The following is a 56485-nucleotide window of genomic DNA, read 5'->3' as shown; positions in this document are numbered from 1 at the left end:
CCGGGCTGTCGTCACGCAGGCGCTGAACTTCGAAGTGCGGGGTTTCGAGGTGATCGTTCGGCAGAATCACGATACGGGCACGGGTGCGCAGTTCGATCTTGGTGATCGAGTTGCGTTTTTCGTTGAGCAGGAACGCGGCCACCGGAATCGGCACTTGTGCACGGACTTCGGCAGTGCGGTCTTTCAGGGCTTCTTCTTCGATCAGGCGCAGGATCGCCAGCGACAGCGATTCAACGTCACGGATGATGCCGGTGCCGTTGCAACGCGGGCAGACGATGCCGCTGCTTTCGCCCAGCGATGGACGCAGGCGCTGACGCGACATTTCCAGCAGGCCGAAGCGCGAGATGCGGCCGATCTGCACGCGAGCGCGGTCGGCTTCCAGGCATTCGCGAACTTTCTCTTCCACGGCGCGCTGGTTCTTGGCAGGGGTCATGTCGATGAAGTCGATGACGATCAGGCCGCCGATGTCGCGCAGGCGCAACTGACGGGCGATTTCTTCGGCGGCTTCAAGGTTGGTCTGCAGCGCGGTTTCTTCGATGTCGCTGCCTTTGGTGGCGCGCGCCGAGTTGATGTCGATGGACACCAGGGCTTCGGTCGGATCGATAACGATGGAGCCGCCGGAAGGCAGTTCAACGACGCGCTGGAAAGCGGTCTCGATCTGGCTTTCGATCTGGAAACGGTTGAACAGCGGCACGCTGTCTTCGTACAGCTTGATCTTGCTGGCGTACTGCGGCATCACCTGGCGGATGAAGGTCAGGGCTTCGTCTTGGGCTTCAACGCTGTCGATCAGCACTTCGCCGATGTCCTGGCGCAGGTAATCGCGGATGGCGCGGATGATCACGTTGCTTTCCTGGTAGATCAGGAATGGTGCGGAACGATCCAGCGAGGCTTCTTTGATGGCGGTCCACAGTTGCAGCAGGTAATCGAGGTCCCACTGCATTTCTTCGCTGCTGCGGCCAAGGCCTGCGGTGCGCACGATCAGACCCATGTCGGCCGGTGCAACCAGACCGTTCAGCGCTTCACGCAGTTCGTTGCGTTCTTCGCCTTCGATGCGACGGGAGATACCGCCGGCACGCGGGTTGTTCGGCATCAGCACGAGGTAACGACCGGCCAGGCTGATGAAGGTGGTCAGGGCAGCGCCCTTGTTGCCACGTTCTTCTTTTTCGACCTGAACGATGACTTCCTGGCCTTCGCTCAGGACGTCCTTGATGTTGACGCGGCCTTCGGGGGCTTTCTTGAAGTATTCGCGAGAAATTTCTTTGAGGGGCAGGAAGCCGTGGCGCTCAGAGCCGAAATCGACAAAGGCAGCCTCAAGGCTTGGTTCGATGCGAGTGATGCGGCCTTTATAGATGTTGGCCTTTTTCTGCTCGCGTGCACCGGATTCGATGTCCAGGTCGTAGAGGCGCTGGCCATCTACCAGTGCAACACGCAACTCTTCGGGTTGAGTTGCGTTAATCAGCATTCTTTTCATGTAGTACCGTCGGTTTCCGGGCTGCCGGAAACGGCGTTCGGCACACACGACTTCTCACGGTCGGTGTCAGGTGCGTCGGGAGTGGTTGGCCATTCCCGTGTCCAGCGATGTGCGACCAATTGGGCCGATATCGCGACGTACGCGTCCTGCTTGCTGTGGCTACTTAAGCACTCAGTCAGGAGGAGGAATCAACCGGCGGCTGTGGACGAGATGAAGCGTCTTGATAAAGCCTATTGCTACACAGTCCAGCGGTTGTGCATCTCCACCCTACACGTATCCCTGATAATTCGGGTGCTGCCGCGCGCAGAATCCGCAGCGGGTTGGCATTTACCGTGAGCTCCGAAAGGGGAGGTCACGCATCATGGCTAATTCAGGCGGTGTTTCCGAAGCTTTTGCTCGGGGTCATCTGCAGCTGACTGCACTTTGTGAACTGGCCTTGAATGTGTGCCTGTCAGGCGAGTAAAAACTCTGCTCGACGGTGTAATTCAGGCCTCATGTCACCTGCGCTTGTTACAACTGCAAACTCCACCGTTACGTAGCGAAAGCCCCGTAGGACGGCCTCGCGTCCTGGTGAATTGCGTTGGTCAGGGCCGGTTTTTGACCGTGGTTCCTCTGTCCAGGCCGCTTTTGGCGGCGTTCGCGACTATAGCAGCAATGATTAAGTGCTTCAATTCCATAAAAATTGTTATCATCCGCGGCATGACAACTACTGCCCCTTCGACTCCAGGCGTTCAATTGCTTGAAGTCTCGCCGGAGTATGCCGGCCAACGAATCGACAATTTTCTCCTCGCCCGGCTCAAAGGCGTGCCCAAGACCTTGATTTACCGCATTTTGCGCAAAGGCGAAGTGCGTGTGAACAAAGGTCGGATCAAGCCCGAATACAAGCTGCAGGCCGGCGATATCGTGCGCGTGCCGCCGGTTCGCGTGCCTGAGCGTGACGAGCCGGTGCCGCTGGCCCAGGGCCTGTTGCAGCGCCTGGAAGCCTCGATTGTCTTCGAAGACAAAGCCCTGATCGTGATCAACAAGCCCGCCGGCATTGCAGTTCACGGTGGCAGCGGCTTGAATTTCGGTGTGATCGAAGCCTTTCGTCAGTTGCGTCCTGATGCCAAGGAGCTGGAACTGGTGCACCGTCTCGACCGAGACACTTCCGGCCTGCTGATGATCGCCAAGAAGCGCAGCATGTTGCGTCACTTGCATGAGCAATTGCGCGGCGATGGCGTCGACAAGCGCTACATGGCGCTGGTGCGTGGCAACTGGGCAACTTCGATCAAGAAAGTCAGTGCGCCATTGCTCAAGAGCAATTTGCGTTCCGGCGAGCGCATGGTTGAAGTCAACGATGAAGGCAAGGAAGCCCTGACGATGTTCAAGGTGCTGCGCCGCTTCGGTGATTTCGCCACCATGGTCGAGGCGAAACCGGTTACCGGTCGCACCCACCAGATTCGCGTACACACCCTGCATGCTGGCCATTGCATTGCGGGCGACAGCAAGTATGGCGACGAGGATTTCACCAAGGAAATCCGCGACCTGGGCGGTAAACGCCTGTTCCTGCACGCTTACATGCTGACCGTGCCGCTGCCCGATGGCGGCAAGCTGACCTTGCAGGCGCCGGTCGATGAAATGTGGGCCAAGACCGTGGAGCGATTGAGTGCGCCCATCTGATTACAAGCTGCTGATTTTCGATTGGGACGGCACGCTGGCCGACTCCATTCATCGGATTGTCGAGGCGATGCACTCGGCGTCCGGGCGTTCCGGTTTCGAGTTGCGCGATGACTTTGCCGTCAAAGGCATTATCGGTCTGGGCTTGCCCGAGGCGATTCGCACGCTGTATCCCGAGATCAGCGATGCCGAAATGACCTTGTTTCGCGAGTATTACGCTGACCACTACATCGCCGCAGAAGCCGTGCCTTCGCCTTTATTCGAAGGCGTCGTCGAGTCGATGGCGTCCTTTCGTGAGCAGGGTTATCACCTGGCCGTCGCGACAGGCAAGAATCGTCGTGGGCTCGATCGGGTGCTCAAGGCCAATGGCTGGGAGGCGTATTTCGATATCACTCGCGCTGCCGATGAAACTGCCAGCAAGCCACACCCTCTGATGCTGGAGCAGATCCTTGCGCATTGCGGTGTGCGTGCCGAACAAGCGCTGATGGTCGGCGACTCGTCCTTCGATCTGCTGATGGCGCGCAATGCGGGGATGGATTCGGTGGCGGTCAGTTATGGCGCGCAATCGATCGAATCGCTGCAGCAGTACGGACCGCGCCTGTCGATTGACCGTTTTTGTGAATTGCATGCCTGGCTCGCGCAGCAGGCTTAATACGTTTTTGCTGGGGTGGATGGCATGACCGACGAATGGAAAGCACCGGCCAAGGCAAGTGCCGACGACGGTGATCAGAAAAGCTGGAAGCTGTTGGAAAAAACGCTGCTCGCCGGCGTGCAGGAGCAGCGTCGTTCACGACGTTGGGGGATCTTCTTCAAGCTGCTGACGTTTGTTTATCTGTTCGTCGCACTGATCCTGTTCACGCCGTTAATGGACATGGAAAAGAGCGCAACGCGCGGCCCGAACTACACCGCGCTGATCGACGTCACTGGCATGATCGCCGACAAGGAACCGGCCAGTGCCGACAATATTGTCGGGAGCCTGCGCGCAGCGTTTGAGGACAAGAAGGTCAAGGGTGTGATCCTGCGGATCAACAGCCCTGGCGGCAGTCCGGTGCAGTCCGGTTATGTGTATGACGAGATCAAGCGCCTGCGTGGCCTGCATCCGGAGATCAAGCTGTACGCGGTGATTTCCGATCTGGGTGCGTCCGGTGCTTATTACATCGCCAGTGCCGCGGATCAGATCTACGCCGACAAGGCGAGTCTGGTGGGTTCCATTGGTGTGACGGCGGCCGGTTACGGCTTTGTCGGCACCATGGAGAAGCTGGGTGTCGAGCGTCGTACGTACACCTCGGGCGAGCACAAGTCGTTCCTCGATCCGTTCCAGCCGCAGAAGCCCGAAGAAACGGCGTTCTGGCAGAGCGTGCTGGATACCACGCACAAGCAGTTCATCAACAGCGTCAAGCAGGGGCGTGGCGATCGCCTGAAAGACAAAGAGCATCCGGAGCTGTTCTCCGGGCTGGTCTGGTCGGGTGAGCAGGCGTTGCCGCTGGGTTTGATCGACGGGCTGGGCAATGCCAGTTCGGTGGCGCGTGATGTGATTGGCGAGAAAGAGCTGGTCGACTTCACCGTTCAGGAATCGCCGTTCGATCGCTTCTCGAAGAAGCTGGGTGCCAGCGTGGCTGAGCAGTTGGCGATGTGGATGGGTTTCCACGGGCCTTCGTTGCGCTAAGCGCTCGCTGCATAAAAAAACCGGCCTCGATGGCCGGTTTTTTGTAGGTCAGGGGATTTGCACGCCTTCCGCCAGCAGCATGTCGATCAGGCGAATCAGCGGCAGGCCGATCAGGCTGGTGGCGTCAGGGCCCGCGGTGGATTGAAACAGGCTCACGCCCAGTCCCTCGGCCTTGAAGCTGCCTGCGCAGTCATAGGGCTGCTCGATGCGCAGATAGCGCTCGACGCGCGCCTGATCGAGCTGGCGCATGTGTACGGTGAACGGCACGCAGTCGACTTGGCACTGGCCGGTCTGGCTGTTGAGCAGCGCCAGACCGGTCAGGAATGTCACGCTGGCGCCGCTGGCAGCCATCAGTTGCTCGCGGGCCTTCTCGAAGGTGTGCGGCTTGCCGATGATCTGTTCATCGAGCACCGCAACCTGGTCCGAGCCGATAATCAGATGAGCGGGGTGGCTGTCGGCCAGCGCCCGGGCTTTTTGTTCGGCGAGGCGTTTGACCAGCTCGATGGCTGACTCGCCCGAACGATGGCTTTCATCGATATCCGGCGAGGAGCAGACGAACGGCAGGTGCAGACGGGCGAGCAATTCGCGACGATAGGTCGAGCTTGAGGCGAGTAATAAAGGCAGCATTCGCGTCTCCTGAGGCAGGTGCGAATTCTAGCGGATGCACGCAAGTGACGGACAGGGCACAATTTCCTTTGACATGGGTGGGTGCATCCCTATAATGCTGCGCCTATGTTGAATGACCCGATTCCATCTCACGTTGACCCGCGCAAATTGGCTGATCGTGGCACCACCCTTCAAGGTGAAATGCTGCTGGCCGATTTGGAGAGACTCTGCGACCCGCTTTCCGACAATGTCGGTACGGTGCAGGCGAAATTCGTTTTTGAACGAGATGAACGTAAATCTGTGGTGATCCACAGCTTTATCGACACCGAAGTCAAAATGGTTTGCCAGCGTTGTCTTGAGCTGGTCACCCTGCCGATCCACAGCGAATGCAGTTATGCTGTGGTGAAAGAGGGTGCGAATACCCAGTCGTTGCCGAAAGGTTATGACGTGCTGGAACTGGGCGAAGATCCATTGGATCTGCAGTCACTGATCGAGGAGGAGCTTCTGCTCGCCTTGCCCATTGTGCCTGCTCATCATCCGGAAGAATGCCAGCAGCCGGCGGGTCTCGATGAGCCCGAACCGAGCGAGGACGAGTCAACGCGGTCCAACCCGTTCAGTGTATTGGCGCAGTTAAAGCGTGACCCAAACGTTTAGGAGTTAATCAATTATGGCTGTTCAGCAGAACAAAAAATCCCGCTCTGCCCGTGACATGCGCCGTTCGCACGACGCTCTCGAGGCTAGCACCCTGTCTGTAGAAAAAACCACTGGTGAAGTTCACCTGCGTCACCACGTATCGCCAGAAGGCGTATACCGTGGCCGTAAAGTGATCGACAAGGGCGCTGACGAGTAATCACTTGTCCGCTCAAGTCATCGCGATTGACGCAATGGGCGGGGACTTCGGTCCCCGCAGCATTGTTCAGGCCAGCCTTGCTTGCCTTTCTGCTACGCCCTCGCTGCACCTGACCCTCGTCGGTCAACCCACCCTTCTTGAAGAATTGATCCATGGCCAATCGGCTGCCGATCGCGCGCGCCTGACTATTGTTGCGGCCAGCGAAGTCATCACCATGGACGAAAAACCGACCCAGGCCTTGCGTGGCAAGCCGGACTCGTCGATGCGTGTTGCCCTTGAGCTGGTGCGTGATGGCAAGGCGCAGGCCTGTGTCAGTGCTGGCAATACCGGTGCGTTGATGGCGTTGTCGCGATTCGTCTTGAAGACCTTGCCGGGTATCGATCGCCCGGCGATGGTGGCGGCGATTCCGACGCAGAAGGGCTATTGCCAGTTGCTCGATCTGGGCGCCAACGTCGATTGCAGTGCCGAGCATCTGCTGCAATTTGCGGTGATGGGCTCAGTGGCGGCGCAAACGCTGGGGATTGTCCGTCCGCGTGTTGCGCTGTTGAACATCGGTACTGAAGACATCAAGGGTAACCAGCAGGTCAAACTGGCGGCGACGTTGTTGCAGGCGGCCCGAGGCATCAACTACATCGGTTTTGTCGAAGGCGATGGTCTGTATCGCGGCGAAGCGGATGTGGTGGTCTGTGACGGCTTTGTCGGCAACATCCTGCTCAAGTCCAGCGAAGGGCTGGCGACGATGATTGCCGCGCGCATCGAGGCGCTGTTCAAAAAGAACGTCGCTTCCCGTGCGGTCGGCGCCTTGGCATTGCCGCTGATGAAGCGCTTGCAGGCTGACCTGGCGCCGGCGCGACATAATGGCGCAAGCTTTCTCGGGTTGCAGGGCATCGTCGTGAAAAGTCACGGTTCGGCCGGGGTTCAGGGCTTTCAGAGTGCGATCCAGCGTGCGCTGATCGAGATTCAAGAGAACTTGCCCGAACGCCTCCACGGTCGTCTGGAGGATTTGTTGTCTTAGGCGTTTTCGTCGGACAATGCTTAAATGTGACCGCCCGGTTCAAAGGGCCATCCAACTGTCAGTTTCTTGCGTCCCCCAGTGGGGCGTCATTCTCCGACGACAAGATCATTAGGGGCTTGTTACATGTCTGCTTCCCTCGCATTCGTCTTTCCAGGACAGGGTTCGCAGTCCCTCGGCATGCTGGCCGAGCTGGGCGCGGAATATCCGTTGATCCTCGAAACTTTCAAAGAAGCCTCTGCGGCTCTGGGCTATGACCTGTGGGCATTGACCCAGCAGGGCCCGGAGGAGCTGCTCAATCAAACCGATAAAACCCAACCGGCCATTCTGACCGCTTCGATCGCCCTGTGGCGTCTGTGGCTGGCTGAAGGCGGCGCGCGTCCGGCCTTTGTCGCCGGTCACAGCCTGGGCGAATACAGCGCGCTGGTTGCCGCTGGCAGCCTGGCGCTGGCTGACGCGGTGAAGCTCGTTGAGCGCCGTGGTCAACTGATGCAGGAAGCGGTGCCGGCCGGGCAGGGTGGCATGGCCGCCATTCTCGGTCTGGAAGACGCTGACGTGCTGGCAGCCTGTGCAGAAGCTGCGCAAGGCGAGGTGGTCAGTGCGGTCAACTTCAACTCGCCGGGTCAGGTAGTGATCGCCGGCGCCAAGGCTGCTGTCGAGCGCGCCATTGAAGGCTGCAAGGCCCGTGGTGCCAAGCGCGCCATGCCATTGCCAGTGAGCGTGCCTTCGCACTGTGAACTGATGCGTCCGGCTGCCGAGCGTTTTGCCGAATCCATCGCCGCCATCGACTGGCAGGCGCCGCAGATCCCGGTGGTACAGAACGTCAGCGCGCAAGTGCCAGCCGATCTGGAAACCCTCAAGCGTGATCTGCTCGAACAACTGTACAAGCCAGTGCGCTGGGTCGAGTCGGTACAGACTCTCGCTGCCAAAGGCGCGACCAATCTGGTCGAATGCGGCCCGGGCAAAGTCCTGGCCGGTCTGAACAAGCGCTGCGCCGAAGGCGTGGCGACTTCCAACCTCAATACCCCAGACGCTTTCGCTGCCGCTCGCGCAGCGCAAGCCTGAATCAGGAGAAACTTGCATGAGTCTGCAAGGTAAAGTTGCACTGGTCACCGGTGCAAGCCGCGGTATCGGCCAGGCTATCGCACTGGAGCTGGGTCGTCAGGGCGCCATCGTCATTGGCACCGCGACTTCCGCTTCGGGCGCTGAGCGTATCGCTGCAACCCTGAAGGAAAACGGTATTCAGGGCGCAGGTTTTGAGCTCAACGTTACCAGCGATGAATCGGTCAGTGCTGTGCTGGCGGGCATTCAGGAGCAGTTTGGTGCGCCAGTGGCGATCCTGGTCAATAATGCCGGCATCACCCGCGATAACCTGATGATGCGCATGAAAGACGACGAGTGGTACGACGTGATCGATACCAACCTGAACAGTCTGTATCGCCTGTCCAAGGGCGTTCTGCGCGGCATGACCAAGGCGCGTTGGGGGCGAATTATCAGTATTGGCTCGGTGGTGGGTGCCATGGGCAACGCTGGCCAAGTAAACTATGCAGCCGCCAAGGCCGGTCTGGAAGGTTTCAGCCGTGCGATGGCGCGTGAAGTCGGTTCGCGTTCGATTACGGTCAACTCGGTAACCCCAGGGTTCATCGACACCGACATGACGCGCGAGCTGCCTGAAGCACAGCGTGAAGCCTTGCAGACGCAGATTCCGCTGGGTCGTCTGGGACAAGCTCAAGAGATCGCGTCTGTGGTCGCTTTTCTTGCATCCGACGGTGCGGCATACGTCACTGGGGCTACAATCCCGGTGAACGGTGGGATGTACATGTAAGTAAAATGTGACGGATTGCTTCAAAAAAATGTCATACGAGCTGTCTAAAATCCGTTATAAAGCTGCAATCTATTTATAGGCAGAGGGCTGCAGGGTTTGAGGAGTGAAGCTTTCAGTTGAAAAACTGAAAAGTCTTTCTATACACTTACCCACTGGCCAGCTGCCTGAATTTGTCCATTAGGAGTGAAAACAAGGTATGAGCACCATCGAAGAGCGCGTCAAGAAAATCGTTGCCGAGCAACTGGGTGTTAAAGAAGAAGAAGTGGTTAACACTGCTTCCTTCGTAGAAGACCTGGGTGCCGACTCCCTTGACACCGTTGAGCTGGTGATGGCTCTGGAAGAGGAATTCGAGACCGAAATCCCTGACGAAGAAGCTGAGAAGATCACTACTGTACAAGCTGCAATCGACTACGTTACTAGCCACCAGGCGTAATAGTTTGTAATCGTTGTTTGCTGTCATGGAAAAACCGCACTGCCATCATGGCGTGCGGTTTTTTCTTTAGGCCTGATGCAAAGTCGTCGTCATTTGAAAAAGGAGAGTGCTGTGTCGCGTAGACGCGTCGTAGTCACCGGTATGGGTATGTTGTCGCCACTGGGCACGGATGTGCCGAGCAGTTGGCAGGGCATTCTGGCTGGCCGCAGTGGCATTGGTCTGATCGAACACACCGACCTTTCTGCCTATTCCACCCGCTTTGGCGGCTCGGTAAAGGGCTTCAATGTCGAGGAATACCTGTCGGTCAAGGAAGCGCGCAAGCTCGACCTGTTCATTCAGTACGGTCTCGCTGCCGGCTTTCAAGCCGTACGCAACGCCGGTCTGGAAGTCACCGACGCCAACCGTGAACGCATTGGCGTGGCCATGGGTTCGGGTATCGGCGGTCTGACCAACATCGAAGAAACCAGTCGTACCCTGCATGAGACGGGCCCGCGTCGAATCTCGCCATTCTTCGTGCCAGGCTCGATCATCAATATGATTTCCGGTTTCCTGTCCATCCACCTGGGTGCACAGGGACCTAACTACGCCATCGCCACGGCGTGCACCACGGGTACGCACTGTATCGGCATGGCGGCGCGCAACATCATGTACGACGAAGCCGACGTGATGATTGCCGGCGGTGCCGAAATGGCCGCGTGTGGTCTGGGCATGGGCGGCTTCGGCGCATCCCGTGCGCTGTCGACCCGCAACGACGAGCCGACTCGCGCCAGCCGTCCATGGGACAAGGGCCGTGATGGCTTCGTCCTGTCCGACGGTGCCGGTGCACTGGTTCTCGAAGAGTTGGAGCACGCCAAGGCACGCGGCGCGACCATCTACGCCGAGCTGATCGGTTTCGGCACCAGTGGCGATGCGTTCCACATGACCTCGCCACCCGCCGACGGCGCCGGTGCTGCACGCTGCATCACCAATGCGCTGCGCGATGCGAAGATCAACGTCGATCAAGTGCAGTACATCAACGCCCACGGCACTTCGACTCCGGCCGGCGACCTTGCCGAAGCCAATGCGATCAAGTCGGTGTTCGGTGAGCACGCCTACAAACTCGCCGTCAGCTCGACCAAGTCCATGACCGGTCACCTGTTGGGTGCGGCGGGCGCGGTCGAGGCGATCTTCAGCGTGCTGGCGATCAACAGCCAGGTAGCACCGCCGACCATCAACCTGGATGAGCCGGATGAGGGCTGCGATCTCGATTTCGTGCCGCACACCGCGCGCAACATGGACATCGATGTCGTGCTGTCCAACTCCTTCGGGTTTGGTGGTACCAACGGCACCCTGGCATTCCGCCGGTTCGCAGGCTGATGGACTGCTGGGTCGACGGTCAACCGGCTGACAGTCTGTCGCTGAAAGATCGCGGCCTGGCTTACGGCGATGGTCTGTTCGAGACCATCGCTGTGCACCGAGGCCAGCCGATCCTGCTGGATCGGCACCTGACGCGATTGGCCGATGGCTGCTCGCGTCTGGCCATCGCGGCCGATATCGAGCTGATTCGCCATGAGCTGCTGAGTTATGCAGCAGCGATGGGCGAGGGCGTGCTTAAGCTCATCCTCAGCCGTGGCGACGGTTTGCGCGGTTATGCGCCCGACCCGGCGGCGCCGGGCCGACGCATTCTGCAAGGCAATCCTGCGGCGACTTATCCGCCTGTTCATGCCGAGCAAGGCGTTCGCCTGTTTCCGTGTAACACGCGACTGTCCAAACAGCCTTTACTGGCTGGACTCAAACACCTCAATCGACTGGAACAGGTTCTCGCCCGCGCCGAATGGCAGGACAGCGAACATGCCGAAGGCTTGATGCTCGACCAGGCTGGTCGGGTGATCGAAGGGGTGTTCAGCAATCTGTTTCTGCTGCGCGACGGTGTGTTGATCACGCCGGATCTGAAGCGCTGTGGTGTCGCCGGTGTGATGCGCGCCGAAATATTGTTTCAGGCCGAGTCGCTGGCCATCCCCACGCAAATCGCCGACATCAGCCTCGAACAGCTGCAATGGGCCGATGAAGTGTTTCTCTGCAACAGCGTTTATGGCGTCTGGCCGGTACGCGCCTACGCTGCACTGAGCTGGCCGGTTGGCCCGCTCACCCGTAAACTGCAAACCATTGCCCGCGCCCTACTGGATGCCTGATTCGTGAGACGTAAACTTTTGCTGCTGCTGGAAACCGGACTGGTTCTGGCAGGGCTGTTGATGGGCGCCAGCGCCTGGAAGATTCACAGTGCATTGGAACAGCCACTGAACATCACGCAGGAAGAGCTGCTGGATGTGCCGAAAGGCTCTACACCGACCCGTACTTTCCTTTCACTGGAAACCGATGGCGTCATCAAGGACGCGTTCTGGTTGCGGGTTTACTGGCGTTTCAATCTCGCCGGCACGCCCATCCATAGCGGCGAATACCGCATGCAACCGGGCATGACCGTCAATGGTCTGATCGACTTGTGGAAGCGTGGCGAAGTGGTGCAGTACAGCCTGACGCTGGTCGAGGGCTGGAACTTCCATCAGGTGCGCGCCGCATTGGCCAAAGACGAGAAGATCGAGCAGACCCTCAACGGTTTGAGCGACAGTGACGTCATGGCCAAAATTGGTCATAAAGGTTTGTTCCCGGAAGGCCGTTTCTTCCCCGATACCTACCGATTCGTGCGCGGCATGTCTGATGCCGAGTTGCTGAAGAAAGCCTTTGATCGTCTCGATGAAGTCCTCGCCAAAGAATGGGAAAGCCGTTCTGCCGATGTGCCGTACACCGAACCTTATCAAGCGTTGATCATGGCTTCGCTGGTTGAGAAAGAGACCGGCGTGCCGCAGGAGCGCGGGCAGATTGCCGGCGTCTTCGTGCGTCGAATGGCGTTGGGCATGCAACTGCAGACCGATCCGACCGTCATCTATGGTCTGGGTGATCGCTACACCGGCAAGTTGACCCGCGCGCATTTGAAAGAGCCAACGGCGTATAACACTTACGTGATCCCGGGCCTGCCACCGACACCGATTGCGATGGTCGGGCGTGAAGCGATTCACGCGGCGCTGAACCCGGTGGAAGGCACGAGCCTGTACTTCGTTGCGCGTGGCGACGGCAGCCATGTGTTCTCTGATGATCTGGATGCGCATAACAATGCGGTGCGTGAGTATCAGCTCAAGCGCCGCGCGGATTACCGTTCCAGCCCTGCGCCGGCGGTAACGCCTGAAACGGCTCCTGCGACGCAAGAGGCGATTCCTGCGGCATCACCGGATACCGCGCCGGAAGCACTGCCGCCAGTTCCCCCTCAGGAACCTGCGCCGGCCCCGGCCCCGGAAGCCACCGCCCCGCAAAACGCGCAATGACTTTGATTAAGGACTGCCTGTGACTGGCTTGTTTATTACTCTGGAAGGCCCGGAAGGCGCCGGCAAGAGCACCAACCGCGAATACCTCGCCGAGCGCCTGCGCGCCGCCGGTATCGAAGTGGTGCTGACCCGCGAGCCTGGCGGCACGCCGCTGGCCGAGCGGATTCGCGACGTATTGCTGGCCCCGGCCGACGAAGTCATGAATCCGGACGCCGAGCTGTTGCTGGTGTTCGCCGCGCGCGCACAACACTTGGCCGAGGTGATTCGTCCGGCGCTGGCCCGTGGTGCGGTGGTGCTGTGTGACCGCTTCACCGATTCGACTTACGCCTATCAGGGCGGCGGCCGCGGTCTGTCGCTGGAGCGCATCGCCACGCTGGAAAGCTTTGTCCAGGGCGATCTGCGTCCGGACCTGACATTGATTTTCGATCTGCCGGTGGAAATCGGCCTGGCCCGCGCCAGTGCTCGTGGTCGTCTTGATCGCTTCGAACTGGAAGGCCGGGCGTTTTTCGAGGCCGTGCGCAACGCATTCCTCAAGCGCGCCGAAGCTGATCCTGCGCGCTATGTGCGCATCGACGCTGGCCAGCCATTGGCCAAGGTTCAGCAGTCGCTGGATACCCTGATTCCGAATTTGCTGGAGCTGGCCCGTGGCTGAGGCCTATCCGTGGCAGGACAGCCTCTGGCAGCAACTGGCCGGGCGCAAACAGCACGCGCACGCCTATCTGTTGCATGGCCCGGCCGGCATTGGCAAGCGCGCGCTGGCCGAGCGCTTGATGGCGAGTCTGTTGTGTCAGCGTCCGACCCCGCAAGCGTGCGGCGAGTGCAAATCCTGCCTGCTGCTCAAGGCCGGCAGCCACCCTGATAATTACATTCTCGAACCGGAAGAAGCCGATAAGGCGATCAAGGTCGATCAGGTGCGTGATCTGGTCAGTTTCGTGGTGCAGACCGCGCAGCTTGGCGGGCGCAAAGTGGTGCTGATCGAGCCGGTCGAGTCGATGAACATCAACGCCGCCAACGCCTTGCTGAAAAGCCTGGAAGAGCCGTCCGGCGATACCGTGTTGCTGTTGGTGAGCCATCAGACCAGTCGCTTGCTGCCGACGATCAAAAGCCGCTGCGTGCAGCAGGCCTGTCCGCTGCCGGGCGAGGCGATGAGCCTGCAATGGCTGGCGCAGGCACTGCCGGACTGTTCCGAAGACGAGCGCGTCGAGTTGCTGACGTTGGCCGCCGGTTCGCCGTTGATGGCGGTCAGCCTGCAATCTCAAGGCGTGCGTGAGCAACGCGCGCAAGTGGTTGAAGGCGTGAAGAAACTGCTCAAGCAGCAGCAATCACCGACGCAACTGGCCGAAGAATGGAAAAGCATTCCGATGCTGCGTCTGTTCGACTGGTTCTGCGACTGGTCGAGCCTGATCCTGCGTTATCAATTGACTCAGGATGAGGCAGGCCTGGGTCTGACCGACATGCGCAAGGTTGTGCAGTATCTGGCGCAGAAAAGCGCGCAGGGCAAAGTCCTCGAGATTCAGGACTGGATACTGGCGCAGCGCCAGAAAGTCATGAGCAAGGCCAACCTCAATCCGGCCTTGCTGCTGGAGGCGTTGTTGGTGCAATGGGCAGGATTGCCTGGTCAAAGATAACAATGTGTACCTAGACTCTGAATATCAGCAGTGGAGGTGAGCATGAATGAATCTGTCAGCCCGGGGCCACGCAACGGTATTTTGTCCCTGACGATCAAGGACAAGTCGGTGCTCTACGCCGCCTACATGCCGTTCATCAAGAACGGTGGCTTGTTCATCCCGACCAACAAGAGTTACAAGTTGGGCGACGAGGTGTTCATGCTGCTCAATCTGATGGACGAGGCGGAGAAAATTCCGGTGGCCGGTAAAGTCACCTGGATCACCCCGAAAGGGGCACAAGGCAATCGTGCCGCCGGTGTAGGTGTGCAGTTCAACGATGGCGACAACACCGCGCGCAGTCGCATCGAAACCCATCTGGCCGGAGCCCTGAAATCCGACCGTCCCACTCATACGATGTAAGTAGCCGTCTTTTTTATGCTCGTAGATTCCCATTGTCACCTCGATCGCCTCGACCTCGCCGCCCATGATGGCTCGCTGGATGCCGCACTCGATGCCGCCCGGCAGCGCGGAGTAGGGCACTTTCTGTGCATCGGCGTGAGTGCCGACAACGCCGCCGACGTCAAAGCGCTGGCTGAACGTTACGACGACGTCGATTGTTCGGTGGGTGTGCATCCGCTGGACGTGCAGCCGGGCGCGGCCCCTGCGCTGGACTGGCTGCTGCACGAGCTCAATCACCCGAAAGTGGTGGCGATCGGCGAAACCGGCCTCGATTATCACTACGAGCCGGAAGCCGCCGAGCTGCAGCAGGCATCGTTTCGTCTGCACCTGCAAGCGGCGCAGCAGACCGGCAAACCGGTAATCATCCACACCCGTGGCGCGCGTGCCGATACCCTTGAATTGCTACGCGAAGCGGCGTTGCCGCAGGCCGGTGTGCTGCATTGCTTCACCGAAGACTGGGACATGGCCAAAGCCGCGCTGGACATGGGCTATTACATTTCCCTGTCCGGCATCGTCACGTTCCGCAATGCTGATGCTCTGCGCGATGTCGCGAGCAAGGTCCCGGCCGATCGCCTGCTGGTGGAAACCGACTCGCCGTATCTGGCGCCGATCCCTTATCGCGGCAAGCCCAATCTGCCGCAGTACGTGCGCGAGGTGGCGGAATTCCTGGCGATGTTGCGCGGTGAGAATTACGAACGTTTTGCCGAGCAGACGACTGAGAACTTCAAGCGTCTGTTCCCGCTGGCCAGTGTTAAATCTGCCCTGTAAGCACTCGCCAAATCGCAGGCAAAAAAAACCCGGGTTCTGGGGGGTGAATCCGGGTTAAGACCATTAGGAGTAAAACAAAGGCACGCGGTCCCTTGGTACCTTTATCGGCGCGACACTTGGGGGAGATGTCGCCCGACAGTTCAAGTATTGATCAGTCTGGCGTGCAGTCCAGTTAGCCGGTCGGGGTTTTTAAACAAATTTGGAATACGTTCGCTTCAGTTGAGTTCTCATTGCGCCCAAAACGTTCTCAAAACGAACAAGAAACACAGATATGGTCGGATGATCCGTGCATTTTTGCGCAAGTTAGGCATAATACGCGGCTTCGAATTTTGACCCTTCAGACCTTTTCTTATGCACAAAGAACCTCGTAAGGTCCGTGAGTTTCGTCGCCGCGAGCAAGAAATTCTCGATACCGCGCTCAAGCTGTTCCTCGACCAAGGTGAAGACAGTGTCACCGTCGAGATGATTGCTGATGCCGTGGGTATCGGCAAAGGCACGATCTACAAACACTTCAAATCCAAGGCCGAGATCTATCTGCGCCTGATGCTCGATTACGAGCGCGATTTGAACGAGCTGCTGCATTCGGCCGATGTCGACAAGGACAAGGAAGCGCTGTCCCGCGCCTACTTCGAATTCCGCATGCGCGACCCGCAGCGTTATCGTCTGTTTGACCGTCTCGAAGAGAAGGTCGTCAAAGGCAATCAGGTGCCGGAAATGGTCGAGGAGCTGCACAAGATCCGTGCCTCGAACTTTGAACGCCTGACCCTGCTGATCAAGGGCCGCATCAGCGAAGGCAAGCTTGAAGACGTGCCGCCGTACTTCCATTACTGCGCATCCTGGGCGCTGGTGCACGGCGCCGTCGCGCTGTATCACTCGCCGTTCTGGAGCAATGTGCTGGAAGATCAGGAAGGTTTCTTCCAGTTCCTGATGGACATTGGCGTGCGCATGGGCAACAAACGCAAGCGCGACCCGGAAACCCCGAGCAGCTGAGCCATTCAGCTGCCTTATTGCGCCATGATTTCGCTACATGACGCAGTAGCGCAGGAATATACTCAGGCATAGGGCTTGCTAAAACTTGATTTGTGAGTCAAGTTTTAGCGGCTCGAAATTCTATCGCCGGAGTGATCATGATCGTTGACCGTCAAGGCAGGCGTTTTCGCAATTTGCGCATCAGCCTGACCTCAGCCTGCAATTACGCGTGTACCTACTGCGTGCCCAACGGCAAGCGGTTGGTGGCTGCGCAGGATGAATTGTCGGCCGAAGCCATGGCGCGTGGCGTGGCATACCTGATCGAAGCTGCCGGCATCGAACGGCTACGCATCACCGGTGGCGAGCCGCTGGTCAGCCCCAAACTCGAATCGTTCATGACCGCTGTTGGCAAGATGGGCCTGGACGACATCAGCCTGACCACCAACGGCCAGCTCCTCGCGAAAAAACTGCCGCTGCTGGTCGATGCCGGTCTGCGCCGCATCAACGTGTCACTCGATACTCTCGATGCTGGCGCTTTCCGCAGCATTGCCCGTGGCGGTGATCTGGCCACCGTGCTCGACGGCATGGATCAGGCGGCAGCGGCGGGGATGAAGATCAAGGTCAACATGGTGCCGTTGCGCGGGCAGAACCTCGACCAGGTGATGCCGCTGCTCGATTACTGCCTGGAGCGCGGATACGAACTGCGTTTCATCGAACTGATGCGCATGGGCCATCTGGCCAAAGACTCGAATGCTTTCCTGCAACAGTTCGTCAGCCTGCAACAGCTGCTGGAGCTGATTGGCGAGCGTTATGAATACGCGCAAACCGACGCACCGGTGGATGCCACTGCCGTGCGCTACGCAATTCCCGGCCTCGGCAACTTTGGCGTGATCGCCAACGAAAGCGTGCCGTTCTGCCGTACATGCTCGCGCTTGCGCTTGTCGTCGACCGGTTGGCTGCATGGCTGCCTGTCGTCGAGCAACCGCCACTATGTCGGCGATCTGCTCGACAAGCCGCGTCATCAGGCGCTGCCGGCGCTCCAGCGTTTGCTGGTCAAGGCGTTGGGCGACAAGCAGGAAGTGGCCTTCTCGGGCGGCGCAACAGTCATGAAAATCATCGGCGGCTGAACAACCGCTTTCGCGAGCAGGCTCGTTCCCACCTATGGAATGCACTCCCCTGTGGGAGCGAGCCTGCTCGCGAATACGATCTAACAATCAACGAAGAACCAGAGCTGGCGCAAAAGCTGCATCCAACGGCCATTCGCCGGTTTTCCGTCACCGGCCACTGGAGGAACAGAATGCGTAGCCTGGTTTTGCTGCTGGCCGTTTTGGCGCTTGGCGGCTGTATGACTGTCAGCGATATGGCCGAAGGCACTCGCTATCAGATGAGCGATGCGGGTCTGCTGGATCACAGCGACAGCCGCCGCGTGAACAACTTCCGCATTCAGCCGGACTCGTTCATCTACATCGCCCAAGGCGCGTTCGCTCCGCCAGGCGGTTCGTATCCACGGCCGAACGTGGTGGCCGAAGAAGCTTTCAAAGGTTTCGTCGAATACTTCCCGATGGTCCGTCGCGCCCGCGCGCCCGAAGGTCTTGATCAGGCCATGGGCGAAGCTCGCGATGCCGGCGCGCACTATCTGCTGTACACGCGTTTCGCCAAGGCTGACGACCGCATCGGCAACTCCGACGAGTGGCTCGATCAAGAAGCGGTGGATCGTCTCGGCATTGACGGCGGCGTGATTCAGATCATGTTGATCGAGACCAGCACCCAGTATTTGATTGATACTGCACGGATCAAGAGTCGTGGCGGTTTACTGACGTTCCACGACAGCAAGCCCGAAGACCTGATCGGCCCGCCGCTGGCGCAGTACGCGCGCAGCCTGTTGGGAGTCGGCGACCAATAATTCAAGGAGAACGCCATGAGTGGCCCGCAAAAAGCCAATGACCTGTTGGGACAGATCCCCAAAACCAAAGGCCTGCCGCCGGTGCACTTGTGGAACCCGGACTTCTGCGGCGATATCGACATGCGCATCGCCCGCGACGGCACCTGGTATTACCTGGGCACGCCGATCGGGCGCAAGCCAATGGTTAAATTGTTCTCGACGATCATGCGCCGCGACGGCGATGACTACTTCCTGATCACCCCGGTCGAGAAGGTCGGGATCAAGGTCGATGATGCGCCGTTTGTGGCGATTGCCGTTGAGGTTGAAGGCGATGGGGAGACGCAGTTGTTGCGCTTCACCACCAACGTCGATGAAACCGCTGAAGCAGGGCCTGAACATCCGATTCGGGTCGAGATCGATCCGGCGACGCAAGAACCCGCGCCCTACGTGCATATCCGCACCAATCTTGAAGCGCTGATCCACCGCAATGTGTTTTACCAACTGGTGGAATTGGCGGTCAGCCGCGAAATCGACGGGCAGCGCTGGCTCGGTGTGTGGAGTGGTGGCGAGTTCTTCCGCATCGGCCTCGAACCCTAAATCCGAAACCCTGTGGGAGCGAGCTTGCTCGCGAAGGCGTTCTACCAGTCAATATCTAGGCTGGCAGACAAAACGCCTTCGCGAGCAAGCTCGCTCCCACATTTGGTTTTGTGGGGTGTCTGAAAAATCCTGATTGACTGTTATTCATATGATCATTAGCTTGATCACCCATCGCGATCCGCTTTGAGGTGTTCATGTCCAGCAGCTTTCATGCGTCGACCGTTGACTGGTTAGGCAGCTGGATCGCCGCTGGCCAAGTCAAACCGGGGCAGACCATCAAGGTCGAGGCCGATCTGGGCGAACAGCTCGGCGTCAGCCGCACGGTCATCCGCGAAGCGATCAAAACCCTCGTCGCCAAAGGCATGCTCGAAGTCGGGCCGAAAGTCGGCACGCGCGTGCTGCCTGTGCGCCGCTGGAACCTGTTCGATCCGCAAGTCGTCGGTTGGCTGTCGCGCAACGGCTTGCCGGAAAACTTCGTCGATGACCTGCTCGACCTGCGTCGCACCATCGAACCGATGGCGGTGCGCTGGGCTTGCGAGCGCGCGACGCTGGAACAGATCGACGCAGTGCAACTGGCCTACAACGCCCTTGAGCGCGCGGTCGACAGCGGCATCGACTACAACCGCGCCGATCAGGCGTTTCACGAATGCATACTCGCCGCCAGCCATAACCAGTTCATTGAACAGATGGTCCCGGCCCTCGGCGCCTTGCTCGCGGTGTCGTTCGAAGTCTCCGCTGCCGACCCCGATGAATTGCGCCGCACGCTGCCGATCCACAAAGACATGGCTGACGCCATCGCCGCTCGCGATTCCGCCCGCGGTGTGTGGGCGTGCATGACCCTGATCGACAACGCAGACCTGGCGATCAAACGCTTTTACCCGAAAGTCATGGCCGACAAAAAAGCCAGTTAATCCAAATTTCCCTGTGGGAGCGAGCCTGCTCGCGAAGGCGGTATATCAGGCAACTCATGCGTCGACTGACACGACGCTTTCGCGAGCAGGCTCGCACACTTTAAATAACAACAAGATCCGAGGAGTTGATATGCCGTGGACCGCCCTGACCCAACACCGCGCCCGACTCGGTGAAGGCCCGTTCTGGGACGCGCCAACCCAGGCGCTGTACTGGGTCGATATTGCCGGCAAACAGGCCTTGCGCCTGATCGGCCAGAACGTGCAGATCTGGCAGATGCCCGAACACGTTTCCGCGTTCATCCCGTGCAACAGCGGCGATGCACTGGTGACCCTGAGCAGCGGCGTTTATCGACTGGATCTCGATTCCCCCGGCCTCGAACCGCGCTTGACCCTGTTCTGCATCGCCGACCCGCAACCTGGCAATCGCGCCAACGAAGCGCGTTGCGATGGCCAAGGTCGTCTGTGGCTCGGCACCATGCAAAACAACATCGGCGAGCAGGGCGAAGATCTGCCGATCACTCGCCGCTCGGGTGGCCTGTTTCGCGTCGATCCGGACAAGCGAGTCACACCGTTGCTGCGCGGGCTGGGCATTCCCAACACGCTGTTGTGGAGCGACGACGGCACCACGCTGCTGTTCGGTGACAGCCTCGACAGTACGCTCAACCGTTACTTCATCCACACCGACGGCAATCTCGATACTGCACAAGTCTGGTACGGCTCCGATCAGCACGGCGGCCCGGACGGTTCGGCGATGGACGCCGAAGGCTATATCTGGAATGCCCGTTGGGACGGCAGTTGCCTGCTACGGCTGACGCCTGACGGTGAAGTCGATCGCAAAATCGACCTGCCGATCAGCCGCCCGACCAGTTGCGTGTTCGGCGGCGAAGATTTGAAAACCCTGTACATCACCAGTGCCCAGAGTCCGCACCACCATTCACTGGACGGCGCGGTGCTGTCGATGCACGTCGATGTGCCCGGCAAACTCTGTACACGCTTCGCTGGTTAATCCCAAAATATGGGATGCAAAATTATATATTGAGATTATTTGGCGGTCGGGTTTATAGTCGGCTGCAGCAGTAACACGCACTCACACTTAAAAAGAACAAAACAGGTGAAGTGATGCAGCGAATCTCTATCGCACTCCCGAGTGGAGTCCGCGTCGCGCAACGGCTCGAAGCCGTCGGCCGCGCCTGCCTGTTTCGTTCAAAACGCCTTCCAGACCGGACATCGGCAGATGCCCGGTTTTTTTGTGCCTGCGCAACAGGAGTCCTGATCCATGGCTGAACCTCTTTCCCTGCCGCCGGTGCCCGCACCGCCGAAGGGCGAGCGTCTGAAAAACAAGGTGGTGTTGCTGACTGGCGCCGCTCAGGGCATCGGTGAAGCCATTGTCGCCGCGTTCGCCTCGCAGCAAGCGAAACTGCTGATCAGCGATATCCAGGCCGAGAAGGTTGAACGGGTTGCTGCGCATTGGCGGGAGCAGGGTTGCGATGTGCAGGCGCTGAAGGCAGATGTCTCGCGTCAGCACGATCTTCACGCCATGGCTAAACGGGCTGTTGAGTTGCACGGACGCATCGACGTGTTGGTCAACTGCGCCGGGGTCAATGTGTTCCGTGATCCGCTGCAGATGACCGAGGAAGACTGGCATCGCTGCTTTGCCATTGATCTGGACGGCGCCTGGTTCGGCTGCAAAGCGGTGCTGCCGCAGATGATCGAGCAGGGTATCGGCAGCATCATCAACATCGCCTCGACCCACTCCAGCCACATCATTCCCGGTTGCTTTCCGTACCCGGTCGCCAAGCATGGCTTGCTCGGCCTGACCCGCGCCCTCGGCATCGAATACGCGGCGAAAGGCATTCGCGTCAACGCCATCGCCCCGGGCTACATCGAGACGCAACTCAATGTCGATTACTGGAACGGTTTCGCCGACCCGCACGCCGAACGTCAGCGCGCCTTCGATCTGCACCCGCCGAAACGCATCGGTCAGCCGCTTGAAGTGGCGATGACGGCGGTGTTCCTGGCCAGTGATGAAGCACCGTTTATCAACGCGTCGTGTATCACCATCGATGGTGGCCGCTCGGTGATGTACCACGACTGAACCGATGGGTTTTCGCGCGGATGAATCTGTCTGAAATCCAATCATCATACGATATGACTATTTTCAACAGGCTTTGCAGGAACACGCTTTAACGCTTTTCAAACATTGCTCAAAAAAAATAACAAGGAGTCAGCTTATGAAACGTCGTTTCGGGATTCGTACCCTGTGCAGTACCGCCCTGGCGGTCACCGCGTTCAGCCTGAGCAGTGCGCTGCTCGCTGCCGACACCGTGAAAATCGGTTTTCTGGTCAAACAGGCGGAAGAACCGTGGTTCCAGACCGAGTGGGCCTTCGCCGAGAAAGCCGCCAAGGACAAGGGCTTCGAACTGATCAAGATTGCTGTGCCAGATGGCGAGAAAACCCTCTCGGCCATCGACAGCCTCGCCGCCAACGGTGCCAAGGGCTTTGTGATCTGCCCGCCGGATGTCTCGCTCGGCCCGGCAATCATGGCCAAAGCCAAACTCAATGACCTCAAAGTGATTGCCGTCGATGACCGTTTCGTCGACGCCAACGGCAAGTTCATGGAAGACGTGCCGTACCTCGGCATGGCCGCGTTTGAAGTCGGCCAGAAGCAAGGCAACGCGATGGTCGCCGAGGCGAAAAAACGCAACTGGGACTGGAAGGACACTTACGCGGTGGTCAACACCTACAACGAACTCGATACTGGCAAGAAGCGCACCGACGGTTCGGTGAAATCCCTTGAAGACGCCGGCATGCCGAAAGACCACATTCTGTTCGCCGCGCTGAAAACCCTCGACGTGCCGGGCAGCATGGACGCCACCAACTCGGCGCTGGTGAAACTGCCGAGCGCGGCGAAAAACCTGATCATCGGTGGCATGAACGACAACACCGTGCTCGGCGGCGTGCGCGCGACCGAAGCCGCCGGTTTTGCTGCGGCCAATGTGATCGGTATCGGCATCAACGGCACCGACGCCATCGGCGAACTGAAAAAGCCTAACAGCGGCTTCTTCGGCTCGATGCTGCCAAGCCCGCACATCGAAGGCTACAAAACCGCCGAGATGATGTACGAGTGGGTCACCACCGGCAAAGAGCCGCCGAAGTACACCGCCATGGACGACGTCACCCTGATCACCCGCGAGAACTTCAAGCAAGAGCTGGAAAAAATCGGCTTGTGGAACTGACGTAGCGACGGCCCGGGCAGCCGGGCCGTTTTTCGGTGTGAAGAGGTGGCTTTATGCACGCGCAAGTACAGACACAACAACACAGCGCCAGCGGCAGCCTGCGTTTTAGCGGGATTGGCAAAACCTTTCCCGGGGTGAAGGCGCTGGACGCTATCAGTTTCGTCGCGCATCCCGGTCAGGTTCATGCCTTGATGGGCGAGAACGGCGCCGGCAAATCGACCCTGCTGAAAATCCTCGGTGGTGCTTACATCCCGAGCAGCGGCGAGTTGCAGATCGGCGAGCAGACCATGGCGTTCAAGTCGACGGCTGACAGCATCGGCAGCGGCGTCGCAGTGATTCACCAGGAGCTGCATCTGGTCCCGGAAATGACCGTCGCAGAGAACCTGTTTCTTGGCCATCTGCCGGCCAGTTTCGGTTTGATCAATCGCGGCACACTGCGCCAGCAAGCGCTGAATTGTCTTAAAGGTCTGGCCGACGAAATTGATCCGCAGACCAAGGTCGGACGATTGTCCCTCGGCCAGCGTCAGTTGGTGGAAATCGCCAAAGCGTTGTCGCGCGGTGCGCATGTCATCGCATTCGATGAGCCGACCAGCAGTCTTTCGGCCCGCGAGATCGACCGCTTGATGGCGATCATCGGCCGCCTGCGCGACGAGGGCAAAGTGGTGCTCTACGTCTCGCACCGGATGGAAGAAGTATTCCGCATCTGCGACGCGGTGACGGTGTTCAAGGACGGCCGCTACGTGCGCACCTTCGACGACATGAGCCAGTTGACCCACGATCAACTGGTGACCTGCATGGTCGGGCGCGACATTCAGGACATCTACGATTATCGCCATCGGCCACGCGGCGCGGTGGCGCTGAAGGTCGACGGCCTGCTCGGTCCGGGCCTGCGTGAGCCGATCAGTTTCGAAGCGCACAAAGGTGAAATTCTTGGCCTGTTCGGACTCGTCGGGGCAGGGCGCACAGAGCTGTTTCGCCTGCTCAGCGGTCTTGAGCGCAACACCGCTGGACGGCTAGAGTTGCGCGGCCATGAACTGAAACTGCGCTCACCGCGCGACGCGATTGCTGCCGGGATTCTGCTCTGTCCGGAAGACCGCAAGAAGGAAGGCATCATCCCGCTGGCCAGTGTTGCCGAGAACATCAACATCAGTGCTCGCGGGGCCAACTCCGGCCTCGGTTGCCTGATTCGCGGTCTCTGGGAGAAGGGCAACGCCGACAAACAGATCAAGGCGCTCAAGGTGAAAACCCCGCACGCTGGGCAGCAGATCAAATTCCTTTCTGGTGGCAATCAGCAGAAGGCCATTCTCGGCCGCTGGCTGTCGATGCCGATGAAGGTTCTGCTGCTCGATGAGCCGACTCGTGGCATCGACATCGGCGCCAAAGCCGAGATCTACCAGATCATTCATAACCTCGCCGCCGACGGCATTTCGGTGATCGTGGTGTCCAGCGACCTGATGGAAGTGATGGGCATTTCCGACCGCATTCTGGTGCTTTGCGAAGGCGCCCTGCGCGGCGAAATCAGCCGCGACCAGGCCAATGAATCCAACCTGCTGCAACTGGCTTTGCCGCGCCACCGCGCTGACGGCGTGGCGAACTGAGAGGTGACTATGATGACAACCCAGAAAGAAACCCTGCCGACTGAGCGCAAGCCTTTGGACATGCGCCGCTTCCTCGATGACTGGGTCATGCTGCTGGCGGCGATCGGTATTTTCATTGCCTGCACGCTGCTGATCGACAACTTCCTCTCGCCGCTGAACATGCGTGGTTTGGGCCTGGCGATTTCCACCACCGGGATCGCCGCGTGCACGATGTTGTATTGCCTGGCGTCGGGGCATTTCGACTTGTCGGTGGGCTCGGTGATTGCCTGTGCCGGCGTGGTCGCGGCGGTGGTGATGCGTGACACTAACAGTGTGTTTCTCGGTGTCAGTGCGGCGTTGGTGATGGGCCTGATTGTCGGGCTGATCAACGGGATTGTGATTGCCAAGTTGCGCGTCAATGCATTGATCACGACGTTGGCGACCATGCAGATCGTTCGTGGTCTGGCGTACATTTTTGCCAACGGCAAAGCGGTGGGTGTGTCGCAGGAATCGTTCTTCGTGTTTGGTAATGGCCAGTTGTTTGGCGTGCCGGTGCCGATTCTGATCACCATCGTCTGCTTTCTGTTTTTCGGCTGGCTGCTGAATTACACGACTTACGGGCGCAACACCATGGCCATCGGCGGCAACCAGGAAGCGGCGTTGCTGGCGGGCGTGAATGTTGACCGCACCAAGATCATTATCTTTGCCGTGCATGGCGTGATTGGTGCGTTGGCGGGGGTGATTCTGGCGTCGCGGATGACCTCCGGGCAGCCGATGATTGGTCAGGGGTTCGAGCTGACGGTGATCTCGGCTTGCGTGCTGGGCGGGGTGTCGTTGAGTGGCGGGATTGGCATGATTCGGCATGTGATTGCCGGCGTGTTGATTCTGGCGATTATTGAGAATGCGATGAACTTGAAGAATATTGATACGTTTTATCAGTATGTGATTCGTGGTTCGATTCTGCTGCTGGCTGTGGTGATTGACCGTCTGAAGCAACGCTAAGTCAAAAGCTACCCTCACCCCAGCCCTCTCCCGGAGGGAGAGGGAGCCGACCGAGGTGTCTTGCCTCCTGCATCGACCTGAAAGACCTCGTCGATTATGGATTCGGCAAAGCTCTTTCAGGTCGGCGAACCTCCTGAGCATCCCCCATTCAGTCCCCTCTCCCTTCGGGAGAGGGCTAGGGTGAGGGTGAGAGGAAGGGCCGACCGAGGTGATCCGTCGACCTGAAAGGGGTCGTCGATTGTGGATTCGGCGAAGCACTTTCAGGTCGGCGTACCTCTTGAGCATCCCCCATTCAGTCCCCTCTCCCTTCGGGAGAGGGCTAGGGTGAGGGGCTTTTGATTCTCCCGCCTTTCGTCACTATCCCCAAATATTCCTTGCCCGCCCGCGCCCGTTTCGGTTATCAATTTGTACATGATTAGACAGGTACGATTTGACAAGAAACAACGGGTGGTCGACGAGCTCGTCCGGCGCATCGAAAGCGGCCTCATGGAGGACGGCTTTCTGTTGCCCGGCGAGCATCAGTTGGCTCAAGAATTCAACGTCAGCCGTGGCACGTTGCGCGAAGCGCTGGCCGAACTGAAACGGCGCAATTACATCGCCACACAGAGTGGCGTCGGCTCTATCGTCACCTTCGACGGTGTCGCCCTCGACCAGCGTAGCGGTTGGGCGCAGGCGCTGGCCGACAGCGGGGCGCTGATCAACACCGAAGTGTTGCGTCTGGAAGCCGTGACCCGGCCCGATCTGCTGGCGCGCTTCGGCACCGACCAATTCATCACTCTTGACCGGCGTCGCCGCTCCACTGCAGGCACGCTGGTGTCCCTCGAACGCTCTTTGATGCCGGCTACTGGCGGCCTGGAAAGCCTGCCGCGCGTCGGTCTGATCGACAATTCCCTGACCATCACCCTGGCCGCCTACGGCTACATTGGTGAGCGCGGCGATCAATGGATCGGCGCCGAACCGTTGAATGCCGAGGACGCCGAACTGCTCGGCCGCCCGCAAGGCACTGTTTTCCTCAAAGCACTGCGTACCACCTACGACCGGCAGAACCGTTTCATGGAGCAGGTCGAAAGCCTGCTCGACCCGGTGCATTTCCGTCTGCACCTGCAATTTGGAGAATCGAAATGACCGCGCTCAACCGTGCCCTTGGTGCGTTTTATGGCCTGGCCCTCGGCGACGCGCTGGGCATGCCGACGCAATCGCTGAACCGCGAAACCATCAAGACCCGTTTCGGCACGATCACCGATTTGCAGGACGCCGGTCCCCTGCAGCCGATCGCCGCGAACATGCCCAAAGGCTCGATCACCGATGACACCGAGCAGGCGATTCTGGTTGGCGAGTTGCTGGTCGAGGGCAAGGGCCGCATCGAACCGGCGATCCTCGCGCAACGCTTGATCGAGTGGGAAGCCGAGATGCAGGCCAAGGGCTCGCAGGACTTGCTCGGGCCATCGACCAAACGCGCGATCGAAATGATCCTCGCCGGCCATTCGCCGGAAGAAGCCGGGCGCTATGGCACCACCAACGGCGCGGCGATGCGCATTACGCCGGTGGGGATCGCGGCAGATGTCGCCGATCCCGAGCGCTTTATCTCGGCGGTGGTGCAGGCCTGCCAGGTCACCCACAACACCACGCTGGGGATTTCCAGTGCGGCGGCGGTGGCGGCGGTGGTGTCTGCCGGGATCAATGGCATGGACCTGGGCGAGGCGTTGAACCTCGGTCAGCAAATGGCTCTGCGAGCGGAAGCGCATGGGCACTGGGTCGCTGGCGGCCGCATTGCTTCACGCATCAGTTGGGCGCGCACCATCAGCGTCGATAGCGACAAGGCACTGCTGGCCGATCTGCTCTACGACGTGATCGGCACTTCGGTGGCGTCGCAGGAGTCGGTGGTGGTCTCGTTCGCGCTGGCGCAGCAAGTCGCGGTCGGTGAGATGAGCGCGTTTGAAGCGCTGTGCATGGCCGCCAGCCTTGGCGGTGACACTGACACCATCGCGGCGATTCTTGGCGCGATGCTCGGGGCCTGCCTGGGTCTTGAGAGCTGGCCGGTGCCGATGATCGACACAGTGAAAGCGGTCAATCATCTGGAGCTTGAGCCATTGGTGCAGGGGCTTTTGGCCTTGCGCTGACAGGGCTGACGCTTTCGCGAGCAAGCTCGCTCCCACATTGGATTTGTGGCGTTCACATAACCTCTGTGGGAGCGAGCTTGCTCGCGAAGGCCGCACCGCAAATCTTGAATATTCACCCGCAATGGATCGCGCAGACAGGCCGAGGACGGCCGGGATGTCTAGTCGTTCTGCATCATTGCCACAACCACAAAAAAGGCAAACAGGAGCACCTTCATGAGTTCATCAACCGCCGGGCAAAGCGCCGGGCAACTGGAAACCCGCGGCATCGAACCAGTGCCGGAAGCCGAGTGCAACGGCCATCCGCTGCAACTGTTCTGGGTCTGGTTCGCCGCCAACATCTCCATTCTCGGTCTGCCATTGGGTGCCACGCTGGTTGCGTTTCGCGGCTTGGCGATCTGGCAAGCGATCATCGTTGCAATCATCGGTGCCGCCGGTTCGTTCGCGGTGGTCGGGATCATTTCGATTGCGGGTCGGCGTGGCCGCGCGCCGAGCCTGACCTTGTCGCGAGCGATCTTCGGCGTGCGCGGCAATATCGGCCCGACGCTGGTCTCGCTGATGTCGCGTCTCGGTTGGGAAACGGTCAATACCACCACCGCGGCATTCGTGCTGTTGTCGCTGTGCTCGATCCTGTTCGGCTCGCCGGTCGAAGCGAAAAATGCTCCGGTACTGACGCTGATCTTCATCGCCATTTTCGTCCTGCTGACCTTGTCGGTGTCCGGCCTCGGCCACGCGACCTTGCTGGTCATCCAGAAGTGGGCGACCTACGTGTTCGGCGCGCTGAACATTCTCGTCGGCGGCTTCCTCTGCGCGACCATCGACTGGAGCGCGGTGTTCAACGCCACGCCCGCGCCGATGAGCGCCATGATCATCGGCATCGGCACCATGGCCGCCGGCACTGGCATCGGTTGGGCCAACGCTGGCGCCGACATGTCGCGCTATCAGCATCGCAGCGTCAAAGCCGTGCGTCTGGTTGCATCCGCTGCATTCGGTGCGGGCATTCCGCTGGTGTTGTTGATCACCCTCGGCGGCTTGTTGTCGGTGGGCAATAACGACCTCGCCTCGGCGACTGATCCTATCGTGGCGATCCGCGACATGCTGCCGACGTGGATGGCGGTGCCGTATCTGATCACCGCGTTCGGTGGCCTGTTGCTGTCGAACAACCTGTCGGTGTATTCCGCCGGTTTGACCACGCTGACGCTGGGTCTGAAGGTCAAACGCGTTTACGCGGTGGTGGTCGACATCGTCGCGATCTTCGCCGGTTCGATCTACTTCATGCTGATTGCCGACAGTTTCTACGGCCCGTTCATTACCTTCATTTCCCTGCTGGCGGTGCCGATCACCGCGTGGGTCGGGATCTTCGTCGTCGACCTGATTCACCGTCACTACTACAGCCCCAAGGACCTGCTCGACGTCAGCCCGAGCAGCGCCTACTGGTATCGCGGCGGCATCGAGTGGCGTGCATTCGGCGCGTGGGCGATTGCCATCGTCCTTGGCTTCAGCTTCACCACCATCGGCACCACCGCCGAAAACGTCTGGTTCAAAGGTTTCCTGTCTGATTCGTGGCTGGGCCACAACGGCCTCGGCTGGATCGTGACCTTCGTGGTCGCTGGTGGGATTTACTGTGTACTGGGCGGGGCGAAAGATCGCCGCGCCGCGCAAACCGAGAATGCTCATGCCTAAGATGTTGCACACCGGCCAGGTCATCATCGACCTGGTCATGGCCGTGGATAAATTGCCGCAGATTGGCGGTGACGTGCTGGCGCAGTCGGCCGGTTTCGAAGCGGGTGGCGGTTTCAACGTGATGGCGGCGGCGGTGCGCAATGGCCTACCGGTGGTCTATCTCGGTCGGCATGGCAGCGGGCGTTTCGGCGATCTGGCGCGTCAGGCCATGAACGATGAAGGCATTCAGATCGGCATCCGCGAGCCAGCGCCACGCGACACCGGTTTGTGTGTGGCGCTGACCGATGCATCAGCCGAGCGCAGTTTCATTTCCTATATCGGCGCTGAAGGCGAGGTAACGGAAGCGGACCTGAACAGCGTCGCGGCCGAGGCCGGCGATTACGTTTATCTCAGCGGCTACAGCCTGCTCCACGAAGGCAAGGCGCAGGCGTTGCTCGACTGGACATTGGCATTGCCGAAGTCGATCAACGTGGTGTTCGATCCCGGCCCGCTGGTGGAATCGCCAGATTCGCCGATGATGCGGGCATTGCTGCCGCGCATCGATGTGTGGACCAGCAACAGTGTCGAGGCGCTGCGGTTTACCGGGGCTGAGAATATTGGCGTGGCGCTGGATCGTCTCGCCGAACACTTGCCCGAAGACGTGTTGATGGTGGTGAGGGATGGGCCGCAGGGTTGCTGGATTCATCAGCGCGATGAGCGTCGACATGTACCGGGTTTTGCGGTGAAAGCGCTAGACAGCAACGGCGCCGGTGATGCCCATGCCGGAGTGTTTATTGCCGGATTGGCGCAGGGTTTGACCGCGCATGAAGCGGCTCGCCGGGCGAATGCGGCAGCGGCTATCGCGGTGACGCGCTGGGGGCCGGCGACTTCACCGGGTGCGGCTGAGGTGGATGCGTTTATCCGCGAGTCCGGCGGCGCCTGATAGATAGCTTTCGCGAGCAGGCTCGCTCCCACATTTGAAATGTATTCCAATGTGGGAGCGACGGTGCGACGATTCGACCTGCTCGCGAAGGGGCCATTAGTTTCAACACAAAATTCAATGCTGGACACCGCCCGCCGCATCGGCAGCGAGCGGCTTCATCACTACTGCAGATCCAGCTTGCGCGCCGCCTCAACGCCAGCGGCACTGAGTTTGATCGGCAGGTTCAACGAATGTTCGCCAGCCTCGTTACAGGTCACATGCCCGTGGTGAATCAGTCCACGATCCTGCAAAGCGGCGAGAGCGCTGGCCACGACTTTCTCGCCCCGGTAATTGTCCAGCACCTCCTTGCCCAGACCACTCGGATGAGCATGCAGCAGGCGGGTGAGGACTTCTTTTTCCAGGTTTTTATCGACGTTCATGGTTACCTCTTCATTGGGTTGAACAGGACGCTCGCGTCGGCGAACTACTGACCGGAGCCTTCGGAACCGGAGCCACCGGTGGTGGTTTTCGAGCCGACGCCGGGGCCCGCGTTGTCTGGGGTGGCGGGGGCGTCGGGGGTATTCATGCCGCCCTGACGACCCGGGTCACTGCCCTGCGTGCGCGGGTCGGTGCCGGTGGCGGGAGGCTGATTGATCAGGGGTACGCCGGAGCCATCGGTGTTCATGCCGGGGGCACTGTTGATGGCGGGGGCGCGTGGCGGGGTCGGGTCGGTAGGGCCGGTGCCCGCAGCGGTGGCGGATGCGGCGAAAACCGCAGGGCAGAGCAGGGCGCTGAATACGAAAGCGGTCAACCTTGACGGGATCATAGGGCTTCTCCAGTGATTGGAATCCTTACCTGTCTTTGGTCTGCCCGCTGATCGGATTGGTGCCTGATGAACGACGAACGGTCTGGATCGCCTGTACGGTTTTGGCATTGAGCCGACGCCAGAGCAGGCGGCCAAGCGTGATCAACCAATTGGCCAATGCCACGATCAACACCGTCAGCAGCAGCGTGCTCATGCCGTGCTCGACGATGATTTTCCCGGCCAGTAACGGGAAACCAAACACACCGATAAAGTACGAAAGACTGAACAGCAACAAAGCCTGCGATGTAGTACCGGCTGGTGCTTCGTTGGCGGCGAGGCCATTGATCACCGAATAGGTCAGGCCATAACCGACGCCGAGCATCAGTGCCGCTAACAGATAGCTGAATCCGCTGTGCACACCGAACGCGAACAGCACGATCGAACCCAGCATCAGCCCCGACAGCAGGCACGATGCGCGCAAAGGATCACGCTTGACGACATATCCGGCGATCAGCATCCGACTGCTGATGGCCGCGCTCATGAAACCGAGAAAGAACAACGAATAGTCCAGCGAGCGGGCAGCGGCATAGCTTGTCTGGAAGCTTGAGAGACCCCCGAATACGCAACCGCCGAGACCGACCATGATGATCGCAAACACGGCGCGAGAACCGAGCACCTGAGTCGTTGCCTGCCAGGTGATGCTCGCCGCTGCAGTAGCTTGCGTACCTTTCAGTCGAGCGCCGAGACGCCAGAACAGCAGCACGCCAATCAAACTCGCCAACGCCGCCAGATAAAACGCCGAGGTCACTGGCAAACCCAACGCACTCGCCGCGCGCCCCAGCAACGGGCCGCTGCCGATCCCGGTCATCATGCTGCCCGACAGCAGCGCAAAGTACTTCGCCCGCTGCGCCGGCGTCACCAGACTGGCAACGATGATCGGCCCCAAAGTGTAGAAAACGCCCCAGCCCAAACCCAGCAACAAACCGAACGACAGCAGCAGATGACCAAAGCCCGGTGTCAACGCAAAACCCAGACTTGCCGCCACCAGTAACAGTCCAAACAGCGCAATCGAACGCGCCGCGCCGAGCCAGTCCGACAAATGCCCGGACACCAGCACCGCGACAAACGTACTGACCATCGCTGCCGAAATCACACTGCCGGCATCATGTTCATTGCCGCCGCGAGAACCGATCAACAGCGACAACAAAAACGTCGAGCCATATGACAGTGACAACAGATAACTGGCGAGGCAGAACAGGCCGAACAGCTTGCCTGAGACCTGGGGTGTTGCTGGCGACATGACACGGTTCCTTGACCGAAAAATTCAGCGTCATCTGTTTAACACGGCGGGCCGGCGGATTAGGTCCGAGGTTGGCGAAGTCAGGATCACTGTGCGCCGGAGTAACGCTCAGACGATGCCGATTTCTTCCTTGAACAGTTCCATGAAACCCTTCAGGCGCTGATGACGGACTTGCGCCAGCCGCTGGCCGGCGACGGTCTGGAATCCGTCGGCGAGGTGCAACAGCTTGGTCTGGAAATGATCGAGGCAAAAACGCTTGTCGTCGTAATCGCGTGCTTTCGCTTCGGGATCCTGCGGATCGTACAGCGCCGAGCCCATGCGCCCGGCGATGTAGAACGTGCGGGCGACGCCGAGCATGCCCAAGGAGTCGAGCCGGTCGGCGTCCTGGACGATTCTCGCTTCGAGGGTGAGTGGGGTGATATTGGCGGAGAAGCTGTGGGCTTCGATGGCGTGGGCGACGGCTGTGATTTTTTCGTCGGGCCAATTCATTTCGGCGAGCAGCGATGAAGCCTTTTCTGCCGCCAGACGCGAGGCTTGCGCGCGCAGTGGCGAGTTCTTCTCGACAGCCACGCAATCGTGCAGCAGCACCGCAGCGAGTAATACCTCCAGATCGCCGCCTTCTTCTTCATGCAACATACGCACGTTGTGCCAGACCCGCTGGAGATGGGCGAGGTCGTGAGCGCCGTCATCGGACGGTTCCAGAGCGTGCGGCAGTAACTCTGCTGCCAGTGCCGCCACGGGTGTAAAACTATCTAAGTTCATAAGCATCCTTTCAGATTGTCGAAGTCCCTGTGGGAGCGAGCCTGCTCGCGAAGAGGCAGTATCAGTCACCGCAATGTCACTGACAGTGCGCTTTCGCGAGCAGGCTCGCTCCTACAGGGAACTGCAGTGTTTGCAACATTGCGCAGGGTAGTGTGTGTTTTGCCATGTGACGAGCGCCGCCCACGGCCTTAGTATGGCGTTTTCCTTTCCGACAAGGCCCGTCCATGACGATCGACATCCGCCCGGCGACCCCCAGCGATGCTCCGCAAATTCTCGCCTTCATCACTGAACTCGCCGATTTCGAAAAGGCCCGCCACGAAGTCATCGCCAGCGTCGCCGACATCGAACGCAGCCTGTTCGGCGAGGGTGCAACGGCCCACGGCCTGATCTGCCTGCGTGATGGTTTGCCGATCGGTTTCGCGGTGTTTTTCTTCAGCTATTCGACCTGGCTCGGCAGCAACTGCCTGTACCTCGAAGACCTCTACATCACCCCGGAGCAACGCGGCGGCGGTGCCGGCAAAACCCTGCTGCGCCACTTGGCGAAAATCGCCTGCGACAACGACTGCGGCCGCTTCGAATGGAGCGTGCTGGACTGGAACACGCCGGCGATCGAATTCTACAAATCCCTCGGCGCGCAACCTCAGGAAGAGTGGGTGCGCTACCGCATGGATGGTCAGGTCCTGCGTGAGTTTGCCGAGGGCTGAACACAATGATGGCAATCCGGCAGTAATTCGATTGTCGCCAGCGCTCTAGTCCGGCATTCTACGCGCCATTTTTGCGCGCTCACGGACGACACCTGCAATGCCTCTGGCACAATTTCTCCACGCCCGTGGAGCCTTCGCTGCGTCAACGAGTGACCGGCGATGAGCGGACTACGGGCGTCAATGCGTCTGTATGGCCTGGTGAAAAATTCAGGTTCGAGCGACAACCTCCAGCGTCAACCGGTCGACATTCTGTGCATGACAGATCGCACGGGCGGCAACGCCATTCGTGCGTTCGTGTCACGCCTTGATGCCGAGTTGATGACGCGCAGTGCCGGGCTCGCCGAGTACCGCGTGATAGCGCTGCGCACCTTCGATCCGACGGCGTTTATCGACGCCCATCAAGGCTGGCTGATGCTGCACATTTGCTGTGGTTTCGTTGCCCCTGCCGAGCATTCGTTGCTCAAGGACGGCGGGTTGATGCCGATGGGCTGGTACGTCTATTCCGAGATCGGCCAGTGGACGGCCCAGCATCATCTCGACCTCGGCGCACAAATGGCCGAACTGCTGCAATCGACTTACGAGCGTAATCACTTGCGCAACTACAACGCCTGGCTCAACGAACTCGACGACGCCTCGCCGGCCGAACTGGCCTGGCAAACCGCCGAAGCCTGGCGACACCTGCAAACCGCCGTATCACCCGACAGCCGTAAGCATTGCCACGCCCTGTTCGACCCCGTCGACAACCGCTGGCGCTTCGCCGCGACCGACATCGATATTCATCAGCCGCACCCGGAACCCCTGAAGCAAGGAGCTTTGAATTGAGTGGTAAACCCTGATATGGCAGGAGAGAATGCGGCAAGCCTGGAACCTTTGGCTAAAAGAGACGCGGGGAGCGTTGAATTAACCAAGCCAGAAGATAAGTGCGCCAAAATCATTGCGATCAGCATGAAGAAAGTCTTCATTTTGTTTGTCGGTGGTGCGGGAGACCAGGAAAGTTACTACCTCAGTGGGCCGAACTGGAACGTGAGTCATGTTCGAACTAAAGTAGAGGCTGATGCTGCAGCGCTATGCTATTTGTCGAAGTGCGACATGAAAGCACTGGCTTATAATAAATTCCTGACCGATGAGGACCTGGCCAAAAATGTATTGGTTGAAGTTCCTGATAAAACCACGCCTGTTTATATCATAGGACACAGTTTGGGCGGTTGGAACGGCGCACACCTCTCCAGTGTTTTGACCGATAAGGGTTACAAGGTCAAAATGCTGATAACGATAGATCCCGTGGGGCAAGGAAAGATCGTATATGGTATTTCAACCATTTACAGGCGAAAACCTGAGCAAAAGGCGGAGTTCTGGGTAAATATCCGTGCGGATAAAATAAAGAATCGAGACATATCTGATACTGTCGCGGACTTTGGTGAACAATGGGAAATAACTTCAGGTCCTGATGTCAGTGGCCGAGTTGATGTCAATCACGCGGATGCGGATGTCATGTTCGATAAAAAACTGGATGGGGGTAAGTCCGCTCGCCAGCTGTTGGCAGACTCTATACTTGGCTATCTAAGGGAGAAATAGACTTTGAATAGATTTTTGTTGGCGCTTGCCCTATTGCTTTGTTGCTCATGTTCCTCGAATCATGGCAGGCCAATTGCCGCTCTTGATTACAGAGCGGTTTCACTTAGCTCGAGCGGAAGTTCGTTCTTCATCGGTTTCTCAAGTCATACCGATTTGTTGGGGTTGTTCCAGTCTAAAATTGGCGAGGAACTGGTTTGCACCTTGGGCCCTGATCTAGATTTTTCTATAGGTCATTATCAGAAGCTCTACGGCAACGGTATCGTTGAGGTGAGTGAAAACCCGTCGAAAGGAAAGTATATCGCCAGAGTTATTTTTAAAGAGACCGGAGAAGTGCAGGGTAAGGAACGTATTCTTGATGGTAATGGGTTGCGCGGAGCTTTAATGGCGAATGATTTCGTTGTGTGTACATTCAGAGTGCATACAACAAAATATAAAACCTACTTTTCGGAATTCATGCGTATTCCTTCCGAAGATTTTTTAAAAGAACTCGATGGCTTGGAGTGATGAGTCAGTTGTTTTGTGCTTTGGATAAATAAGCCGAATTATTGTTCCGGGATCAAGCTTTATATTGGGCGGATGATCTTGAATATTCATTTCAACAGTTGCAACCGTGTGTGATTCAGGAGGAACACCGCTAATGAATCGAAACATCTACAAGGTTTTATTGATTGCCGGTTTTTTATTGTGTTCATCTTGCCTGCACCTCAATGTCCCACCCGCAAGGCTTGAGTTTGTCTCGATCAATCACCAGATATCTTCCGCTTACGACCTGCGTTTCACCTCCGACCGAAACCTCATTGACCTGTATGAGGATCATGGTCGGCGAGGTCAGATTGGTACGTGGATCCATTGCTCGTTGAATGGCGACGCAGATTTTTCCATCGAACATGAAATCGTTCTGGAGGCATCGGGAATCGTCAGCGGCATGCGCTTGATCGAAGGCGATCGTCGCTATGAGATGTTCGCGAATATCAGTGTCGAGAATCACGCCGTCAATGACGGCCGTAATCACATTAGACCGGTTGAGTTGGTGCAGATCCTCAATCCGCAGGAATACATTCCGTGCAAGGTGGTGATCACCGCGTTCCCGTTCGTGGCGTATTACTCGAAAGTCATGTACATGCCCACGGCGCGGTTCATTGCTGCGATAGAAAATCCTCGCGTGGCGCCCGCGCGTATTTCGCTTGAACAGTCCGACCGACCAAGGTCGTTGCTGCCTTTTGCCTCAGTGTGCATCGTTCGCTGGCGCTATGACCTGGCGCTGGGATATGACCAGATTGACAGCCTCGGACTCTGTAGCGACGTACCCTATGCCGGCATGCTGGCCTCGTTTGCACCGAACAACACGAAGCTGAAGGTTGTTTCAGGTTCAGAGGAAAACCCGGCGCCCTTCGCGGCGTACACCATTATTCGCGCTGACGGACGCCGGGAGCCTGGAATAACTGACGACAAGGGCCACACACATGAGGTGGGATCCAGCGAGTACGAAACAGTGAGGATCCTGATCAACAACAATCTGGATGTCGTTCAGCGCTGGACAAAATGGACCGATACCATCCCACAATATGAGATGTAAAATTACATATTGAGATTTTCCGTCTGAGAGGTCTATAGTCCTTCGCACTCACTGCCAAAAACAAAACAGGTGAAGCGATGCTGGCGCAATTGATCGCGCTCGATTGGGGGACGACCTCATTACGTGCTTACAAACTCGCGGCGGGCGGCGTGGTACTGGAGCAGCGCGCGCTGTCCTCCGGGATCATGCAGTTGCCCAAGACGCCGCGAATCATCAACGGTCGCGAATGCACCGATGGTTTTGAATTGGCTTTCGACGAGGCCTGCGGCGACTGGCTCGATGCCCAGCCGGATCTGCCAGTGATCGCTTGCGGCATGGTCGGCAGTGCCCAGGGCTGGCGTGAAGCGGCCTACTGCGAGACGCCGGCGAACGTCGCCAATCTCGGAAACTCCCTACAAACAGTTGTCAGTCTGCGCGGCACCGTGGTGCATATCGTGCCGGGCGTGATTCAGCGCTCGCGCCTGCCGAACGTGATGCGTGGCGAAGAAACCCAGGTCCTCGGCGTTTTGCAGAGTCTGCCGGTCGAGGCGGGCAATGATCTGCTGATCGGTCTGCCGGGCAGTCACTCCAAGTGGGTGGAGGTGGTCGACGGCTGCATCACTCATTTCGATACTTTCATGACCGGCGAAGTGTTCGCTGTGCTCAGCGAGCACAGCATTCTTGGCCGCACTCAACAGCAAGGCGCGGCGTTCGATGCTCAGGCGTTTGACCGCGGCGTGCAGGTTGCGCAGTCGGCGGACGGTGAGTTGGGCGTGCTGTCGACTTTGTTCAGCGCTCGTACTCTGGGCCTGACCGGCGAACTGAGTCCGACCGCGCAGGCGGATTATCTGTCCGGCCTGATGATCGGCCATGAACTGGCGGCGCTCGCTGCGGCTCAGCGGCGCCGTCGCAACAACCGCAATCTCCCTTCGGTCATCCTCATCGGCAACGCGCAGCTCTGTGCACGCTACAGCCGCGCCCTCGACGCCTGTGGCTTCAGCAACGTGACGCTGGCCGAACAGGCCACCGAGCGTGGTCTGTGGCAACTGGCGCTGGCCGCCGGACTGATCGATTCCTCATCCCGTTAACCCTGACTGGAGGCCTGACATGCTCAAGCAAGCATTGGCGCAAAACGGTCTGATCGCGATTCTGCGTGGCCTGCATCCGCAGGAAGCTGGCGCTGTCGGAGAAGTCCTGTATGCCGCCGGATTTCGCGTCATCGAAGTACCGCTCAATTCCCCTTCGCCGTACGAAAGTATCCGCATCCTGCGTAAGGCTCTCCCCGCCGATTGCCTGATCGGTGCCGGCACGGTGCTGACGCCGGAGCAGGTCGAGTTGGTGAAGGAGGCCGGCGGCCAAGTGATCGTCATGCCGCACAGCGATGCCAAGGTGTTGCGCGCGGCGAAAGCGGCGGGGCTGTTTCTGTCGCCGGGTGTTGCCACGCCAACGGAAGCGTTCGCGGCGCTGGCGGAGGGCGCGGACATTCTCAAGCTGTTCCCGGCCGAGCAGATGGGCCCGGCGGTCGTCAAAGCCTGGCTTGCGGTGTTGCCATCCGGGACGGTGCTGGCGCCGGTTGGCGGCATCACGCCGGACAACATGCAGGCGTTTATCGACGCCGGTGTGAAAGGTTTCGGTCTCGGCTCCGGGCTGTTCAAACCGGGCATGACGCCGGAGCAAGTGGCGGTGAATGCCAAGGCTTATGTGGCCGCGTGGAAGGCCCTTCGCTAAGACTTTCTGGCGCTGCGTGCGCTGCATCTAATAAGAGCTGCATTTACAAGAAGAGAGCAGAGATGAAAATCACCAAACTCACCACCTTCATCGTTCCGCCGCGCTGGTGCTTCCTCAAGGTCGAAACCGACGAGGGCGTGACCGGTTGGGGCGAGCCTGTGGTCGAAGGCCGCGCGCACACTGTGGCGGCTGCCGTCGAAGAATTGTCCGACTACCTGATCGGCAAAGACCCACGCAATATCGAAGACATCTGGACCGTACTCTATCGCGGCGGTTTCTACCGTGGCGGCGCGATTCACATGAGTGCGCTGGCCGGTATCGATCAGGCGCTGTGGGACATCAAGGGCAAGGCGCTCGGCGTGTCGGTGAGTGATCTGCTCGGTGGTCAGGTGCGCGACAAGATTCGTGTGTATTCGTGGATCGGCGGCGATCGTCCGGCCGACACCGCGCGTGCGGCGAAAGAGGCGGTGAGCCGTGGTTTCACGGCGGTGAAAATGAACGGCACCGAAGAACTGCAATTCCTCGACACCTTCGAAAAAGTCGATCTGGCGCTGGCCAACGTCGCCGCAGTGCGTGACGCGGTCGGGCCTAACGTCGGCATCGGCGTCGACTTCCACGGGCGGGTGCACAAGCCGATGGCCAAAGTGCTGATGAAGGAACTCGACCCGTACAAGCTGATGTTTATCGAAGAGCCGGTGCTCAGCGAAAACTACGAAGCCCTGAAAGAACTGGCACCGCTGACCAGCACGCCGATTGCCCTCGGCGAGCGTTTGTTTTCGCGTTGGGACTTTAAACGCGTGTTGAGCGAAGGTTACGTCGACATCATCCAGCCGGACGCCTCGCACGCCGGCGGCATCACCGAAACCCGCAAGATCGCCAACATGGCCGAAGCCTACGACGTGGCGCTGGCGCTGCATTGCCCGCTGGGGCCAATTGCGCTGGCGGCGTGTTTGCAATTGGACGCGGCTTGTTACAACGCGTTTATCCAGGAGCAGAGCCTGGGCATCCATTACAACGAGAGCAATGACTTGCTCGATTACGTGAAGGATCCGCGGGTGTTCGATTACGACAAAGGGTTCGTGAAGATTCCGAACGGACCGGGCTTGGGTATCGAGATCAACGAGGAATATGTGATCGAGCGCGCGGCGGTCGGCCATCGCTGGCGTAATCCGATCTGGCGCCATGCCGATGGCAGCTTTGCCGAGTGGTGATTTGTCTCTGACACACCACAATCCCCTGTGGGAGCGAGCTTGCTCGCGAATGCGGCAGGTCAGTCACATTGATGCCGGATGTGCCGCCGTCTTCGCGAGCAAGCTCGCTCCCACAGAGTGCAGTGCAGGCCTCAGGCCGACCTCAATAAACATAAAAAGAGGCTCTCCCCATGCAACCGCAAACCCTCACCGGGCAGGCGTCTTTAGTCACGCCCAGTCGCAAGCGGTTTTTCATCATGGTGTTGCTGTTCATCACCGTGGTCATCAACTACCTCGACCGCAGCAACCTGTCGATTGCCGCGCCGGCGCTGACCAGTGAGTTGGGCATCGATCCGATTCACGTCGGTCTGATCTTTTCCGCGTTTGGCTGGACCTATGCCGCCATGCAGATCCCCGGCGGCTGGCTGGTCGATCGCGTGCCACCGCGTATTCTCTATAGCGTCGCATTACTGCTGTGGTCGATTGCCACGGTGATGCTCGGTTTCGCGGCCAGTTTCATCGCGTTGTTCGTGCTGCGCATGGCGGTCGGTGCGCTGGAAGCACCGGCCTATCCGATCAACAGTCGCGTGGTGACGACGTGGTTTCCCGAGCGTGAACGCGCCACGGCCATCGGTTTCTATACCTCCGGGCAGTTTGTCGGTCTGGCGTTTCTCACTCCGGTGCTGGCCTGGCTGCAACACGAATTCGGCTGGCACATGGTCTTCGTCGCGACCGGTGCCGTCGGCATCATTTGGGCGGCGATCTGGTACGCGGTGTATCGCGAGCCACGGGATTTCAACGGTGCCAACGAGGCGGAAATCGACCTGATCCGTGAGGGCGGTGGTCTGGTCGATATTCAGCAAGAGTCGGCCAAGGTCAAAGCCAAGTTCAGCTGGACCGACTTGGGCATCGTGCTGACCAAACGCAAATTGTGGGGCATCTACCTCGGCCAGTTCTGCCTGAACTCGACGCTGTGGTTTTTCCTGACGTGGTTCCCGACCTATCTGGTGAAGTATCGCGGCATGGACTTCATCAAGTCTGGCCTGCTGGCGTCGCTACCGTTTCTCGCCGCATTCGTCGGCGTGCTGTGTTCGGGGTTCTTTTCCGACTTCCTGATTCATCGCGGCTACACCGTGGGTTTCGCGCGCAAGTTGCCGATCATTGGCGGCTTGCTGATTTCCACCTCGATCATCGGCGCCAACTTTGTTGAGTCGACGCCGCTGGTGATTGCCTTTCTGGCGCTGGCGTTCTTTGGCAACGGTCTGGCCTCGATCACTTGGTCGCTGGTGTCGACCTTGGCGCCGGCACGTTTGCTCGGGCTGACCGGCGGGGTGTTCAACTTCATCGGCAACCTGTCGGCGATTGCTACGCCGATCGTTATCGGCTTCCTCGCCAGCGGCGATTCGTTCGCGCCGGCGATCACCTATATCGCGGTGCTCGCATTGATTGGCGCCTTGTCCTACGTGCTGCTGGTGGGCAAGGTCGAGCGTATCGAGTTGTAGTGGTCTGCGTCGGGCGACCATAATGCCGCCCGTTCCCTCGCTCAACGGTAAAGGCTGGATATGCAGGAAGACGCTCCGGAAAAAACCAAGGACGCCGCGCCCACCGGCACGCAAACACTGTTGCGCGGCCTGGGTGTAGTGCAAGCGGTGGCCAGTGGCGCCCGCGATCTCAAGGAGATTGCCCGGCTGATCGGCACCACTCGCAGCACCACCCATCGTCTGGCCAGTTGTCTGGTCGATGAACGCTACCTGCGCGTGGTGCCGCAAGTCGGTTACCTGCTCGGGCCGAAGCTGATCGAACTAGGGTTTCAGGCGCGCGAAGAATTGCCGCTGGTGACCCTGGCCGGGCCGTATCTGGACGAATTGTCGGCATTGACCGGCGACACCGTGCACTTAGGGATTCGTGAAGGCGATGAGGTGCTGTATCTGCTGAAAAATCCGGGGCGCAATGGCCCGGAAATGCGCTCACGGGTCGGCCATCGCATGCCGCTGGCACGCACCGGGATCGGCAAGGCTTTGATGCTCGATGATTCGCCGAAAGATTGGCAGCGGCTGTACGACATCAGCCTGCCGGCGGGTGGCAAAAGTCAGTTCTGGCCGCAGCATCCCCAGCAATCGTGGGAACAGCTTGAGCAGCGCATGACCGAGTACGTCGCCGGTGGCTACGCGTTCGATCTGGAAGACAACGAACCGTCGATCCGCTGTGTGGCGGCGCCGATTCGCGATGCGAGCAAAGGCATTGTCGCGGCAATCAGTATCGCCAGCACCGTGCCGTACATGCCGCTGGAAAAAATGGCCGAGCTGATTCCCCTGATCAAAGGGGTCACAGCCCGGCTCTCGGCGGAGCTAGGTCTGAAGGTTTAAACCTTGAGCGTCGCCATGTCGATGACGAAGCGGTACTTCACGTCACCGGCAATCATCCGGGCGTACGCCTCGTTGATCTGGCGGATGTCGAGCATTTCAATGTCGCAGGTGATGTTGTGCTCGGCGCAGAAATCCAGCACTTCCTGGGTCTCAGCGACGCCACCGATCAACGAACCGGCCAGCACGCGACGGCTCATCACCAGTTTGCCGGCGTGTACCGGCGGATCAATCGGCTCGATCAGGCCGACCAGAATGTGCACACCGTCGAAACGCAGGGTGTCGAGGTACGGGTTGAGATCGTGCTGCACCGGAATGGTGTCGAGCAGGAAGTCGAAGTAACCGGCAGCGGCTTTCATTTGTTCGGCATCGGTGGACACGATCACGTGATCGGCGCCCTGACGACGACCTTCTTCAGCCTTGCTCGCCGAGCGGGTGAACAGCGTGACTTCCGCGCCCATGGCCTTGGCGAACTTGATGCCCATGTGGCCCAGACCGCCCATGCCGAGAATCCCGACCTTGTCACCGGCCTTGACGCCGTAGTGCTTGAGCGGCGAGTAGGTGGTGATGCCGGCGCAAAGGATTGGCGCAGCGCTGGCCAAAGCCAGTTTCTCCGGGATGCGCACCACGAAGTGCTCGCTGACGACGATGCTGTCCGAATAACCGCCCATGGTGTTGCTGCCATCGACCCGATCCGGGGTCGCGTAAGTCATGGTCGGGCCTTCGAGGCAATATTGCTCAAGGTTCGACTGGCACGCTTCGCAGGTGCGGCACGAGTCGACCATGCAGCCAACGCCGACCAGATCGCCTACTTTGTGTTGAGTGACATTCGCACCGATCGCGGTGACTTTGCCGACGATCTCGTGGCCCGGCATCAACGGGTAAACGGCGATACCCCATTCGTTGCGCGCCTGGTGGATATCGGAGTGGCAGACGCCGCAGTAGAGAATCTCGATCGCCACGTCGTCGGCACGCGGGCTGCGGCGTTCGAATTTCATCGGGGCGAGGGGCGTGGTGGCCGATTGGGCGGCATAGCCGATGGCGGTGTACATGTGAAACCTCGCAAAAGCAGGAACAAGTGAGGCGGCGCATTCTGGGCGTCGACTGACGGTCCGGCCATGACGATTCCTCCGGGTCTCATGCCTAATCCTCCGGCATGCGGGTTTGATCGGTCGCATTGGCAAAAGGATCTGCCATGATGTTTTCATCCCTTATTTTCGTGATTTTTTGTGAAGAACAATTCGATGCAATTGACCCGTCATCTTGATGCCAATGCCCGGCTGGTTTCGCTGATCGAACCGCTGGCGCTGCGCGACGGTTATTCCCCGACCGGTTTGCCCGGTGTGCAGGTGTTGCGCGCCAGTTGCGACGTCGCCCGTGGCCCGCACATTTACGAGCCGAGCCTGATGATCATCGCTCAGGGCAGCAAACTGGCTTTTCTCGGACCTCGGACGATGGAGTATGGCGCTGGGCATTACCTGATTCAGGCGCTGCCGGTGCCGTTCGAGTGCGAAACCTTTGCCTTGCCGAATGCGCCGTTGCTCGGCGTGTCGGTGGCGATTGATCGGGTGTTGCTCGGGGAATTGGTGCTGGCCATGGGACTGGCGCCGGGGCGGCATATTCCAGCACAGACGCCGGAGTCGATGACCTCGGTGGTGCTCGACGATGATATGCGCGGTTGTGTCGAGCGGCTGTTGAGCTGTCTGCACGATCCGCTGGAATGCCAGATTCTCGGACCGGCGCGGGTGCGTGAGTTGTTGTTCGTCGCGTTGCGCGGGCCGCAGGCGGACGTCTTGCGCGCGCTGGTCGAGCAGCAGGGGCAGTTTGCGCGAGTGGCGGCGTCGATCAGTCATCTGCATGCGCATTACACCGAGCCGTTGAATGTTGAGACCCTGGCCGGTTGCGCGAACATGAGCGTGTCGACGTTTCATGAGCATTTCAAACGCAGCACGTTGTTGTCGCCGGTGCAGTATCTGAAGCGTTTGCGCTTGTTGAAGGCGCAGACGTTGCTGGTGGCGGAAGGCTTGGGGGTGGCGCAGGTGGCGCATCGGGTCGGGTATCAGAGTACGTCGCAGTTCAGCCGCGAGTACAAACGCTACTTCGAGCGCAGCCCGGGTGACGAGCGCGCTGCCTGAGTCGACGATAATCCCCACAGTTGTTTTGTGGTGTTAGAGGAATTGTGGGCGACAAAAAGGCCCCCAAATCGGGAGCCTTGATGTTCAGCGGTTCGACTTACATATTCGGATAAGTCGGGCCGCCAGCGCCTTCCGGCGTGACCCAGGTGATGTTCTGCGAAGGGTCCTTGATGTCACAGGTCTTGCAGTGCACGCAGTTCTGGGCGTTGATCTGGAAGCGCTTCTCGCCGTCTTCCTTGGTGATCACTTCGTAGACGCCGGCCGGGCAATAACGCTGCGCCGGTTCGTCGTACAGCGGCAGGTTCTTGCTGATCGGGATGCTTGGGTCGGTCAGCTTCAGGTGGCACGGCTGTTCTTCTTCATGGTTGGTACCGGAGATGAACACCGAGCTGAGTTTGTCGAAGCTGAGTTTGCCGTCCGGCTTCGGATAGTCGATCTTCTTGCAGTCCGCCGCGAGCTTGAGGCAAGCATAATCCGGCTTGGTGTCGTGCAGGGTGAACGGCAGTTTGCCGCCGAAGATGTTCTGATCCAGCCAGTTGAAACCACCGCCGACGATGGCGCCGAACTTGTGGATCGCCGGGCCGAAGTTGCGGCTGGCGAACAGTTCGTCGTAGAGCCAGCTCTTCTTGAACGCGTCCACGTAGGTGGTCAGTTCTTCAGTGCCGTCCTTTTCCGCGAACAGTGCGTCAGCCACCGATTCTGCGGCGAGCATGCCGGATTTCATCGCGGTGTGGCTGCCTTTGATCTTGGCGAAGTTCAGGGTGCCGAGGTCGCAACCGATCAGCGCGCCGCCCTTGAAAACCATTTTCGGCAGCGAGTTCAGGCCACCTTTGCAGATCGCGCGGGCGCCATAGCTGATGCGCTTGCCGCCTTCCAGGTACTGCGCCAGCACTGGGTGATGCTTGAGGCGCTGGAACTCGTCGAACGGCGACAGGTAGGTGTTGCTGTAGGAAAGATCGACGATCAGACCGACTACGACCTGGTTGTTTTCCAGGTGATAGAGGAACGAGCCGCCGGTGTTCTCGGTGCCCATGATGTCCAGCGGCCAGCCGGCGGTGTGCACCACCAAGCCTGGCTGGTGCTTGGCCGGGTCGATTTCCCAGATTTCTTTCAGGCCGATGCCGTAGTGCTGGGCGTCGGCATCGCTGTCGAGGTTGTAGCGCTTGATCAGCTGTTTGCCGATGTGGCCACGGCAGCCCTCGGCGAACAGCGTGTATTTGCCACGCAGCTCCATGCCCGGGGTGTACAGGCCTTCCTTCGGATTGCCCTCGCGGTCGACGCCAAGATCACCGGTGATGATCCCGCGCACCACACCTTGCTCGTCGATCAGCGCTTCTTGAGCGGCGAAGCCTGGGTAGATTTCTACGCCGAGGTTCTCGGCCTGCTGCGCGAGCCAGCGGCACAGGTTGCCGAGGGAAATAATGTAGTTGCCTTCGTTGTGCATGGTCTTGGGCACAAAGAAATCAGGAATTTTCTGCGCGCTGTCGGCGTTTTTCAGCACGAAAATGTCATCGCGGGTGACTGGCGTGTTCAGCGGCGCGCCGAGTTCTTTCCAGTCCGGGAACAGTTCGTTCAGAGCGCGTGGTTCGAACACGGCACCGGAGAGGATGTGTGCGCCGACTTCGGAGCCTTTTTCGACCACGCAGACGCTGATTTCCTTACCGGCTTCGGCGGCCTTCTGCTTCAGACGGCAGGCGGCGGACAGGCCAGCGGGGCCGGCACCGACGATGACCACGTCGAATTCCATGTATTCGCGTTCCACAGGCTATCTCCTACTCAAGGCTCAACAGTTTTTTTTCTAATTTGGAGGTTCGGTGTCGATCCGTTATTGCCTTTACGTTAACGTCAAGGGTAATAATGGGCAAACCACCTTTCTCTCTAGGCGGCGCATTATATCTACACCACTCCGAGCGTCCAATACAAACGTTTGTTTGAATCGGCTCCAGCCCAGAGAAATCAAAGAAGCGCGGCTTATGAATGGTCATTTTGCTGTATTGACCGGAATAGGCGTTCCGGTCAAGATACGGGCGGTTTTGCGCTCGTCGTAGGCAGACTGGCGGTTTCAAGAGCACGTCTAAAGACAGGGAACAGGTGGTCGAGAGTGATGCGCAGCGCAGTCTGGCGCGCAGTTTACACAGCGTGAGGATCAATGACTTGTCGGTCACCACTGACGAACGGTCGCACTCCCTTCACATCGTGGAATCACTCCGCACCCCGGTCGGCGTTTTTAGAGGTGCCCTTTTAGCCTGATGAGCATCAACCGCCAGGTTCGCCTAGGCGACTTTCTTTTCACCGGAGAGTAACGAGGAATCCATGAAGGTTCTTGTAGCTGTCAAACGCGTTGTGGATTACAACGTCAAGGTTCGCGTCAAGGCGGACAATTCCGGCGTCGATCTCGCCAACGTCAAGATGTCGATGAACCCGTTCTGCGAAATCGCAGTGGAAGAAGCCGTACGCCTGAAAGAGAAAGGTGTTGCGACTGAAATCGTCGTCGTCTCCATCGGCCCGACCACCGCTCAGGAGCAGCTGCGTACCGCACTGGCTCTGGGTGCCGATCGCGCCATCCTCGTCGAATCCGCTGAAGACCTGACTTCGCTCGCCGTGGCCAAGCTGCTCAAGGCTGTGGTCGACAAGGAACAGCCGCAGCTGGTAATCCTCGGCAAGCAGGCCATCGATAGCGACAACAACCAGACCGGCCAGATGCTCGCTGCATTGAGCGGCTACGGTCAGGGCACGTTCGCCTCGAAAGTCGAAGTGTCCGGCGACAGCGTTGCCGTGACCCGCGAAATCGACGGCGGCGCGCAGACGGTTTCGCTGAAACTGCCGGCAATCGTCACCACCGACCTGCGCTTGAACGAGCCGCGCTACGCGTCTCTGCCAAACATCATGAAAGCCAAGAAGAAGCCTCTCGAAGTGCTGACTCCGGACGCTTTGGGCGTTTCCACCGCCTCCACCAACAAGACCCTGAAAGTCGAAGCGCCGGCTGCACGCAGCGCAGGCATCAAGGTCAAGTCGGTGGCTGAACTGGTCGAGAAACTGAAAAACGAAGCGAAGGTAATCTAAAAATGACTATCTTGGTAATCGCTGAACACGACAACAAAGTGCTGGCCCCGGCCACACTGAACACCGTGGCTGCTGCGGCCAAAATCGGCGGCGACATCCACGTTCTGGTTGCTGGCCAAGGCGCTGGCGCCGTGGCTGAAGCCGCTGCGAAAATCGCTGGCGTGAGCAAAGTCCTCAACGCTGACAACGCCGCTTACGCGCATCAGCTGCCGGAAAACGTTGCTCCGCTGGTTGCAGAGCTGGGCGCTGGTTACAGCCACATCCTGGCTGCCGCCACCTCCAACGGCAAAAACATCCTGCCGCGCGTTGCCGCGCAGCTGGACGTTGACCAGATCTCCGAGATCATCTCGGTCGAAAGCGCTGACACCTTCAAGCGTCCGATCTACGCCGGTAACGCCATCGCTACCGTGCAGTCGACCGCTGCGATCAAAGTGATCACCGTGCGTGCCACCGGTTTCGACCCGGTTGCTGCTGAAGGTGGTTCGGCTGCTGTTGAAGCCGTTGCTGCTGCGCACAACGCTGGCACTTCGAGCTTCGTTGGCGAAGAACTGGCCAAGTCCGATCGTCCAGAGCTGACCGCTGCCAAGATCGTCGTTTCCGGCGGCCGCGGCATGCAGAACGGCGACAACTTCAAACACCTGTACGCCCTGGCCGACAAGCTGGGCGCAGCCGTTGGTGCTTCGCGCGCAGCGGTCGACGCAGGTTTCGTACCGAACGACATGCAGGTCGGTCAGACCGGCAAGATCGTTGCGCCACAGCTGTACATCGCCGTCGGTATCTCCGGCGCGATCCAGCACCTGGCCGGTATGAAAGACTCCAAAGTGATCGTTGCGATCAACAAGGACGAAGAAGCGCCGATCTTCCAGGTGGCCGATTACGGTCTCGTGGCGGATCTGTTCGAAGCAGTCCCTGAGCTGGAGAAGCTGGTCTAATCCAGCGGCTTCACTTATAAAGAGCCCGACCTTTTGGTCGGGCTTTTTTTTGTCTCGGATTTGAGTGGGAGCGTTTTGCCATGGATCTGCGCTGCGGATTGCGTTACTCGGTATTGCTGGGATTGGCCCTGTTGCCGGGGCTGGCGATGGCCGCCGGCAAGTGCGAGCGCCTCGTCGTCACCGGCAGCCCGGATGCGCCGCCGTATCTGTGGCAGGATCCACAAAATCCCAAGCAGTTGATCGGCGCCAGTGCTGACCTGCTTCAACAAGTCGCCAAGGAGCTCGGCATCAAGGTCGAGTTGCTTTACGCCGGCAAGCGCTCGCAAGCCCTCGACGAAGTGCGCAGCGGCCGTATGGACATGCTGGCCGACGCGCCGCTGACCCTCAACGAGCTGGAATCCCTCGACTACATTCATCCGCCATTGCTGGAAAACGACTACCTGGTGTGGACGCGCAAAGGCTCGACCCTGGTCTACAGCGAAGCCAAAGACCTGCACGGGCACACGGGCGCGTTGTCGGAAAAGTCTCGAATTACCCAGGCATTTGGCACTTTCGCCGAACAGAATCTGACCCTGACCCGCACGGCAAACCTCACCCAGGCGCTACAGAAATTGCTTCTTGGTGAAGTGGAATACGTCCTCGCCGGGCGCTACTCGGGCATGGCCGCCGCGCAGGCGTTGGGCATGGCCAATGACCTGCTGGCGTTCGAGCAACCCATCGACCACCCGGGGCTGTACCTCGCGGTTTCGCACAACTCGGCGTGCAACGATCCGTGGTTGCGCGGACAGTTGGCCAAAAAGATGACAGAATTGCCCGCGTCCGGACTGACGGAAGCTGCGCTGCAACGCAATATCGAGCGCTGGAAGGCGCAGCAGCAACAGCCGCAACAACCTGTCAGTGCCCCAAAACAGTAGGGATTCTTAGTGAGTATTCGACCTCTTTTCGCGGCTGTGGCCGTTCTGGCCCTGGCCGGTTGCGCGACCGATCCGGCACCCAATGAACAAATGCGCCTGACCGAACAGGCCATCACCCAGGCCAAGGCCGTCGGTGCCACCGCTGATGATGTGCCGGAAATGAAACTGGCCGAAACCAAGTACAACCGCGCCAAAGGCAACATGGCTGATGAGTCTTACCGCAACGCGCGCATGCGGGCCGAACAGGCGGAACTGGATGCGCGTCTGGCCGAAGCCAAAGTGCTGACGCAAAAAAGTGAAGAACAGGTGAATGTGCTCAACACCCGCATCGTCCGTCTGCGCAAGCAACTGGGGGATGCCCAATGAGCCTCAAGTCGAAAGTTCTCGGCGGTCTGATGCTCGCCGGGTGTGTCAGCCTGTATGGCTGCGCCGGTCAACACAGCGAATCCGCACTGCAAGAAGCCAGCGCCGACTTCCAGAAAGTCAAAGAAGATTCCAATGTGCTGCGCATCGCGCCGAAAGACGTGATCCGCGCCGGTGAATCGCTGGCCCGTGCCGATCGCCTGTCGACCTATTGGGGCAGCGGCTCCGACGTGGTGCATTACGCCTACCTGAGCCAGCGCTACAGCGAAATCGCCCGTCAGCACACCAACCAGGTGCTCAACGAAGAGCGTGCAGCCAAGCTCGAACTGGAGCGCCAGCGCCTGCAACTGGCCCTGCGTGAATCGAAGCTGCTCAGCGTGCAGCAGCAGGGCAAGTGGCTGGAAGAACAAATCGTCGCACTGGCCACCACGCAAACCGACCGGGGTCTGGTGATGACCTTGGGTGACGTGCTGTTCGACACCGGTGAAGCGGAGCTGAAAAACTCGGCCAACCGCGTGGTGCTGAAGATCGTCCAGTTCCTGCAACTGAACCCGAAGCGCGTGGTGCGTATCGAGGGCTACACCGACAGCACCGGGGGTAAGCAGGAGAACCTCAAACTGTCCCGCGATCGTGCGCAGGCAGTGGCTGATGTATTGATCGATCTGGGCATCGACGACAAACGCATTCAAGTCGAAGGCTACGGCGATGAATACCCGGTGGACGTCAACGCTTCCGAGCGTGGGCGGGCACAGAACCGTCGGGTGGAAATCGTCTTCTCCGACGAAAAGGGCCAGCTCGGCGCCGCCCGCTGAGGGTGGCGTCTCTGGAAAGCCCGGACTGTCATGCAGTGCCGGGCTTTTTTACGTCTGTCGAATAGCTCGCAAATCGGTACAGTCAGGGGCAGACACCGCACTGTATGGTCGACTAAAGTGGCAACTGTCCCAGTACACTTCTAAACTGTTCCGGTATTGTTTCACACAAGAATAAAATGCCCGTGAAATCGAGTGCTGCGTCATGACCAATCTCTTGCTCTACCAACGTATTGCTCAGCAACTGGCCGAAGACATCCGCCGTGGCGTCTATCAACCGGGGGAGCGCGTGCCATCGGTACGCAAGATGAGTTCGCAGCTCAACGTCAGCCATGCGACGGTGTTGCAGGCTTACGCCAATCTTGAAGATCAGGGCTTGATTCGGGCGCGCCCGCAGTCCGGTTATTACGTGCACCAGACGCCGGCACTGACGGCGCCGACGCCGGACATCGCCCGGGTCGAACGGCCGGGGCTGGTGACCCGCAGCAGCATCATTCAACAGGTGCTGGTCGAATCGCGCCGCGAAGGTGTGTTCCCGCTGGGTGCCGCCGTGCCGAGTGTTGATTACTTGCCGGTGCGCGCACTGCATCAGCAATTGGCCAAGGTCACCCGTTTCCATAGCCCGCGCGCCTTCAGCTACATGTTCAGCCCCGGTTTTGAACCGTTGCGCCGGCAAGTGGCGATCCGCATGCGCGACGCCGGTGTGGTGGTCGATCCATCAGAAGTGGTGATCACCCACGGTTGTGTCGATGCCCTGCAGATGTCGTTGCGCGTGCTGACCCGTCCGGGCGATCTGATCGCTGCCGAATCGCCGACCTATTACGGCTTGCTGCAACTGGCCGATCTGCTCGGCTTGAAAGTCATCGAAATCCCCAGCGATCCCGCCACCGGCATGAGCCTCGAAGCCCTGCAACTGGCGGCCAATCAATGGTCGATCAAAGCCCTGGTGCTGACCACGCGCCTGAGCAATCCACTGGGCGGCACCATGCCCGAAGAACGGCAGAAGCAGCTGTTGCGTCTGGCCTCGGACTTCGACATCCAGATCGTCGAAGACGACATCTATGGGGAGCTGATGTTCGAGCAGGGCAAAACCAAAGCGCTCAAGGCTTATGACCGACTGGATCGGGTGATTTACTGCTCGAGCTTCTCCAAGACTTTGTCGCCCGGTGTGCGCATCGGCTGGATGATCGCTGGCAAGTACCAGCAGGAAATCCAGCGCTTGCAGACCTTCAGTACGCATTCAGCGTGCAGCGTGACGCAGATGGCGATTGCCGCCTATCTGGAAAACGGTGGTTATGACCGGCATTTACGGTACATCCGCCAGGAATACCGGAAAAACCTCAGCGCCTTCCAGTTGGCGGTGCAGCAGTACTTCCCCGAAGGCACGCAAATGACCCGGCCCACGGGCGGTTTCATCCTTTGGGTGAGCTTGCCGGGCAGGGTCAATACCCAGGAATTGCATGTCCGCGCGTTGCAGCAAGGCATCAGCATTGCGCCGGGGCTGATCTTCAGTAATACCGAGCAATTCAACCACTGTATCCGCCTGAACTGCGGCATTCCGTGGAACCGCGAGGCGGAGCGGGCGTTGATGACCCTGGGGTTGCTGGCGACGCAACTGTGTCAGGAAACCGCTGGCGGGTTCTGAACGAGCGGCGGCTGATGCTTGTCTTGTGGCCTCCAACAAGCGAGCATATGGCCCTCTGCCGTTAGTGTCGTTGGGTCCATGAAAGCGATTTTTCCTGCCGCTTGGGTTTTGCTGGGTTTGCTGATGATCGGCCATGCGCCTGGCGCCATGGCCGCTGCAGTTCAGGAAAAACCGGCGACGACGAGCACCGCTAAAAAAACCACCCCGGCAAAGAAGGCCGCCCCCGCGCAGAAGACCCAGCAAAAAGTGGTCAAGAAGCGCAAGCCTGTTGCCTCGAAATCAAAACCCGCCAGCGAAGTGGTGAAAACCAAACTGCCGCCAGCCAGACTCGACTTGAGCCTGCCCAAAGACATGGTTCAGGAATTGAAACCGAAGGGCACGGTCGAGCTGCCGAAACGCGAGCCGATCCTGCCGCAGATGTTCGGTGAGAAAAACAGCGGTTTCCAGCTCAACGGGCGTTTGCTCAGCAACGAAATGCAGTTGCAGTTGCGCAACGAAGAGCGCCGCGAAGTTGAAGGCGCGGCGCTGGATTTCGAATTCAAGCAGTAAATCCAGCCCGTCTGTGACCCGCAGAGCAGACGCTTTGTCGGAGACTGGTCAGTCACATTCAGTTATCGGTAAAAACCCCGGTACAGGGAATTTTAAACAGCCGTTTTAGCGGTTACTCTGTTCCGCGTCTCTTTAACACATTGCCCGTCGCGAGGATCTGTTCGTCATGAAATGCCGTGAAGGCTGTGGCGCCTGCTGCATTGCCCCTTCCATCAGTTCGGCGATTCCCGGCATGCCTGATGGCAAACCTGCCGGCGAACGTTGCGTGCAACTCTCGGTCGAAAACCTGTGCAGCATTTTCGGCCGCCCGGAGCGCCCGGCGGTCTGTTCCGGCTTCGCTGCTGATATCGAAGTGTGTGGCAGCAGTTCGGAAGAAGCGATCAGATTGCTCGGCTGGTGGGAGCAGATGACGGCGGCGTGATGTGTCAACGAACGGAACTTCAACAATAAGGAATAAGACTATGGGTTCGCTGCATCGTATCGCTGTGTTGTGTGGTTTGACCGCCGTGCTGGCCACCTCCGTGGCTCAGGCGGAAGACTGGAAAGTCGCCAAGAACGAGGACGGCATCAAGGTGTCCCTGAGTGAAGTGCCGGGCTCGGACTACAAGTCCTACCAGGGCGTTGCGCTGATGAAGACGACCGTCGCCAAACTGCGCGCATTGCAGGAAGACGTGTCCGGCGCCTGCGCCTGGATTCACGAATGCAAGACCCAGAAACTGCTCAAGCACGAAGGCGATCAGAGCTGGACCTACACTCAGTTCAACACCCCATGGCCGGTGACCCCGCGTGATTCGGTGCTGAAGGTCACCACCGTTGAAGGCGCCGATGGCAGCCTGACCCGCAATCTGGAAGGCTTGCCGACGTATATTCCGGAAGAAAAAGGCTTTGTCCGCGTTCAGCAGGTCAAAGGCTTCTGGAAGTTCGTGCCCAAGGGCGATCAGGTTGAAGTGACCTATCAAGTGCACACCGAGCCAGGCGGCAGCGTGCCGGCCATGGTGGCCAACAAGTTCGTCGTCGATGCGCCGTTCAACACCTTGAAAGCGCTGAAAGAACGCGCCGAGAAGTAATCTCGCGTGTATAAGCAAGCGCCCCGATCGATTCGGGGCGTTTTGTTTTGTCGCTATATTGTGTTTCCAGATATGCGTTGAACGAAATTTTCACAAAGCGTTCAAGACAATTCGCCCGCGCTGTTTGCGCACTATCCCGGTCTGCCAAGGCGCTAAATGAAAGTGTCTGGCACCGCGGCAGTAATCAATGGCAATGGTGCGGGTGATCGTGCAACATTTGCGCACCGCGCAAGCCCCGGGGCCTGGAATGGCCAACAGAGGGCATGGCGCCGCTGTATTTTTGCAACTTCAACTTCCAATGGGTCCTAAAACGACATGGCAAACCCGGACGCCCTGAATCAGCAGCGATCTTCTGCTCGCCTGCTGCAACCGACCGTCAAATCGCATCTGGCCTACACGCTGCTGTGTGCACTGGTCATGATGGTGATGTTTTCCGTGCTGCGCCTCGCGCTGCTGGTCTACAACCGCGAGATGATCCTCGATACCCCGGCCTCGACCTTCCTCGAAGCTTTCGCCAACGGCCTGCGTTTCGACCTGCGCCTGGTGGTCTACGTCTGCGTTCCGCTGGTGCTGGCGCTGTTCAGTGCCCGCGCCATGGCTGCACGCGGTTTCTTCCGCCTGTGGCTGACCATCGCCTCGAGCATCGCGCTGTTCCTCGGCCTGATGGAAATGGACTTCTACCGCGAGTTCCACCAGCGCCTCAACGGTCTGGTGTTCCAGTACGTGAAGGAAGACCCGAAAACCGTGATGAGCATGCTCTGGTACGGTTTCCCGGTGGTGCGTTATCTGTTGGCGTGGGTCATCGGCACCGTCATTCTGACCCTGGCGTTCAAAGGCGCCGACCGTGCCACGCGTCCGCGCGGGCCGTTCAGTGGTGGCAGCGTCGGTACTCGTCAAGTTGCGCCGTGGTACACCCGTCTTGCGGTGTTCGTGGTTTGCCTGCTGATCTGTGTGGTTGCCGCTCGTGGCACCCTGCGTCAGGGCCCACCAATGCGTTGGGGTGACGTGTACACCACCGATTCCAACTTCGCCAACCAGCTCGGCCTCAACGCCACGCTGTCGCTGATCGAGGCCGCCAAGTCCCGCATGGGCGAAGATCGCGACAATATCTGGAAAGCGACGTTACCGCAGGAACAAGCGCAGAAAGTCGTTCGCGATATGCTGCTGATGCCTGACGACAAACTGGTCGATGCCGATATTGCCGCCGTGCGCCGTGATTACACGCCGCCGGCCGACAAGACCCTGCCGATCAAGAACGTTGTGGTGATCCTGATGGAAAGCATGGCCGGTCACTCGGTCGGTGCTCTGGGCGCGCCCGGCAACATCACGCCATACCTGGACAAACTGTCGAAGGAAGGCCTGCTGTTCGACCGTTTCTTCTCCAACGGCACGCACACCCACCAGGGCATGTTCGCGACCATGGCCTGCTTCCCCAATCTGCCAGGTTTCGAATACCTGATGCAGACTCCGGAAGGCAGCCACAAACTGTCTGGCCTGCCGCAGGTGCTCAGCGCCCGCAACTATGACGACGTGTATGTCTACAACGGCGACTTCGCCTGGGACAACCAGTCGGGCTTCTTCAGCAACCAGGGCATGACCAACTTTGTTGGCCGTAATGACTTCGTCAATCCGGTGTTCTCCGATCCGACCTGGGGCGTGTCCGACCAGGACATGTTCGACCGTGGTCTGCAGGAGCTCAAGGCGCGGGAAAACGGCAAGCCGTTCTACGCGCTGCTGCAAACCCTGTCCAACCACACGCCATACGCCTTGCCGACGCCATTGCCAGTCGAGCGCGTGACCGATCGTGGCAGTCTCAACGAACACTTGACTGCCATGCGCTACTCCGACTGGGCACTGGGTCAGTTCTTCGAGAAGGCGCGCAAAGAGCCGTACTTCAAGGAAACCCTGTTCGTCATCGTCGGTGACCACGGTTTCGGCAACGAGCGCCAGATCACCGAAATGGACCTGGGCCGCTTCAACGTGCCAATGCTGATGATTGCACCGGGCATTCAAGAGAAGTTCGGCACACGTGATCACACTGTGGGTACGCAGATCGACATCGTGCCGACCATCATGGGTCGTCTCGGTGGCGAAGTGCGTCACCAGTGCTGGGGCCGCGACTTGCTCAATCTGCCGGAAGGCGACACCGGTTTCGGTGTGATCAAACCGTCGGGCAGTGAGCAGACTACCGCCATCGTCACCGCCGACCAGATCCTGGTTTTGCCAAGAGACAAGGACATGGGGCCGAAGATGTGGCAGTACCAGTTGGGTGCCAATCCGCACGCCGAAGTCGTTCCGAATGCACCGCGCACCGCCGAGTTGAAACTCAAGCTGGAAGCGTTCCTGCAAACGGCGACCAAAAGCCTGATGGATAACACCGCGGGCGTCGTTCACGGCAAGCCGGATTGATTGCTTATCGACAATAAATCCGCGCAATAAAAA

The 56485-nt window shown here is 59.2% G+C and carries 59 protein-coding genes (1 of these 59 cut by a window edge); 51 read left to right on the top strand and 8 right to left on the bottom strand.

Going from position 1 to position 56485, the window contains the following annotated elements; translation table 11 throughout:
* On the bottom strand, window positions 1-1471 hold the 5' portion of the coding sequence (gene rne / locus A8O26_RS25155; RefSeq protein WP_064120380.1) for a ribonuclease E. Its footprint begins 1787 nt before the window's first position; only the first 1471 of its 3258 coding nucleotides appear in the window; the start codon lies at window positions 1469-1471; its stop codon lies beyond the left edge, outside the window.
* Window positions 1472-2170: 699 nt separating this feature from the next.
* Here rne and rluC point away from each other — a divergent pair.
* From rluC to sppA, 3 genes are read left to right on the top strand one after another with little or no spacing between them, the layout of a single operon-like run.
* Entirely contained in the window at window positions 2171-3130 is a 960-nt protein-coding gene (gene rluC / locus A8O26_RS25150) for a 23S rRNA pseudouridine(955/2504/2580) synthase RluC (RefSeq protein ID WP_034155359.1), read from the top strand.
* Complete coding sequence (locus tag A8O26_RS25145) at window positions 3117-3779, top strand: HAD-IA family hydrolase (protein WP_064120379.1); 663 nt, start codon at window positions 3117-3119, stop codon at window positions 3777-3779. Before rluC ends, A8O26_RS25145 begins: the two co-directional genes overlap by 14 nt.
* Window positions 3780-3803: 24 nt before the next feature.
* On the top strand, window positions 3804-4793 hold the full coding sequence (gene sppA, locus A8O26_RS25140) for a signal peptide peptidase SppA (RefSeq protein WP_064120378.1): 990 nt from the start codon (window positions 3804-3806) through the stop codon (window positions 4791-4793).
* A gap of 48 nt (window positions 4794-4841) precedes the next feature.
* On the opposite strand, the gene A8O26_RS25135 is transcribed toward sppA, so the two are convergent.
* Complete coding sequence (locus A8O26_RS25135; protein ID WP_064120377.1) at window positions 4842-5420, bottom strand: Maf family protein; 579 nt, start codon at window positions 5418-5420, stop codon at window positions 4842-4844.
* Between the two features lie 105 nt (window positions 5421-5525).
* On the opposite strand from A8O26_RS25135, the gene A8O26_RS25130 reads away from it, so the two are divergent.
* The 27 genes from A8O26_RS25130 (at window position 5526) to A8O26_RS25000 (ending at window position 30605) form a co-directional block, all read left to right on the top strand.
* Window positions 5526-6053 (top strand): YceD family protein, encoded by a 528-nt coding sequence (locus tag A8O26_RS25130; protein WP_064120376.1) that lies wholly within the window; start codon window positions 5526-5528, stop codon window positions 6051-6053.
* A gap of 13 nt (window positions 6054-6066) precedes the next feature.
* On the top strand, window positions 6067-6249 hold the full coding sequence (gene rpmF / locus A8O26_RS25125) for a 50S ribosomal protein L32 (protein WP_003179396.1): 183 nt from the start codon (window positions 6067-6069) through the stop codon (window positions 6247-6249).
* Between the two features lie 4 nt (window positions 6250-6253).
* The gene (gene plsX / locus A8O26_RS25120; protein ID WP_081265257.1) at window positions 6254-7264 is read left to right on the top strand and encodes a phosphate acyltransferase PlsX; all 1011 of its coding nucleotides are present in this window, start codon (window positions 6254-6256) and stop codon (window positions 7262-7264) included.
* A 123-nt stretch (window positions 7265-7387) separates the two neighbouring features.
* The gene (gene fabD / locus A8O26_RS25115; protein ID WP_064120374.1) at window positions 7388-8326 is read left to right on the top strand and encodes an ACP S-malonyltransferase; all 939 of its coding nucleotides are present in this window, start codon (window positions 7388-7390) and stop codon (window positions 8324-8326) included.
* A 16-nt stretch (window positions 8327-8342) separates the two neighbouring features.
* The gene (gene fabG / locus A8O26_RS25110) at window positions 8343-9086 is read left to right on the top strand and encodes a 3-oxoacyl-ACP reductase FabG (protein WP_034155354.1); all 744 of its coding nucleotides are present in this window, start codon (window positions 8343-8345) and stop codon (window positions 9084-9086) included.
* A gap of 196 nt (window positions 9087-9282) precedes the next feature.
* Window positions 9283-9519: an acyl carrier protein gene (gene acpP, locus A8O26_RS25105; RefSeq protein WP_003175607.1), complete on the top strand. Its 237-nt coding sequence runs from the start codon at window positions 9283-9285 to the stop codon at window positions 9517-9519.
* Window positions 9520-9630: 111 nt separating this feature from the next.
* Complete coding sequence (fabF, locus tag A8O26_RS25100) at window positions 9631-10875, top strand: beta-ketoacyl-ACP synthase II (RefSeq protein ID WP_064120373.1); 1245 nt, start codon at window positions 9631-9633, stop codon at window positions 10873-10875.
* Window positions 10875-11690 (top strand): aminodeoxychorismate lyase, encoded by an 816-nt coding sequence (gene pabC, locus A8O26_RS25095; RefSeq protein ID WP_064120372.1) that lies wholly within the window; start codon window positions 10875-10877, stop codon window positions 11688-11690. Before fabF ends, pabC begins: the two co-directional genes overlap by 1 nt.
* A 3-nt stretch (window positions 11691-11693) precedes the next feature.
* Window positions 11694-12875, top strand: a complete 1182-nt coding sequence (gene mltG / locus A8O26_RS25090; RefSeq protein ID WP_064120371.1) for an endolytic transglycosylase MltG — start codon at window positions 11694-11696, stop codon at window positions 12873-12875.
* 19 nt (window positions 12876-12894) lie between these two features.
* Window positions 12895-13527, top strand: coding sequence for a dTMP kinase (tmk, locus tag A8O26_RS25085; protein ID WP_064120370.1), 633 nt, complete (start codon window positions 12895-12897; stop codon window positions 13525-13527).
* Window positions 13520-14503 carry a DNA polymerase III subunit delta' gene (locus A8O26_RS25080; RefSeq protein ID WP_064120369.1) on the top strand — a complete coding sequence of 328 codons (984 nt, stop codon included), beginning with the start codon at window positions 13520-13522 and terminating at the stop codon, window positions 14501-14503. The genes tmk and A8O26_RS25080 overlap by 8 nt, the downstream gene beginning before the upstream one ends.
* A 42-nt stretch (window positions 14504-14545) precedes the next feature.
* Window positions 14546-14902, top strand: a complete 357-nt coding sequence (locus A8O26_RS25075; protein WP_064120368.1) for a PilZ domain-containing protein — start codon at window positions 14546-14548, stop codon at window positions 14900-14902.
* Between the two features lie 15 nt (window positions 14903-14917).
* Entirely contained in the window at window positions 14918-15709 is a 792-nt protein-coding gene (locus A8O26_RS25070; protein WP_064120367.1) for a TatD family hydrolase, read from the top strand.
* A gap of 351 nt (window positions 15710-16060) precedes the next feature.
* On the top strand, window positions 16061-16699 hold the full coding sequence (locus A8O26_RS25065) for a TetR/AcrR family transcriptional regulator (RefSeq protein WP_007908276.1): 639 nt from the start codon (window positions 16061-16063) through the stop codon (window positions 16697-16699).
* 137 nt (window positions 16700-16836) lie between these two features.
* Window positions 16837-17805, top strand: coding sequence for a GTP 3',8-cyclase MoaA (locus tag A8O26_RS25060; RefSeq protein WP_064120366.1), 969 nt, complete (start codon window positions 16837-16839; stop codon window positions 17803-17805).
* Between the two features lie 170 nt (window positions 17806-17975).
* Window positions 17976-18581 (top strand): DUF4823 domain-containing protein, encoded by a 606-nt coding sequence (locus A8O26_RS25055; RefSeq protein ID WP_064120365.1) that lies wholly within the window; start codon window positions 17976-17978, stop codon window positions 18579-18581.
* 15 nt (window positions 18582-18596) lie between these two features.
* Window positions 18597-19157: a DUF1285 domain-containing protein gene (locus A8O26_RS25050; protein WP_064120364.1), complete on the top strand. Its 561-nt coding sequence runs from the start codon at window positions 18597-18599 to the stop codon at window positions 19155-19157.
* A gap of 194 nt (window positions 19158-19351) precedes the next feature.
* Complete coding sequence (locus A8O26_RS25045; protein ID WP_064120363.1) at window positions 19352-20068, top strand: FadR/GntR family transcriptional regulator; 717 nt, start codon at window positions 19352-19354, stop codon at window positions 20066-20068.
* A 130-nt stretch (window positions 20069-20198) separates the two neighbouring features.
* Window positions 20199-21074, top strand: a complete 876-nt coding sequence (locus A8O26_RS25040) for an SMP-30/gluconolactonase/LRE family protein (protein WP_064120362.1) — start codon at window positions 20199-20201, stop codon at window positions 21072-21074.
* 270 nt (window positions 21075-21344) lie between these two features.
* Window positions 21345-22163 carry an SDR family oxidoreductase gene (locus tag A8O26_RS25035; RefSeq protein ID WP_064120361.1) on the top strand — a complete coding sequence of 273 codons (819 nt, stop codon included), beginning with the start codon at window positions 21345-21347 and terminating at the stop codon, window positions 22161-22163.
* A 136-nt stretch (window positions 22164-22299) separates the two neighbouring features.
* The gene (locus A8O26_RS25030; protein ID WP_064120360.1) at window positions 22300-23304 is read left to right on the top strand and encodes a substrate-binding domain-containing protein; all 1005 of its coding nucleotides are present in this window, start codon (window positions 22300-22302) and stop codon (window positions 23302-23304) included.
* Between the two features lie 53 nt (window positions 23305-23357).
* Entirely contained in the window at window positions 23358-24902 is a 1545-nt protein-coding gene (gene araG, locus A8O26_RS25025) for an L-arabinose ABC transporter ATP-binding protein AraG (RefSeq protein WP_064120359.1), read from the top strand.
* Window positions 24903-24914: 12 nt separating this feature from the next.
* Window positions 24915-25883: an L-arabinose ABC transporter permease AraH gene (araH, locus tag A8O26_RS25020; protein ID WP_064120407.1), complete on the top strand. Its 969-nt coding sequence runs from the start codon at window positions 24915-24917 to the stop codon at window positions 25881-25883.
* A 411-nt stretch (window positions 25884-26294) separates the two neighbouring features.
* On the top strand, window positions 26295-27008 hold the full coding sequence (locus A8O26_RS25015) for a GntR family transcriptional regulator (protein WP_064120358.1): 714 nt from the start codon (window positions 26295-26297) through the stop codon (window positions 27006-27008).
* A complete protein-coding gene (locus A8O26_RS25010) occupies window positions 27005-28003 on the top strand; it encodes an ADP-ribosylglycohydrolase family protein (RefSeq protein WP_064120357.1) in 999 nt (332 codons plus the stop codon). The genes A8O26_RS25015 and A8O26_RS25010 overlap by 4 nt, the downstream gene beginning before the upstream one ends.
* Window positions 28004-28216: 213 nt before the next feature.
* Window positions 28217-29683, top strand: a complete 1467-nt coding sequence (locus tag A8O26_RS25005; protein WP_064120356.1) for a purine-cytosine permease family protein — start codon at window positions 28217-28219, stop codon at window positions 29681-29683.
* Complete coding sequence (locus A8O26_RS25000; RefSeq protein ID WP_064120355.1) at window positions 29676-30605, top strand: PfkB family carbohydrate kinase; 930 nt, start codon at window positions 29676-29678, stop codon at window positions 30603-30605. Before A8O26_RS25005 ends, A8O26_RS25000 begins: the two co-directional genes overlap by 8 nt.
* 161 nt (window positions 30606-30766) lie before the next feature.
* Here A8O26_RS25000 and A8O26_RS24995 read toward each other — a convergent pair whose 3' ends face one another.
* From A8O26_RS24995 to A8O26_RS24980, 4 genes are all read right to left on the bottom strand, one after another.
* Window positions 30767-31024: a hypothetical protein gene (locus A8O26_RS24995; protein ID WP_016986009.1), complete on the bottom strand. Its 258-nt coding sequence runs from the start codon at window positions 31022-31024 to the stop codon at window positions 30767-30769.
* A 44-nt stretch (window positions 31025-31068) separates the two neighbouring features.
* Window positions 31069-31410, bottom strand: coding sequence for a hypothetical protein (locus A8O26_RS24990; protein WP_007908306.1), 342 nt, complete (start codon window positions 31408-31410; stop codon window positions 31069-31071).
* 25 nt (window positions 31411-31435) lie between these two features.
* Entirely contained in the window at window positions 31436-32689 is a 1254-nt protein-coding gene (locus tag A8O26_RS24985) for an MFS transporter (RefSeq protein WP_064120354.1), read from the bottom strand.
* 108 nt (window positions 32690-32797) lie between these two features.
* Window positions 32798-33451, bottom strand: a complete 654-nt coding sequence (locus A8O26_RS24980; protein WP_064120353.1) for an HD domain-containing protein — start codon at window positions 33449-33451, stop codon at window positions 32798-32800.
* 224 nt (window positions 33452-33675) lie between these two features.
* On the opposite strand from A8O26_RS24980, the gene A8O26_RS24975 reads away from it, so the two are divergent.
* The 10 genes from A8O26_RS24975 to A8O26_RS24930 all read left to right on the top strand — a co-directional run bounded on the left by A8O26_RS24975 (window position 33676) and on the right by A8O26_RS24930 (window position 42569).
* Window positions 33676-34155, top strand: a complete 480-nt coding sequence (locus A8O26_RS24975) for a GNAT family N-acetyltransferase (protein WP_038364457.1) — start codon at window positions 33676-33678, stop codon at window positions 34153-34155.
* Between the two features lie 159 nt (window positions 34156-34314).
* Window positions 34315-34977 carry a hypothetical protein gene (locus A8O26_RS24970; RefSeq protein WP_064120352.1) on the top strand — a complete coding sequence of 221 codons (663 nt, stop codon included), beginning with the start codon at window positions 34315-34317 and terminating at the stop codon, window positions 34975-34977.
* Window positions 34978-35730, top strand: a complete 753-nt coding sequence (locus A8O26_RS24965; protein ID WP_367600779.1) for an alpha/beta hydrolase — start codon at window positions 34978-34980, stop codon at window positions 35728-35730. It abuts the gene before it with no gap.
* Between the two features lie 3 nt (window positions 35731-35733).
* On the top strand, window positions 35734-36234 hold the full coding sequence (locus A8O26_RS24960; RefSeq protein ID WP_064120350.1) for a hypothetical protein: 501 nt from the start codon (window positions 35734-35736) through the stop codon (window positions 36232-36234).
* A 133-nt stretch (window positions 36235-36367) separates the two neighbouring features.
* Complete coding sequence (locus A8O26_RS24955; RefSeq protein WP_064120349.1) at window positions 36368-37306, top strand: hypothetical protein; 939 nt, start codon at window positions 36368-36370, stop codon at window positions 37304-37306.
* 77 nt (window positions 37307-37383) lie between these two features.
* Entirely contained in the window at window positions 37384-38373 is a 990-nt protein-coding gene (locus A8O26_RS24950; RefSeq protein ID WP_064120348.1) for a 2-dehydro-3-deoxygalactonokinase, read from the top strand.
* Between the two features lie 19 nt (window positions 38374-38392).
* Window positions 38393-39013 carry a 2-dehydro-3-deoxy-6-phosphogalactonate aldolase gene (locus tag A8O26_RS24945; protein WP_064120347.1) on the top strand — a complete coding sequence of 207 codons (621 nt, stop codon included), beginning with the start codon at window positions 38393-38395 and terminating at the stop codon, window positions 39011-39013.
* A 62-nt stretch (window positions 39014-39075) separates the two neighbouring features.
* Complete coding sequence (dgoD, locus tag A8O26_RS24940) at window positions 39076-40224, top strand: galactonate dehydratase (RefSeq protein WP_007908327.1); 1149 nt, start codon at window positions 39076-39078, stop codon at window positions 40222-40224.
* Window positions 40225-40394: 170 nt separating this feature from the next.
* Window positions 40395-41705, top strand: a complete 1311-nt coding sequence (locus A8O26_RS24935) for an MFS transporter (RefSeq protein WP_064120346.1) — start codon at window positions 40395-40397, stop codon at window positions 41703-41705.
* Between the two features lie 60 nt (window positions 41706-41765).
* Window positions 41766-42569 carry an IclR family transcriptional regulator gene (locus A8O26_RS24930; RefSeq protein WP_034155326.1) on the top strand — a complete coding sequence of 268 codons (804 nt, stop codon included), beginning with the start codon at window positions 41766-41768 and terminating at the stop codon, window positions 42567-42569.
* Here the strand turns inward: A8O26_RS24930 and A8O26_RS24925 are convergent.
* Entirely contained in the window at window positions 42566-43618 is a 1053-nt protein-coding gene (locus tag A8O26_RS24925) for an NAD(P)-dependent alcohol dehydrogenase (RefSeq protein ID WP_007908332.1), read from the bottom strand. The genes A8O26_RS24930 and A8O26_RS24925 overlap by 4 nt on opposite strands.
* 192 nt (window positions 43619-43810) lie before the next feature.
* On the opposite strand from A8O26_RS24925, the gene A8O26_RS24920 reads away from it, so the two are divergent.
* Window positions 43811-44701 carry an AraC family transcriptional regulator gene (locus A8O26_RS24920; RefSeq protein WP_053122530.1) on the top strand — a complete coding sequence of 297 codons (891 nt, stop codon included), beginning with the start codon at window positions 43811-43813 and terminating at the stop codon, window positions 44699-44701.
* Window positions 44702-44798: 97 nt separating this feature from the next.
* Here A8O26_RS24920 and A8O26_RS24915 read toward each other — a convergent pair whose 3' ends face one another.
* Complete coding sequence (locus A8O26_RS24915) at window positions 44799-46463, bottom strand: electron transfer flavoprotein-ubiquinone oxidoreductase (protein ID WP_064120345.1); 1665 nt, start codon at window positions 46461-46463, stop codon at window positions 44799-44801.
* 551 nt (window positions 46464-47014) lie between these two features.
* On the opposite strand from A8O26_RS24915, the gene A8O26_RS24910 reads away from it, so the two are divergent.
* The 10 genes from A8O26_RS24910 (at window position 47015) to A8O26_RS24865 (ending at window position 56452) form a co-directional block, all read left to right on the top strand.
* On the top strand, window positions 47015-47764 hold the full coding sequence (locus A8O26_RS24910) for an electron transfer flavoprotein subunit beta/FixA family protein (RefSeq protein ID WP_007908338.1): 750 nt from the start codon (window positions 47015-47017) through the stop codon (window positions 47762-47764).
* 2 nt (window positions 47765-47766) lie between these two features.
* Entirely contained in the window at window positions 47767-48696 is a 930-nt protein-coding gene (locus A8O26_RS24905; RefSeq protein WP_034155324.1) for an electron transfer flavoprotein subunit alpha/FixB family protein, read from the top strand.
* A gap of 80 nt (window positions 48697-48776) precedes the next feature.
* Window positions 48777-49610, top strand: a complete 834-nt coding sequence (locus A8O26_RS24900; RefSeq protein ID WP_064120344.1) for a substrate-binding periplasmic protein — start codon at window positions 48777-48779, stop codon at window positions 49608-49610.
* Window positions 49611-49619: 9 nt separating this feature from the next.
* The gene (locus A8O26_RS24895; RefSeq protein ID WP_081265256.1) at window positions 49620-49976 is read left to right on the top strand and encodes a DUF4398 domain-containing protein; all 357 of its coding nucleotides are present in this window, start codon (window positions 49620-49622) and stop codon (window positions 49974-49976) included.
* Complete coding sequence (locus A8O26_RS24890) at window positions 49973-50785, top strand: OmpA family protein (protein WP_064120342.1); 813 nt, start codon at window positions 49973-49975, stop codon at window positions 50783-50785. Before A8O26_RS24895 ends, A8O26_RS24890 begins: the two co-directional genes overlap by 4 nt.
* A gap of 202 nt (window positions 50786-50987) precedes the next feature.
* A complete protein-coding gene (locus A8O26_RS24885) occupies window positions 50988-52427 on the top strand; it encodes a PLP-dependent aminotransferase family protein (protein WP_016985994.1) in 1440 nt (479 codons plus the stop codon).
* A gap of 78 nt (window positions 52428-52505) precedes the next feature.
* On the top strand, window positions 52506-52976 hold the full coding sequence (locus A8O26_RS24880; RefSeq protein ID WP_064120341.1) for a hypothetical protein: 471 nt from the start codon (window positions 52506-52508) through the stop codon (window positions 52974-52976).
* A 166-nt stretch (window positions 52977-53142) separates the two neighbouring features.
* Window positions 53143-53397, top strand: a complete 255-nt coding sequence (locus tag A8O26_RS24875) for a zinc/iron-chelating domain-containing protein (protein WP_064120340.1) — start codon at window positions 53143-53145, stop codon at window positions 53395-53397.
* Between the two features lie 40 nt (window positions 53398-53437).
* A complete protein-coding gene (locus A8O26_RS24870; RefSeq protein ID WP_064120339.1) occupies window positions 53438-54043 on the top strand; it encodes an START domain-containing protein in 606 nt (201 codons plus the stop codon).
* Between the two features lie 315 nt (window positions 54044-54358).
* The gene (locus tag A8O26_RS24865; RefSeq protein ID WP_064120338.1) at window positions 54359-56452 is read left to right on the top strand and encodes an LTA synthase family protein; all 2094 of its coding nucleotides are present in this window, start codon (window positions 54359-54361) and stop codon (window positions 56450-56452) included.
* Window positions 56453-56485 lie beyond the last annotated feature (33 nt).

Origin of the sequence: Pseudomonas fluorescens, from assembly GCF_001648775.1 — a bacterium.
Classification (GTDB): domain Bacteria; phylum Pseudomonadota; class Gammaproteobacteria; order Pseudomonadales; family Pseudomonadaceae; genus Aquipseudomonas; species Aquipseudomonas fluorescens_M.
The sequence above is the reverse complement of the archived record's forward strand: the minus strand, read 5'-3'. Positions and strand labels throughout refer to the sequence as shown.

What these genes read in the sequence shown, in the direction of transcription:
- rluC (WP_034155359.1), top strand. Translation starts at nt 2,171, where the DNA reads ATGACAACTACTGCCCCTTCGACTCCAGGCGTTCAATTGCTTGAAGTC.
- sppA (WP_064120378.1), top strand. Translation starts at nt 3,804, where the DNA reads ATGACCGACGAATGGAAAGCACCGGCCAAGGCAAGTGCCGACGACGGT.
- A8O26_RS25135 (WP_064120377.1), bottom strand. Translation starts at nt 5,420, where the DNA reads ATGCTGCCTTTATTACTCGCCTCAAGCTCGACCTATCGTCGCGAATTG.
- A8O26_RS25130 (WP_064120376.1), top strand. Translation starts at nt 5,526, where the DNA reads ATGTTGAATGACCCGATTCCATCTCACGTTGACCCGCGCAAATTGGCT.
- rpmF (WP_003179396.1), top strand. Translation starts at nt 6,067, where the DNA reads ATGGCTGTTCAGCAGAACAAAAAATCCCGCTCTGCCCGTGACATGCGC.
- fabD (WP_064120374.1), top strand. Translation starts at nt 7,388, where the DNA reads ATGTCTGCTTCCCTCGCATTCGTCTTTCCAGGACAGGGTTCGCAGTCC.
- fabG (WP_034155354.1), top strand. Translation starts at nt 8,343, where the DNA reads ATGAGTCTGCAAGGTAAAGTTGCACTGGTCACCGGTGCAAGCCGCGGT.
- acpP (WP_003175607.1), top strand. Translation starts at nt 9,283, where the DNA reads ATGAGCACCATCGAAGAGCGCGTCAAGAAAATCGTTGCCGAGCAACTG.
- pabC (WP_064120372.1), top strand. Translation starts at nt 10,875, where the DNA reads ATGGACTGCTGGGTCGACGGTCAACCGGCTGACAGTCTGTCGCTGAAA.
- A8O26_RS25075 (WP_064120368.1), top strand. Translation starts at nt 14,546, where the DNA reads ATGAATGAATCTGTCAGCCCGGGGCCACGCAACGGTATTTTGTCCCTG.
- A8O26_RS25070 (WP_064120367.1), top strand. Translation starts at nt 14,918, where the DNA reads ATGCTCGTAGATTCCCATTGTCACCTCGATCGCCTCGACCTCGCCGCC.
- A8O26_RS25065 (WP_007908276.1), top strand. Translation starts at nt 16,061, where the DNA reads ATGCACAAAGAACCTCGTAAGGTCCGTGAGTTTCGTCGCCGCGAGCAA.
- A8O26_RS25060 (WP_064120366.1), top strand. Translation starts at nt 16,837, where the DNA reads ATGATCGTTGACCGTCAAGGCAGGCGTTTTCGCAATTTGCGCATCAGC.
- A8O26_RS25055 (WP_064120365.1), top strand. Translation starts at nt 17,976, where the DNA reads ATGCGTAGCCTGGTTTTGCTGCTGGCCGTTTTGGCGCTTGGCGGCTGT.
- A8O26_RS25050 (WP_064120364.1), top strand. Translation starts at nt 18,597, where the DNA reads ATGAGTGGCCCGCAAAAAGCCAATGACCTGTTGGGACAGATCCCCAAA.
- A8O26_RS25045 (WP_064120363.1), top strand. Translation starts at nt 19,352, where the DNA reads ATGTCCAGCAGCTTTCATGCGTCGACCGTTGACTGGTTAGGCAGCTGG.
- A8O26_RS25040 (WP_064120362.1), top strand. Translation starts at nt 20,199, where the DNA reads ATGCCGTGGACCGCCCTGACCCAACACCGCGCCCGACTCGGTGAAGGC.
- A8O26_RS25035 (WP_064120361.1), top strand. Translation starts at nt 21,345, where the DNA reads ATGGCTGAACCTCTTTCCCTGCCGCCGGTGCCCGCACCGCCGAAGGGC.
- A8O26_RS25030 (WP_064120360.1), top strand. Translation starts at nt 22,300, where the DNA reads ATGAAACGTCGTTTCGGGATTCGTACCCTGTGCAGTACCGCCCTGGCG.
- araG (WP_064120359.1), top strand. Translation starts at nt 23,358, where the DNA reads ATGCACGCGCAAGTACAGACACAACAACACAGCGCCAGCGGCAGCCTG.
- araH (WP_064120407.1), top strand. Translation starts at nt 24,915, where the DNA reads ATGACAACCCAGAAAGAAACCCTGCCGACTGAGCGCAAGCCTTTGGAC.
- A8O26_RS25015 (WP_064120358.1), top strand. Translation starts at nt 26,295, where the DNA reads ATGATTAGACAGGTACGATTTGACAAGAAACAACGGGTGGTCGACGAG.
- A8O26_RS25010 (WP_064120357.1), top strand. Translation starts at nt 27,005, where the DNA reads ATGACCGCGCTCAACCGTGCCCTTGGTGCGTTTTATGGCCTGGCCCTC.
- A8O26_RS25005 (WP_064120356.1), top strand. Translation starts at nt 28,217, where the DNA reads ATGAGTTCATCAACCGCCGGGCAAAGCGCCGGGCAACTGGAAACCCGC.
- A8O26_RS25000 (WP_064120355.1), top strand. Translation starts at nt 29,676, where the DNA reads ATGCCTAAGATGTTGCACACCGGCCAGGTCATCATCGACCTGGTCATG.
- A8O26_RS24995 (WP_016986009.1), bottom strand. Translation starts at nt 31,024, where the DNA reads ATGAACGTCGATAAAAACCTGGAAAAAGAAGTCCTCACCCGCCTGCTG.
- A8O26_RS24990 (WP_007908306.1), bottom strand. Translation starts at nt 31,410, where the DNA reads ATGATCCCGTCAAGGTTGACCGCTTTCGTATTCAGCGCCCTGCTCTGC.
- A8O26_RS24985 (WP_064120354.1), bottom strand. Translation starts at nt 32,689, where the DNA reads ATGTCGCCAGCAACACCCCAGGTCTCAGGCAAGCTGTTCGGCCTGTTC.
- A8O26_RS24980 (WP_064120353.1), bottom strand. Translation starts at nt 33,451, where the DNA reads ATGAACTTAGATAGTTTTACACCCGTGGCGGCACTGGCAGCAGAGTTA.
- A8O26_RS24975 (WP_038364457.1), top strand. Translation starts at nt 33,676, where the DNA reads ATGACGATCGACATCCGCCCGGCGACCCCCAGCGATGCTCCGCAAATT.
- A8O26_RS24970 (WP_064120352.1), top strand. Translation starts at nt 34,315, where the DNA reads ATGAGCGGACTACGGGCGTCAATGCGTCTGTATGGCCTGGTGAAAAAT.
- A8O26_RS24955 (WP_064120349.1), top strand. Translation starts at nt 36,368, where the DNA reads ATGAATCGAAACATCTACAAGGTTTTATTGATTGCCGGTTTTTTATTG.
- A8O26_RS24950 (WP_064120348.1), top strand. Translation starts at nt 37,384, where the DNA reads ATGCTGGCGCAATTGATCGCGCTCGATTGGGGGACGACCTCATTACGT.
- A8O26_RS24945 (WP_064120347.1), top strand. Translation starts at nt 38,393, where the DNA reads ATGCTCAAGCAAGCATTGGCGCAAAACGGTCTGATCGCGATTCTGCGT.
- dgoD (WP_007908327.1), top strand. Translation starts at nt 39,076, where the DNA reads ATGAAAATCACCAAACTCACCACCTTCATCGTTCCGCCGCGCTGGTGC.
- A8O26_RS24935 (WP_064120346.1), top strand. Translation starts at nt 40,395, where the DNA reads ATGCAACCGCAAACCCTCACCGGGCAGGCGTCTTTAGTCACGCCCAGT.
- A8O26_RS24930 (WP_034155326.1), top strand. Translation starts at nt 41,766, where the DNA reads ATGCAGGAAGACGCTCCGGAAAAAACCAAGGACGCCGCGCCCACCGGC.
- A8O26_RS24925 (WP_007908332.1), bottom strand. Translation starts at nt 43,618, where the DNA reads ATGTACACCGCCATCGGCTATGCCGCCCAATCGGCCACCACGCCCCTC.
- A8O26_RS24920 (WP_053122530.1), top strand. Translation starts at nt 43,811, where the DNA reads ATGCAATTGACCCGTCATCTTGATGCCAATGCCCGGCTGGTTTCGCTG.
- A8O26_RS24910 (WP_007908338.1), top strand. Translation starts at nt 47,015, where the DNA reads ATGAAGGTTCTTGTAGCTGTCAAACGCGTTGTGGATTACAACGTCAAG.
- A8O26_RS24905 (WP_034155324.1), top strand. Translation starts at nt 47,767, where the DNA reads ATGACTATCTTGGTAATCGCTGAACACGACAACAAAGTGCTGGCCCCG.
- A8O26_RS24900 (WP_064120344.1), top strand. Translation starts at nt 48,777, where the DNA reads ATGGATCTGCGCTGCGGATTGCGTTACTCGGTATTGCTGGGATTGGCC.
- A8O26_RS24890 (WP_064120342.1), top strand. Translation starts at nt 49,973, where the DNA reads ATGAGCCTCAAGTCGAAAGTTCTCGGCGGTCTGATGCTCGCCGGGTGT.
- A8O26_RS24885 (WP_016985994.1), top strand. Translation starts at nt 50,988, where the DNA reads ATGACCAATCTCTTGCTCTACCAACGTATTGCTCAGCAACTGGCCGAA.
- A8O26_RS24880 (WP_064120341.1), top strand. Translation starts at nt 52,506, where the DNA reads ATGAAAGCGATTTTTCCTGCCGCTTGGGTTTTGCTGGGTTTGCTGATG.
- A8O26_RS24875 (WP_064120340.1), top strand. Translation starts at nt 53,143, where the DNA reads ATGAAATGCCGTGAAGGCTGTGGCGCCTGCTGCATTGCCCCTTCCATC.
- A8O26_RS24870 (WP_064120339.1), top strand. Translation starts at nt 53,438, where the DNA reads ATGGGTTCGCTGCATCGTATCGCTGTGTTGTGTGGTTTGACCGCCGTG.
- A8O26_RS24865 (WP_064120338.1), top strand. Translation starts at nt 54,359, where the DNA reads ATGGCAAACCCGGACGCCCTGAATCAGCAGCGATCTTCTGCTCGCCTG.